Here is a 54,884-nt window from a genome sequence, read left to right on the forward strand (position 1 = left end):
GCCGCCGATGAAGATGCTGTGGATGTCGCGGCCCCAGACGATCGGCAGCGCCGCTTCCAGGTCGGCCGTCAATGCGTCGAGGTAGCGCTGCTCCGGCAATTCGCCGCCGCGCACCTCGTGGGAGTTGAAGTCGCAATACGGGCACTTGCGCAGGCACCACGGCAGGTGCACGTACAGCGACAGCGGCGGCTGCGACGGCAGCTGCAGCGTGCCGGAGCGCATGTAGTGCTGGATGTCCTGGACCGCGCGCGACATCAGGCCTCCGGCAACCCGAGCCAGCGCACGCGAATGAGCTCGATCATCCGGCGCGCGGCCTGGCCGCGATGGCTGATCGCATTCTTCTGCTCGGGCGGCAGCTGCGCGAACGTGCGGCCCAGCGCCGGGATGTACATGACGGGGTCGAAGCCGAAGCCGTGCTCGCCCCGCGGCGCGGTCGCGATCTCGCCGGCGGCGCGCCCCTGGGCGATCAGCGGCTCGGGATCCTCCGGCGCCCGCATCGCCACCAGCGTGCTGACCAGGGCCGCGCGGCGATCGGCCTGGCCCTGCATCTGCTCGAGCAGCGCCTTCACGTTGTTGGCGTCGCCTTTCGGATAGCCGAAGCGGGTCGCATAGAAGGCGGTGTCGACACCGGGCAGGCCGTCGAACGCCTCGACGCACAGGCCGGCGTCGTCGGCGATCGCCGGCAGGCCGCTCGCGCGCGCGGCATGGCGCGCCTTGGCGATCGCGTTTTCGACGAAGGTGCGGTGCGGCTCTTCCGCCTCGGAAATGCCGAGGTCGCCTTGCCGCACCAGGGCGATCCCCAGCGGCGCCAGCATGGCCTGCAGCTCGGCCAGCTTGCCCGGATTGTTGGAGGCGAGAACGATCTTGCTGATCATGGGCACGTGCGGATTGTGCCTCGCACCAGCGCGGCCGTGGGCGGCAAGGGGCTTCGGGTTCAGAGCGGCTGCGCCAGCGCCTGGCGCTGCAGCAGCACCAGTTCGGCGATGCCCTGTTCGGCCAGGCGCAGCAGCTGGTCCATCTCGGCGCGGGTGAACGCGGCGCCTTCGGCGGTACCCTGGACCTCCACGTAATGTCCGGCGCCGGTCATGACCACGTTCATGTCGGTGTCGCACGCGACGTCCTCGACATATTCGAGGTCGAGCATGGGCGTCCCCTGGACGATGCCCACGGACACCGCCGCCACCGGACCGGTGATCGGCGACGTCGCGAGCCGGCCGCTGGCCAGCAACGTGGCGACGGCGTCCTGCGCCGCGACGAAGGCACCGGTGATCGCCGCGGTGCGGGTGCCGCCGTCGGCCTGCAACACATCGCAGTCGATCTGGATGGTGCGCTCGCCGAGCAGCGCCAGGTCGAACACGGCGCGCATCGAGCGGCCGATCAGCCGCTGGATCTCCTGCGTGCGCCCGCTCTGCTTGCCGCGGGCGGCTTCGCGGTCGCTGCGGGTGTGGGTGGAGCGCGGCAGCATGCCGTATTCCGCCGTCACCCAGCCCTCGCCGCTGCCGCGCTTGTGCGGCGGCACCTTGTCCTCCACCGAGGCCGTGCACAGCACGCGCGTGTTGCCGAATTCGATCAGCACCGAGCCCTCGGCATGGATGGTGAAGCCGCGCGTGATGCGCACTGGCCGCAGCTGGTCGGCGGCGCGGCCGCCGGGTCGGGTGAATTGGGTCATCGTTGATGGGTTCTCGAAAGGTTGTTTGAACGCAGGGGGCGCAGAGGATAGGCAGAGGACGCAGAGAAATTCTTGAGTGGCCCCTTCCCTGCGACCTCCGCGGCCGGACACTGCAGGCTCGTCCAGGTCCGGCCCCGCAGCGCCGGTTGGCTTGTGGGCTCGCCTACGTCTTGCGGCCGCTGGAGCGCCGGATCGCCTCGTTGATCTCCGCGATCGAGCGCTCGATGGCGGCGTCGTCGAGGTCCTCGACCATCGTGTCGAGCACGCCGGCCTGGATGGTCGACGCGAACACGCCATCCATGATGCTGTCGGTGGAAATGCCGCGCGTCGACTCGAACTGGTCGGGCGTCTCCCATTCGAGCGCCACCACCGTCACGTTGTCGCAGGTGTCGCCCCCGTTGCGCAGCGCCGTCTCCACCAGGTCCGGCACCGCCTCGGAGACGCCCTTGGTGCCCAGGACCCGGACGATGTCGGGATCGGACACGGTGCCCCACAGGCCGTCGGAGCACAGCAGGATCTTGTCGCCCTGCTGCAGCGCGACCGGGCCGGTGACGTCGAACACGGGCTTGCTCGGCGAGCCGAGGCACGTGAACAGGATGTTGCGGTTGATGCGGTCCAGCCGCACCACGCCGGCGTGGGTCTGCTGCTCCAGGTACGAGTGGTCGCGGGTGCGCGTGAGCAGCTCGCCGTGCCGCACCACGTACAGCCGCGAGTCGCCGCAATGGACCCAGGTCGCATACGAGCCTTGCAGGATGGCCGCGACGATCGTCGTGCGCGGCGTGTCCAGCATGCCTTTCTCGCTGGCGTAGCGGATGATCTGGTGGTGCGCCGCCATCACGGCGCTGGCGAGGAACTCGCTCACGTCGCCGACCATCGGCCGGGCCTCCTTCTGGTACAGCGCGGAGATGGTCTGCAGGGCCAGCTGCGCGGCGACCTCGCCCTCGGGGTGTCCGCCCATGCCGTCGGCCAGCACGAACAGGCCCGACTCCCGCGTGTAGCAATAGCCCATGCGGTCTTCGTTCTTCTCGCGGCCGCCCTTGCGGCTGATCTGGAACACCGAGAACTTCAACTCAGCCTCCGCGGTGCCGCGTCGAGCAGGGGGCAGCCGCCCGCGAGGACGGCGAATGGACGGGAGCGTGCGCAGCGCATGTCACCTTCACTTGGCCCGCGCGCCGAAGCCGGTGGCCGCGCGCTTCACGTTCTTCTTGGTGTCGGAGATGATGTTGTCGAACTGCAGCCGCATCTTCTCGCCGACGGTGAGCTTGGTGTAGCGGCGCTCGCCCTCACGGCTCAATTCCTTCTGCAGGGCGAAGACCGACTGCGGGCGCGACAGCGGATCGAGCGACATGCACCACTCGACGACCTCGATCAGGTTGTCGGAATACACGCCGCGCAGCCGCGACAGCGCCAGCGCGAGCCGGTCCTTCTCGAGGCGCTGCGGCGCGTCGTTGGGCGGGTAGCCCTGCATGCACGCATAGATGCAGGCGCCGATCGCGTAGATGTCGGTCCAGGGACCCATCGACGAGTCGCGCCGGTACATCTCGGGCGCGGCAAAGCCGGGCGTGTACATCGGCCGGATGAAATTGCCTTCCTTGGACAGCACTTCGCGCGCCGCGCCGAAGTCGATCATCACCGCCTTGTTGTCGTCGGTGATGAAGATGTTGGCCGGCTTGATGTCCAGGTGCAGCATCTTGTGCTGGTGCACGATGCGCAGGCCGCGCAGCACCTCGTCGAACAGCGAGCGAATGGTGGACTCGCGAAACACCTTCTGCTTCTTCAGCTCGCGCGCGGTGATGATGAAGTCCTGCAGGGTCCCGCCCTCCAGGTAGTTCATCACCATGTAGACGGTCTCGTTCTCGCGGAAGAAATTGAGCACGCTGACCACGGACGCGTGCGAGATCTGCGCCAGCGAGCGGCCTTCCTCGAAGAAACTCTTCAGGCCGAGGCGATAGAGCGAGAGCTTTTCCGGCTGCACCTGCGGCAGCAGCTCGCCCGGACCGCGGCTGGCCAGCGAGGCGGGCAGGTATTCCTTGACGGCGACCTGCTGCCCTTCGTTGTCGACGGCCAGGTACACCACCCCGAAGCCGCCGGACGAAAGCTTGCGCACCACGCGGTATCCGCCGATGACGGTGTCCGGCGGCAGCGGGGCAGGTTTCACCTTTGACATAATTTAAAGAATAGAGGTCCGGCCCGGACCCGGTTATTCTCGCTATCCCGCAACAGACCAAACGTCCAGCACGTCAATGCCAGTTTACAGCATGACCGGGTATGCGAGCGCCCAGAGCCGCGGGGTTCCGGGCGCCGGCGCCGAGGCCAGATCGGTGCGACTCGGACTCGAAGTCCGCTCGGTCAACAGCCGTTTCCTCGACCTCACCTTCCGGCTGTCCGAGGAGCTGCGCCAGCACGAACCGGCGCTGCGCGAACTGGTCGCCGGCCGCCTCAAACGCGGCAAGGTGGAAGTCCGCGCCTTCCTCGAAGCGCCCGGCGCCGACACGGTCCGCGATCCGTCCGCGCGGCTGCTGCAGCGCCTGAGCGCCTTGCAGGACACGGTGCGCAGCTGGCTGCCCGACGCGCGGCCGCTGGCCGTCGCCGAAGTGCTGCGGCTGGCCGAAAGCGACACCGGCGCCGCCGTCGACTGGTCGGAAACGCTGCCGCAACTGGCCCGCGGCGTCCTCGACGAGCTGCTGGCGGCGCGCGAACGCGAAGGCGCTCGGGTGGCCGCCATGATGCTCGGCCATCTGCAGCAGCTGCGCGAGCTGGTGCGGCAGGCGCAGCCGCTGGTGCCGCAGCTGGTGGAGCAGCAACGCGCGCGCTTCCTGGAACGCTGGAAGGACGCGATGTCGCTCGCCGACGGCGGCACCGTGCCCGAGGCGGCGCAGGACCGCGCCCTGACCGAGGCCACCGCGTTTGCCATCCGCATCGACGTCGCCGAGGAGCTGATGCGGCTCGGCTCGCACATCGACGAGATCGACCGGCTGGTGAAAAAGGGCGGCGAGATCGGCAAGCGCCTGGACTTCCTGATCCAGGAACTGCATCGCGAAGCCAACACCCTGGGCTCCAAGTCGGCCGCCCTGGAGCTGACGCACATCTCGGTGGACATGAAGGTCCTGATCGAGCAGATGCGCGAGCAGGTGCAGAACATCGAGTAGCGGGGCCGGCTGCTAAACTAGCCGCCCCCACACAGCAAGGCTACGATGGATTACCCGGGCAACCTCTTCGTGGTCGCGGCGCCCAGCGGCGCGGGCAAGTCCAGCCTGGTGAAGGCGCTGCTCGAGCTCGATTCGCAGGTGCAGCCGTCGGTATCCCACACGACCCGGCCGCCGCGCGGACAGGAAAAGCACGGGCGCGAATACTACTTCGTCTCCGAGCAGGAATTCGACCAGATCGTGCTGGCCGACGGCTTCGTGGAGTGGGCCTTCGTGCACGGCAACCGCTACGGCACCTCCAAGAAGGCGATCGAAGACCGGATCGCCAACGGCGCCGACGTCATCCTGGAAATCGACTACCAGGGCGCGCTGCAGATCAAGCGGATCTTCGGCAACGCCGTGCTCATCTTCATCCTGCCGCCGAGTTGGGACGAGTTGCGGTCGCGCCTGGAACGCCGCGGCGAGGATTCCACCGAGACGATCGAGCTGCGGCTGCAGAACGCCGCGGAAGAGATGGCGCAGGTGCGGGAATTCGATTTCGTTATAATCAACGAGTTATTCGAACGCGCCCTCTTCGACCTGAAGGCGATCGTTCATGCCCAGCGCCTGAAGTTCTCCGCCCAGCGGCGCGCCCGCGCCGACACCTTCCAGGCCCTCCACATCATCTGAAGATCGATCACCATGGCCCGCATCACCGTTGAAGACTGCCTGCAGCAAATCCCCAACCGGTTCCAGCTGGTGCTGGCGGCGACCTACCGCGCCCGCATGCTGAGCCAGGGGCACGCGCCGAAGATCGAAAGCAAGAACAAGCCCGGCGTCACGGCGCTGCGCGAGATCGCCCAGGGCAAGATCGGCCTGGAAATGCTGAAAAAGGTGCCCGGCTGACGCCGCGCGCGCGCTTTTCTTCTCGAAAGAAGCACCGCAGGCCGGTGCTTTTTTGTTTGTTGGCGCTCACCAGCCCCACGCTTGCTACCATGTGGCCATGAGCGCCGTGCTGCAACCCTCGCCGGGTCGGGGCAAACCTCCCGAGGCGCCCCCGCTCGCCAGCCCGGCGGCGGCCAATGCCGCGGCCGCGAGCTTTGCCGCGCTCACCGCCCGGCTGGACTACCTGGACGGCACCGACGCCGAACTGGTCCGCAAGGCCTACCGCTTCGCCGACGAGGCGCACCTCGGCCAGATGCGGGCCAGCGGCGAGCCCTACATCACCCATCCGATCGCCGTCGCCGCGCAGTGCGCCGAATGGAAGCTCGACGCCCAGGCGTTGATGGCGGCGCTGCTGCACGATGCGATCGAGGACTGCGGCGTCACCAAGCCGCAGCTGATCGAGCGGTTCGGGCCGGCCGTGGCGGAGCTGGTGGACGGCCTGACCAAGCTGGACAAGCTGCAGTTCACGACCCGGGAGGAAAACCAGGCCGAGTCGTTCCGCAAGATGCTGCTGGCGATGGCGCGCGACGTGCGCGTCATCCTGATCAAGCTGGCCGACCGCAGCCACAACATGCGCACGCTGCAGGACGTGCCGCGCGAAAAGTGGTCGCGCATCTCGTCCGAGACGCTGGACATCTACGCGCCGATCGCGCACCGGCTGGGGCTGAACCAGACCTACCGCGAGCTGCAGGAGCTGGCGTTTCGCCACCTGCGGCCCTGGCGCTACGCGACGCTGACCAAGGCGGTGGCCAAGGCCCGCAGCCGCCGGCGCGACCTGATCCAGAAGGTGCAGCGCGAACTCGAGACGGCGTTCGAGCAGGCCGGCATGCAGGTGCGCATCGCCGGGCGCGAGAAGACCGTCTACTCGATCTACCGCAAGATGGAGGAAAAGCACCTGAGCTTTGCCCAGGTGACCGACATCTACGGCTTTCGCATCGTCGTGCCGACGGTCATGGACTGCTACCGCGCCCTGGGCGTGCTGCACCAGATGTACAAGCCGGTGCCGGGCCGCTTCAAGGACCACATCGCGATCCCGAAGGTCAACGGCTACCAGTCACTGCACACGACGCTGGTCGGCCCCTCCGGCGTGAACGTCGAGTTCCAGATGCGCACCGAGGCGATGCACCTGGTGGCCGAATCGGGCGTGGCCGCGCACTGGCTGTACAAGGCCGACCCGCGCGCCGAAGGCGCCGAAGGCCTGGGCACCAAGTGGCTGCAGTCGCTGCTGGACATCCAGCACGAGACCCGCGACGCCGCCGAGTTCTGGGACCACGTCAAGATCGACCTGTTCCCCGACGCCGTCTACGTGTTCACGCCCAAGAGCCAGATCATGGCGCTGCCCCGCGGCGCGACGGTGGTCGACTTCGCCTACGCGATCCACAGCGATGTCGGCGACCGCACCGTGGCCGCGAAGATCAACAGCGTGCAGGTGCCGCTGCGCACCGAGCTGAAGAACGGCGACGTGGTCGAAGTGGTCACGGCGCCGGTGTCGACGCCGAACCCGGCCTGGCTCGGCTTCGTCCGCACCGGCCGCGCCCGCTCCAAGATCCGGCACCACCTCAAGACGCTGGCGCAGGCCGAGTCGCAGGAGCTCGGCGAGAAACTGCTGGCGCAGGCGCTGCGGGCCGAGGGCCTGGAGAAGCTGCCGATCGACGACGAGGAGCATCACCCGCTGTGGGAGAAGCTGCTGCGCTTCACGGGCAATCGCACGCGGGCCGAACTGCTGACGGACATCGGGCTGGGCAAGCGCATCGCGAGCATCGTCGCCAAGCGCCTGGTCACGATGCTGGCCGAGCGCGGCGAGCGCCCCGACGCGCTGCTGATCACGCGCGAGCGCTACACGGCGCACGAAAACGTGTCGCAGGGCGAGGTGACGCTGGACGGCAGCGAAAACGCCTCGGTGCAGTACGCCACCTGCTGCCGGCCGGTGCCCGGCGATGCGATCGTCGGCTACCTCGGGCGCGGCGAAGGCCTGGTGGTGCACCGCGACGATTGCGCGGTCGGCAAGCGCCTGCAGGCGCGCGATCCGGAGCGCTTCATCGGCGTCGAGTGGGCGGAGGAGCCGGTGCGGCCGTTCGAGGCCAGCGTGATCGTGACCGTGACCAACGGCAAGGGGGTGCTGGCGCGCGTGGCGGTCGCGGTCGCCAGCGCCGAAGCCGATATCACGCACGTCGACATGGGCGACGAGAAGGCGCAGGACGCCACCGACCTGCGCTTCGTGATCGCCGTGCGCGACCGCAACCACCTCGAATCCGTGATGCGCACCTTGCGCCGCACGCCGTCGGTGATGAACGTGCACCGCGCCGGGGCCGGCATCACGCCGGCCTGACCCCAGCAACGCGCCGCTACGACGCCACCGGCGCCGCGGGCGCCGGGTAGTGCACCTCCAGCACCTCGATTTCCTGCACGCCGGCCGGGGTGGCGAGCTTCACCACGTCGCCTTCGTGCGCCTTGAGCAGGGCCCGGGCGATCGGCGAGATCCAGCTCACCTGCCCTTGCGCCGAATCGGCCTCGTCGATGCCCTTGATGGTCACCGTGCGCTCCTGGCCCGAAGCCTCGGCATAGGTGACGGTGGCGCCGAAGAACACCTGGTCGCGCCCGTGGTGCACCGACGGATCGGTCACCTCGGCTATTTCCAGCCGCTTGGTCAGGAAGCGGATGCGCCGGTCGATCTCGCGCAGCCGTTTCTTGCCATAGAGGTAGTCCCCGTTCTCGGAGCGGTCGCCGTTGCTGGCGGCCCAGTGCACCACTTCCACCACCTGCGGCCGCTCCTCGTCGATCAGGTGCATCAGTTCGGCGCGCAGCCGCGCGTACCCCTGCGGCGTGATGTAGTTCTTGCCGCCGGCCACGGGCGCCGCGGCGACGCCTTCCTCGTCGTCGTCCTGGTCGTCGCTTTCCCGGGTGAACGCCTTGCTCATGGCGCAAGCATAGCGAGCGGGCGCCGGGGCTGCATTCGCGCTCTCCTACACACGCGTCGACCCTCTCCTACGCCCGCGCGGCTGCAGTTGGGGCACAGTCGCTGCCAACGGGCCGCCTCGGCCGCGTGAGTTGCCGTGTCGCCGTCCGGGCGACCGGTGCAGGAAGGCACCATGAGTTTGCAGGTCAAGAACGCGCACACCCCGACAGGAGCCTGGCGGTGATGGCAACGGCCGAGCAGTCCGCCCCGGAAACGGGCGCGGCCGCAGCGAATCGCAAGGGACGGATCTGTGCCGAATCGGCACGGTATGGCGTGCTGCGCCGCCTCGCACCCTCCCTCAAGCACGACATGGTCGTCAATCTCCAGGCCGTGGCCATGATGGCCGAGGTGCTGAACGCGCGCCTGGAACGCGGCTCGCCCGCGCCCTCGGAATTCCAGGCCAGCATCTCCAAGCTCAACCGTCTGGCGCGCGAGGCGGTGATGAACTGCCTGAAGGTGGCCGGGTGGATCCAGCCGGTCGAGGACGAGGGCATCCGGCTGCCGCAAGGGGTGGACGAATGCCTCGCGCTGCTGGCGAGCAACTTCAATTTCCGCGGCTTCAGCGTGGCCAAGGACGTCGCCGAGACCGATTTCGAGGTGTCGCGGGTGGCCCTGCGGCATCTGCTGACGGCCGCGCTGATCACGCTGACCGATGCGGCGGCCGGCCCGTGCGAGGTGCGGGTGAAGGCCGAAGTGGCCGGCGGCGTGGCTGAGATCTCGGTGCGGGCGGTGCCGAAGCCGGGCGCCGAGGGATTGCCGTTCGAGGCCGGCTACCGCCAGCTCGAGTGGGCCGACGTGCAGGCGCTGGCCTCGGCAGAAGGTGTGGAGCTGGTGCGCAGCGGCGAGCAGATCGTCATGCGCATGCCGCGCGCGGTCGCGACCGCGCCGCTGCAGATCGCGCCGCTCTGACGCCCGGGCGCCCTGCCGTCAGACGTACTCGTACTCGTCCATGAAGCGTTCGAGCTGCTCGATCGGCAGCGGCTTGCAGAACAGATAACCCTGGTACTCCAGGCAGCCCTGCTGCGCGAGGAAGGCGCGCTGCGCCTGGGTCTCGACGCCCTCGGCGATCACGCTCAAGCCCAGGCTCTGCGCCAGGCCGATGATCGTGCGGGCGATCGCCGCGTCGTTGGCGTCGGTGAGGATGTCCTTCACGAATTCACGGTCGATCTTGAGCTGGTCGAGCGGCAGCCGCTTCAGGTACGACAGCGACGAATACCCCATGCCGAAGTCGTCCAGCGACAGGGTCACGCCCATGTCCTTGAGGCTGCCCATCTTGGCGACCGTCACCTCGATGCCTTCCGCCAGCAGGCTCTCGGTGAGCTCCAGCTTCAGCTTGTGCGGCGCGATGCCGGCATTGGCGATCGCCGTCATCACCTCGTCGACGAAATCGGGATGGCGGAACTGCCGCACGCTCACGTTGACCGCGATGCTCAGATCGCGCCGCTCGGGGCGCTTGGCCCACTCGGCCAGTTGGGCGCATGCCTGCTCGAGCACCCACCGGCCGATGGGGATGATCAGCGAGGTCTCCTCGGCGGTCGGAATGAAATGCGCCGGCGGGACCATGTCGCGCTCGGGATGTTGCCAGCGCAGCAGCGCCTCGACGCCGGTCATGCGGCCGTCGGCGCCGACCTGCGGCTGGTAGTCGATCAGGAACTGCCCTTCGCGCCAGGCCCGGCGCAGGTCGGTGGCCAGCGTCGCGTTGGCCGTCGCCACCGCCTGCATCTCCGGATCGAAGAAGCAGACCGCGTTGCGGCCGGCGTTCTTGGCCTGGTACATCGCCAGGTCCGCCTGCTTGAGCAGCTCGCTCACGCTCCAGGGCGCGCGGCCGAACAGCGTCACCCCGATGCTGCAGGTGCTGTGGTGCAGATGCCCCGACAGCACGTACGGCTCGCCAAGCTTGGCCAGGATGCGCTCGCTCACCGCGCGCGCGGCGGCGGCCGGCTCCAGGGGCTTGTGGTGATTGTTCTCGATCAGGATCACGAACTCGTCGCCGCCCAGGCGCGCCACGGTGTCGCCGCGATGCACGCACGAGCGCAGCCGCTCGGCGACCTGCTGCAGCAGCTGGTCGCCTTTCTGGTGCCCCAGCGTGTCGTTGAGCACCTTGAAATTGTCGAGGTCGATGAACATCAGCGCGCCTTCGCGCTTGTGGTCGCGGTCGCTGACGGCGCGTTGCAGCCGATCGAGCAGCAGCTGCCGGTTCGGCAGCTTGGTGAGCGGATCGTAGAACGCGAGGTACTGGATCTTTTCCTCGGCGGTCTTGCGTTCCGTGATGTCGCGCCCCACCGCGACCCAGTGCGTGAGCCGCCGCGCTTCGTCCCACACCGGCGAGACCTCGAGGTCGACCCAGAACGCCTCGCCGTTCTTCTTGTAGTTGATCAGGTCGACCCGGGCCGGCTGCCACTGCTCCATGGCGGCGCGGATGCGATCGAGCTCCTTGCGCTGGGTCGCCGGCCCCTGCAGCAGGCGCGGCGTTCGGCCCAGCACCTCCTCCCGGCTGTAGCCGGTGCGGCGCTCGAAGGCCTCGTTGACGAACACGATGCGCGGGCCCGGCTCGTTGAAGGGGCCGGCCTCGGTGATGATGACGATGTCGTTCAGCCGTGCGATGCTGCTCTCGAGCAGGCGCAGCTGCTCCTGCGCCTTGTGGCGCGCCGTCACATCCCGCAGATGCACCGCCAGGCCGGCGCCGAACGGGTAACCGCGGGCCTCGACCCGGGTCGACAGGCGCGCATCGAGCTCCTCGGCCTCGAGCACCTGGCCGGTGGCCAGGCTGCGCCGGAACTCCTCCTCGAGCCGCATCCGCACCGTCTTCTGGAAGCAGCTCCAGATCGCGCGCCCGAGCAGCTCGGTCGCGCTGCGCCCCAGCAGCTTCTCGGCTTCTTCGTTGACGTAGGTGAAGCGGCCTTCGCGGTCCACGGTGGCGAAGGCCTCGCCGCTGCTCATCGCGCCGCCCATGCTGACCGTGTGGCGCAGCAGGGTGCCGGCGCGGTGGCCGTGCGGCGCGATCTCCTGCACCGCCCCTTCCACCCGCACGATGCTGCCGTCCTCGTCGCGCACCGCGTGGCCGACCGATCGCACCCACGCGCGCCGGCCGCCCAGCGTGACGATCTGCATCTCCTCGTCGAACGGCTCGCCGCGCTCGGCGCAGGCTTGCACCAGCGCCCTCACCTTGTCCTGCCACTCCGGCGCGTACAGCGCGAAGGCGCTTTCGGGCGCGGGCGCATAGCCCGGCGGCGCTTCATGGATGGTTGCCAGCTGGTCCGACCATTCCAGCCGCCCGGTCGCCCGGTCGAGCGTCCACAGGCCGACGAAGGCCGTGCGCTCCAGGAGTCTGAGCAGCGTTCGTACCTGTTCCAATTGCGCGGGATCCGTCTTGTCTTCTGCGGGCGTCATGGTGTGCCCCGGCATTCTGGAGCGCGGCGCGATTCTCCGCCAGCGACGGTAGGTGCCCTCCTACGCGACGACGGGGGACCGTCCGGATGTGGGCGTCCACCCCCGGCCGTAGAGTCATCCAGCGCCCATTTCCATCCGCGAATCGAGTTCCCGTGTATCTTCAAGCCTACGTCATCGAGGACAACCCGACCATCCGAGAGAACCTCGTGGGTACGCTCGAAGAACTCACGTCGGTGCGGGTGGCCGGCACGAGTGCGACCGAAGACGAGGCGGTGGAGTGGCTGCAGGCGAACGCGGACGCCTGGGACCTCGTGATCGTGGACCTGTTCCTGAAGCAGGGCAGCGGCATCCACCTCGCCGAGCGCATCCGCCGTTCGCGGCCGACCCAGAAGATCGTGGTCTTCAGCAACTACATCAATCCGAGCGTGCGCAAACGCTGCGCGCAGATCGGCGTCGACGCGGTGTTCGACAAGTCCACGGAGATCGACGCCCTGGTGGACTACTGCGCGCACCAGTGCTTCCGGGTGGCGCAGTCGCTGCATCGACAGGCGCACGCCGCATAAGCCGCTCGCGCGGCCGTGGCTGGTGGTGCGGCTCTGGTCCCCTCGCGGTCGCATCCCTGGCGTGGCGTCACGTGTATCAAGACAGCGACGAATTTATAAGTTGTAACGGATGGCGCGCGCCGGACAGCCGGCAGTGACGGCGTAGGAGCACGCCTACCGCCGCGCCATCGGCAGCGCGATAACCCAGCCGCCGCTGAGGGTTTGCGCGCGCCGCGGAGCGCGGCGCCGCCAGATCGCGACCATGGAGGCCCTCGCGCCCGGCGCGACCCGAGCCTCAATCCGTGCAATTCCAGGACCCTCCCGCCTCTCCCTGCTGCGACATCGAGCACTCGTGCGTCTTTTCCAAGGCGCTCGTCGCCCGCGCCGCCAGCTGTGAACTGTCGCAACGCAGCTGTGCGGGCGAGCACGGGCAGCTGGCATGCACTTCCCCGGCCGCGCGAATCGCCTGCGGCGACCTGGCGAACCTGCTGCACGAACGGGGCCGCTCGGCGATGCACCTGCCGCCACCGGGACGGCCGCTGCTGCACGTGCACGCGCTGAAGCTGCAGTGCGGCGGGCTGGCGGCGCTCAAGCAGGTCCTGGTCACCGGCGACGGCGACGTGCACCGCATCGTGACCACCGCGCAGGAGCGCCACGGCAGCCTGTCCGAGCTGCCGTGGGAGACCGTGATCACGGCGCTGGCGACGTGGCAACCGCGCCGCCGCGGCATCCGCACCGATTGATCTCCGGCGCCGCCGCGCGCCGGTCCGGCCTAGAATTTGCACAGGGGACACGAGCAGACTCCCCGATCCAAGACGCCAGGCGTCCAAGTGCTGCTCCTGACAGGGTGGTGAGCCCCAGGAGCCGACTTGTCCGAAAACCCCGATCCCGCGCCCGTCGTCCGCCGCGTCTTGGCGGCAAAGGCTTTGCGCTGCCTGGCCGACGGCTTCGTCAGCCTGCTGCTGCCGGTCTACCTCTTGCAGCTTGGCTTTGGCCCCGTGCAGGTTGGCCTGGTCGCCACGGGCACCTTGCTGGGTTCCGGCGTGCTCACGCTGGCGGTGGGCCTGCAATCCTGGCGCTTCAACTTCAGGACCTGGCTGCTGGCGTCCGCCGCGCTCATGGCGGCCACGGGCATCGGCTTCGCGGTCGTGACCGACTTCTGGCCCTTGTTGCTGATCGCCATCGTCGGAACGCTCAACCCCTCGGCGGGCGACGTCAGCGTCTTCCTGCCGCTCGAACAGGCGCTGCTGGCGCAGGTGGTGGAGCACCGCCGCCGCACGGCGCAGATGGCGCGCTACAGCCTCGTCGGCACGCTGGCGGCCGCCGTCGGCTCGCTCGCCGCCGCGCTGCCGACCCTGGCCGCCGGCCGTCTGGGCATGTCCGAAACGGCCGCGCTGCAAGGCATGTTCGTGCTCTATGCCCTGCTGGCCCTGGCGGCGGGGGCCGTCTACCGCGGCCTGCCCGCGGCGCCGGTCGCCGACGCACCGGCTCCCAGGGGCAGCCTGCAGGCCGCGCGCAAACGCGTCTACCTGCTGGCCGCGCTCTTCAGCCTGGACGCATTTGGCGGAGGGTTCGTCGTGCAGTCCCTGGTCGCGCTCTGGCTGTACCAGCGCTTCGACCTGGCCATCGCGACGGCCGGGGCCATCTTCTTCTGGACGGGCGTGCTGACCGCGATGTCATACCTCGTCGCAGCGCGCATCGCGGACCGCTTCGGCCTGCTCAACACGATGGTGTTCAGCCACCTGCCATCCAGCGTGTGCCTGTTGCTGATCCCGTTCATGGACACGATCGGGCCGGTACTCGTGCTGCTGTTCATTCGCAGCGCGCTGTCGCAGATGGACGTGCCCACGCGCAGCTCCTACGTGATGTCGATCGTGCCGCCGGCGGAACGAGCCGCGGCCGCCAGCGTGACCGCCGTGCCGCGCAGTCTGGCCGCCGCCGCCAGCCCGATGCTGGCCGGCTACCTCCTGGGCATCTCGCCGTTCGGCTGGGCGTTCATCGCCGGCGGCGTGGCCAAGATCGTGTACGACCTGCTGCTGCTGGGCACGTTCCGAAACGTGCGACCGCCCGAGGAGGAAGCAACGATCACCAGGAAAGCCTCGTGAACCCGTCGCCGCAACGACCGGCAAGACCCGACCCCGCAAGATCCCGGCCAAAGAAAAACGGGCCAGCTCTTGTGGAGCTAACCCGTTGTTCTAGAACATTGTTCTGGCGCGGCTGGCAGGATTCGAACCCACGACCCCTTGGTTCGTAGCCAAGTACTCTATCCAACTGAGCTACAGCCGCTAAGCCGTCCATTATAGCAGCGCAGCGGCCGGCATTTCGGCCAGACCGCAATTTGCTCGGCGTGGGGCGCGAAACAGGCCTGCGCGCGCCGGGAGGGGCAACCGGCTGCCCGGAATAATGCGCGGTTGGGTCCTGCCGCCGGCGCGGCAGGTTGCACGATCCGTCCAAGGAGCATTCATGAGCGACCGCAGCCCGCGCCCGTACCGGGGCGTCTTCCCCGTCGTGCCGACGATCTTCCACGACGACGGCGCGCTCGACCTGCCGGGGCAGTTGCGCGCCGTCGACTTCATGATCGAGGCGGGCTCGCAGGGCCTGTGCATCCTCGCCAACTTCTCCGAGCAGTTCTCGCTCGCCGACGACGAGCGCGTCCTGCTCATGCGCAAGATCATCGCCCACGTGGCGGACCGGGTGCCGGTCATCGTGACCACGACGCATTTCAGCAGCCGGGTCTGCGCCCAGCGCTCGCGCGAGGCCCAGGAGGCCGGGGCCGCGATGGTGATGGTGATGCCGCCCTACCACGGCGCCACCGTGCGCGCGGGCGAGGCGGCGATCCACGAGTTCTTCCGCACCGTGTCGGACGCGCTTTCGATTCCCGTGATGATCCAGGACGCGCCGGTGGCCGGCACCCCGCTGTCCGCGAGCTTTCTTGCCCGGCTGGCGCGCGAGATCGGAAACATCCGCTATTTCAAGATCGAGACCGCCGGCGTCGCCGCCAAGCTGCGTGCCCTCATCGAGGAAGGCGGCGCTGCCGTCGAAGGCCCCTGGGACGGCGAGGAAGCGATCACCCTGTTGCCGGACCTCGATGCCGGCGCCACCGGCGCCATGACCGGCGGCGGCTACCCCGACGGGATCCGGCAGATCACCGATGCGTACTTCGCCGGGCGGCGCGCCGACGCGGCCGCCGCCTACGAGCGCTGGTTGCCGCTGATCAACTACGAAAACCGCCAGTGCGGCCTGATCGCGGCCAAGGCGCTGATGCACGAGGGCGGGGTGATCGCCAGCGACGCCGTGCGCAGGCCGTTGCAGCCGCTGCATCCGGCCACGCGCGCCGGCCTGGTCGAGCTGGCGCGCGAGCGCGACGCGATGGTCCTGCGCTGGGGCCGCTGACGGCCGCCGGCGCGGCCCGCCCGCTCACCGGCGGTGCAGCAGGTCGGCCAGCAGCGCGGCGGCCGCGACGGCGAAGGGAACGAGGAACAGGAACACCGCCGCCGCGGGCAGTTCCGCCCACCAGCGCGTCAGGTCCGTGAGCCATTGCAACACCATGGCAAGCCCTCCTAGAGCAATCGGTACGCGAGCACCGCGACGAGCGTCGGCAGCAGCGCGGCGGCGAACAGCCCGAGCGGGTGGATCGCGCCGTCGCGGAAGTGGCCGCGCAGGATCGAGAACCCGGCCGGGTTCGGTGCGTTGGCGATCACCGTGAGGCCGCCGCCGGTCACGGCGCCGGTCACCACCGAATACTTGAATTCGTCGCTGAGGCCCTCCACGGTGGAGGCGAGGAACGTGAGCGCGGCGTTGTCCGTCACCGCCGTCAGGGCGGTGGCGCCGTAGTACACGGTCGCCGAATCCATGCCGCGCAGCAGCGGCTCCAGCCACCACTGCTGCTGCCCGCCGAGCACGACCAGGCCGGCCAGGAAGAACGCCACCAGCAGCCCTTCGCGCAGCATCAGCCGGTCCTGGAACTGCGGATACGCCATCGCGAACCCGAGGAAGAACAGCAGCAGCCCCAGGAACACCGGCGGGTGGTGGGCGAACGCCACGATCCCGGCCAGGAACAGCGCATGGGCGACGAGCACCCACCGGGGCAGCCGGTCCTGCAGGTCTTCCCGCGGCCGGGGCAGCGTCTCGAGCTCGCGCCGGAACGCGAACGCGAGCGCGAGCGCGTTGACGGTCACCGCGAGCGCCGACTTCCAGCCGATCTGCGACACCATGTGCCACAGGTCCCAGTTCCACTTGCCGGCGACCATCAGCACCGGCGGCGCGGCGAAGGGCGTCAGCGTGCCGCCGATCGAGATGTTCACGAACAGCACGCCCAGCGTCGCGTACTTCAGCCGGTTCGAGACGCGATGGCGATACAGCTGCTCGCGCAGCATCAGCGCCGCGAGCGTCATCGCCGCCGGCTCCGTGATCAGCGATCCCATGAGCGGCACCAGCGACAGCGTGACGAAGTGCAGCCCCGCCGGCCCTTGCATCGGCGTGAACCGGTCGACCAGCATCACGGTGGAACGCGACAGGTGCAGGATCGCGCGGCTGCCGGCGACCACCATGATGGCGAACACGAACATCGGCTCGGTGTAGTCGCGCGAATCCAGGTAGGCCGTGGCGGAATGGGTGCCCAGCAGCGCGGCGGTGACGAGCACCAGCACCATGGCCCAGAAGCCGAACACCACTTCGACCTCGCCGAGCAGGTGCCACATGCCCGCGTGCTGCGGCCGCTCGTGCGCGAGGCGCTCGAAGAACTTGGTGGAAAACGTGTGCAGGATCGCGGTGGCGAAGATGGCCGCCGCCACCCACTGGACCGTGCTACTCATGATGTGGATGCAACTGGGAGCGCAGCCCCCGGCGCAGCCGGCGCAGGTGGATCGGGGCGGCAGCGGCGGCGATCAGCGGCACCGCCACCGCCAGATTCAGGAGTGCGGCGGCCAGGCGCGAGGCCGGCGCCGGATCGGCGAGGCCGTATTGCGTCAATGCCGCGACGGCCACGACCGCGATGGCCAGGCCCAGCAGCTCGATCGGCTCCAGCGGGGTGTCCCAGGCGCAGCGCAGGGCACGGCAGCGCCCTCCCGGCGGAAATCCGCGCAACTCGGGCAGCAACAGCAGCCATATCTTGTGCATCGACGCGTCCAGATCGGCCGCGCGTGCCCGGTGCGAGCGTTTCCGTGACGGCCGGAGCTTTTCCTCCTTGTCCGCCTGAGCGTATCGGCTGGAGCCGTCCAGGGAAATCCGGGCGCCGTCGTACGGTGGCGCCCGTACGGGCAGCCGGCGCGCCGGGACGGCGGCTCAGTTGTCGCGCGGCGGCGCGACGAGCCGCACCAGCTCCACCAGGTTCTTCGCGCCCGTCTTCTCCAGGACGCGCGCCTTGTGGATCTCGACGGTGCGATGGCTGATGCCCAGTTCGGTGGCGATGCGCCGGTTGTGCAGTCCCTGCACCAGCAGCGCCATCACCTCGCGCTCGCGATCGGACAGCTGGGCCCGTGCCGCGCGCGCGGGTTCGGCGAAAGCGGCGCCAGCCCGCGCGCGGGCCTGCTCAATGGCGGCGACGATCTGCGCTGGCTCGAACGGCTTTTCGATGAAGTCCACGGCATCCGCCAGGAACGCTCGCCGCGCCGCGGCGACGTCGCCGTGCGCCGTGACGACGATCACCGGCAGGCTGGCGTGGCGCGCGCGCAGCGCCTCCTGCATTTCCAGCCCCGACATGCCGCCCATGCGGATGTCGGCGATCACGCACCCGCGCCACTGCGGCTGCCAGGCCTGCAAGAAGTCCTCGGCGTTGGCGAAGGTGGCCGTGGCGTAGCCTTGCAGGCTCAGCATGAGCGACAGCGAGTCGCGCACCGAGGCATCGTCGTCGACGACGAACACGGTGTCACGATGCAGGGTCGGCTGTCCTGGCGACATGGTCTTCGATCGGCAGTCTGAAGAAGAAGCGTCCGCCCGGTCCGGGCTCCGCCCACAGTTTGCCACCGTGCGCTTCGACGATCGCGCGGCAGATGCTCAGGCCGATGCCCATCCCGCCTGCCTTGGTGGACGGCGCCGCATCGAACAGGTTCTGCAGGTGGCCGGCCGGGACCCCCGGGCCGCTGTCCTCGATCGCCACCAGGAGGCCGCCTTCATCGGCGCCCGCCCGCAAGCGCACCTGCCGGCGCGGCGCGCCGGACGCGGACTCGATCGCGTTGGCCAGCAGGTTGCGCAGCACGACGGCGATCTGGACCGGATCGATCAGCACCGCAGGCAGCGCGGAAGGCACATCGCTCTCGATGGCGACACCGAGCCGGTGGGCGTATTCCTCGTGCGCCTGCACCGCCTCATGGAGCGTCGCCTCCAGGTTGACCCGCCGCAGCGACGTCGCACCCGTGCGGAAGAAGTCACGCAGCCGCTTGACGACGTCGCCCGCGCGCTGCGCCTCGCTCGCGACGCTGTCGACCGCCTTCGCCAGCTGCTCGCGCCGGGCGGCATCGAGCGGGCCGCCGGTCGATCCCAGCACGCGGGCCGCATGGGCGTAGTTGGACAGCGCCGTCAGCGGCTGGCTCAGCTCGTGCGCCAGCGCGGCGGCCATCTGCCCGGCTGCCGCCAGCCGCAAGCTGCTGCGCAGTTCCGCCGCCGCGCGGGCACGCTCGTCCACCAGGATGCCGAGCAACAGCGCGGTGAGGGTCGCCGCTGCCATCAGCGTCTGCAGTTCGAACAGCGTCAGATCGTGCAGCAAGGCCAGCTGCGATGCGACGATCAAGCCGACCTGCGTGAATGCCGACGAGAGCACGGCGCCGTTCAGCCCGAAGCGGGCCGAGGCCCAGACCACGGGCAGCAGCAGCAGGTAGAAATACTTGAAGTAATTCTGTTCGGCACGGCTGAAAACAACCATCAGCGCGATGCACGTCAACGCCGCGGTGGCCCACCACTCGACGCTTCTGACCGTGGCGGCCAGCGCCGGCCGGCGCGCCCGGTCGATCGCGACCAGCAGCACCGGCAAGGTGACGATCAGTCCCACCGCGTCGCCGACCCAGTAGCGGGTCACGGCGCCGGCCACATCCCAGGCCGAGCCCGAGACCGAGAACGCCAGGATGTAGAGCAAGGCGCAGACCAGCGAGCCGGCCGCCACCACCGCGGTGAACCAGAGCAGGTCGCCGCGCTCGCGGAACGGCGCGCCCGGGCCGATGCGCGACGCGAGCAGCCGGGCCATCGCCAGGTAGGTCAGCGTGAGGGCGATGGTCGCGGCGCCCGCGCCCAGCCAGTTGTCCGGAACGCCCCGCACCAGCAGTTCCGCCGCCACCAGGCCCAGCCACACGATCCACGCCCAGCGACGGTTGCGCATCAGGAGCGCCACGGCCAGCGCCGGCTGCGGGCTCCAGGGCGTGATGTTCAGCCCCTGCAGGGGGCGGATGTAGCTGGCCCAGTCGAGCAGGACGAAGGCGGCGAGGTAGGCCAGCCCCACCAGCGCGCTGGACGGCGCGGGCAGCGTCGGCGGCGTGGGCGCGGTGCGGGCTGACATGCCCCTATTGTCGGCCGCGGCGACGGGGCGGCCGGGTCATCTCGTGGCGATGGCCTCGGGGCTCCGGGCCGGCTCACCGTGTCGTCGGGGCGAACCTGAGGAAGTCGTACCTGCCGATCCCTTGCACGAGCAGGAACCGGCAGCGCTCCTGCTGCTGGTTGACAGGATGGTGTGCCGTTCCCGGTTCGACCTTGGCCGAGTCGCCGACGGCGAGCACGAGGTCGGGCTGGTGCGCGCCGGACTTGACGTCGGTGCGCTCGACGGTGAGCCTGCCCTCCAGGCAGTAGAAGACGTCGAACACGGCCGTGTGGTGGTGCCACGGAACACTCTCGCCCGGCTGGAGCACGAACTCCTTGACCTGAACGTCCGTCCCCTCGGCAACGATCTTGCGCGACGAGACCGCGAAGTTGGCCGACTGGCGCTCCGTCCCGGTGGCTGACACGCTGGTATTCATGGTGCTGCGCATGCTGTTGGAGGGCGAACGCCGTCAATCGAGGCGGACGCCGGTGGCGTCGACGATCTTCGCCCATTTGGCGACTTCGGACTTCAGGGTTTGCGCAAATTCGGCGGGTGTCTGCTGCTCCGGCGTGGCCGCATAGGCCAGCAGGCGCTTTTTCACCTCGGGCAGCTTGACGATCTCGGAGACCTCGCGGTTGATGCGGGCGACCACCTCGGCGGGCGTGCCGGCCGGGGCAACGAGCCCGAAGCTGCCGAGCACCTGGTATCCGGGGAGACCGGCCTCCGCGATCGTCGGCACGTCGGGCAGCACCGGCGAACGGGTGGCGCTCGTCACGCCCAGGGCGCGCAGCTTGCCGCTCTTGATGTGCGGCGCCGCCGCCGAAAGGAAGTCGAACATGAGCTGCACCTGGCCGCCGAGCAGATCGCTCATCGCCGGCGCCGCGCCCTTGTATGGCACGTGGACCATGTCGACGTGCGCCATCGACTTGAACAGTTCGCCCGCGAAGTGGACGGTGGTGCCGTTGCCGGCGGACCCGAAGTTCACCTTGCCCGGGTTGTCCTTGGCGAGCGCGATGAGCTCGGGTACCGACCTGGCGGCCACCGAAGGGTGAACGACCAGGACGTTGGGCACCGAGGCGACGACGGCCACCGGCACGAAATCCTTCAGCACGTCGTAGCGCGGGTTGCGATAGAGGCTGGCGCTGATGGCCAGGCTGCTCACGGCGCTGACCAGGAGCGTGTGGCCATCGGCCGGCGCGCGAGCGACCTGCTCCGCGGCGATGTTCCCTCCCGCCCCCGGCCGGTTCTCGACGATGACCGGCTGGCCGAGACGTTCGCTCAGGGGCTGGCTGATGGTGCGGGCAATGATGTCGACACCGCCTCCCGGTGGAAAGCCGACGATCAGCTTGATCGGCTTGTTCGGAAACGGCTGCGCGAGCGCGCTGCAGGCGGCGAGCGCAGCGGTCGCGCACGCAAGGCGAAGCATCGATTTCACGGACATGGCGGCTCCTTGGTTGAGATCGTGCGGTGCGGATGTGCCCGGTCAGGCCTGAGGTCGCGGCAGCCGGCCGGCGTCGCGCCGCTGCTCGAAGGTCTTCGCGTGCGTATAGGCAGCCAGGTGCAAGGCGTCCGGCAGGCCCGCCGCCCGGCACTGGCGCAGCATGAAGCCGAGGATCTGTTCCGATTCGATCTGCCCGCCTTTTTCGAGGTCGCGCAGCATGGACGCTTCGTAGCGGGAGTCGCGCTGCTGGAACAGGTCGCGATAGGTGTTGACGAACTTGTCGTCCGGGCGGTGGCCCGCCCGTGCGGCGATTTCCGCGTTGGCTTCGAAGAACTTGATCAGCAGATCGCTGCCCTCGGGCGTGCGGATGATCTCGCCCAGGTTGCCTCGCATGAGGCAGGTCATTCCGGCCACGGTGGACAGGTGCACCAGCTTGAGCCACAGCTCGCGCATGATGTTGCCGGACAGCTTGGCTTCGACGACCGTCTTGTCCAGCAAGGCCTTCAGTGTCGCCGCGCGGTCGGAGGTGCTGCCGTCCTGCTCGCCGAAGGTCACCGTCTGCCAGTCGTTCAGCTGCTTGATGAGCCCATCGGGAGTCAGCGTGACCTGCACGCGAGCGGTGCCGCCCATCACCCGCTGCTTGCCGAATTCGGCGTTGAGGGTTTCGATGTGGGCGATTCCGTTGAGCAGGGGCAGCACGGCGGTCGTGGGCGACATCGCCGGCCGGATCGCCTGCACCGCGGACGGCAGGTCGTAGGCCTTGCACGTCAGCAGCACGAGGTCGTAGCGCGGCTCGATTTCCGATTGCAGCCTGGCCTGCACCGGCAGGCAGGCGTTGCCGAACTGGCTTTCGATCCGCAAGCCGTCGCTGGCCAGTTGTGCCTTGCGCTTCTCGCGCACCAGGAACGTCACGTCGGCGCCGGTCTGGGCCAGGCGCCCGCCGAAGAGGCCGCCGATGCCGCCGGCGCCCAGGATCAGAAGTTTCATCGCTTATTCCTTTTCAAAGACCACCGGCGAGGCCGGCTTCTCGTTCACGTGGAGGCGGAAGACGTCCGGGCGGGCGTAATGCCCGACCGCGTCGAAGTCGAACTTGCCGCGCGCAATGTCGGCCAGGTCCACTTCGGCCACCAGCACCGTCTCGCCTTCGTAGTCCGGGCCGGCCAGGATCTCGCCCAGCGGGCTGACGATGCAGCTGCCGCCGCGCGACGCGACCTGCTGGGGATCGTCGCCGAGCTCGGACTGGTAACCCTGCGGGTAATCCGAACGGCGCGCGAACTGGTTGCACGACAGCACGAAGCAGCGGCCTTCCATGGCGATGTGCCGGATGGTCGAGAGCCAGGTGTCGCGCCCGTCCGCGGTCGGCGCCAGATACAGCTGGACCCCCTTGGCGTAATGGGCCGCCCGCATCAAGGGCATGTAGTTCTCCCAGCACACCACCGCGCCGACCTTGCCGAGCGGCGTGTCGAAGACCGGCATGGTCGAGCCGTCGCCGAAGCCCCAGATCAGCCGTTCCGACCCCGTGGGCATCAGCTTGCGGTGCTTGCCCAGGTAGCCGCCGTCCGGGGCGTAGAACAGCACGGTGCAGTACAGCGTGCCGCCCTCGCGCTCGATGACGCCGATCGTCAGGTACACGGCGTGTTTGGCGGCGATCTCGCCCAGGCGCGCCGCGGCGGCACCGGGAACGTCGATGGCGCCTTCCCAGTACCGCCGGTACTGGTCGCGTCCTTCGGGCGACCGGTTGCCCACCGTCGCGCCAAAGGCCATCCCGCGCGGATAACCGCCGATGAACGCCTCGGGAAAAAGCACCAGCCGAGCGCCGCGCGCGGCGGCTTCGCCGGTCTTGGCGTCCACCTTGTCCAGGGTGGCCACCGTGTCGAAGGCCACAGGTGCAGCCTGCACCACCGCAACGGTCGATCTCATCGTGGGTCTCGTGTATGTTGTATACAGAATATCGTATGTCATATGCACGACGCCGGTCAACCGGTAAAATCCGGGGCCAATGAGTCTCGACAGCTACGCCGCCAAGTTCCCCGTCAGTTCGCCCACGATGACGAGTTCGGTCGCCCGCTTGCTGCGCCAGGCGATCCTGGAGGGCGCCCTGCCCGGCGGAAGCGTGATCCGGCAGGAAGAAGTGGCGCGCAAGTTCGGCGTCAGCCGGGTGCCGATCCGAGAGGCCCTGCTCAAGCTGGAAGGCGAAGGCTTGGTGGAGACCCAGCCCCGCAAGGGCGTGGTGGTGACGGTGCTGTCGACCGACGACTTCGAGGAGATCCTCGAGATGCGCTTCGCCCTGGAGTCACTGGCGATCGAGCGGGCGGCGCAGCGGTTCAGCGCGGCGAACACGGCGGCGGCGATGGCGGTGGTGGAACAGGCCAGGACCATCCTCAAGAGCAAGCGCAACCTCGACCTCGCGCATGAGTTCGAGTCGCGCTGGGGCGAGCTCAACTGGTCGTTCCACCGGCGCTTGTACGAGCCCGCCGGACGCCCGCGGCTGCTGGCGACCATCGAAAACCTGCAGCAGCTGTTCGCCCGTCACCTGCGCATGCACATCGCCGCGCCCGATCCCCGCTTGCCGGCGGCGAGATCGCTGCGCGAGGACACCGCGGCCAACCTGCAGGAGTGGGCGGCGGTGCTCGACGAGCACGAGCAGATGGTGCGCGCCTGCGCCGCGCACGATGGCGCCACCGCCGTCGCGGTGTTGAAGCACCATATCTCGGATCACGGCCGCGAACTGGTGCGGCGGCTGCGCGAAGCCGGAACGCCCGCGCCCGATCCGGCGCGGTGACCCGCGGACTGCGGCCAGGGCGGCGCCCGTCCGAGCGGCCGCGATCAAGGGGTCCTCACCCGCCCTGGAAGCCGCCCTCACGGTAGGTCAGCACCAGCGTGTCGCGGTGTCCCGCCGGGCCGGCCGGCTGGATGGGGGTGGTCTCGTGAATGACCCGCTCGTCGTCGAGCAGCAGCAGACTCCACGGCTCCTGCAGCGTGAAGCGCTGGCCACCCGAGCCGTGCGCGTCGAACACCCGGGTCTCGCCGCCCTTGATGTCGCGGCGCGCGAGCAGGAACACGCCGACGAAGCTGACGCCGTCACGGTGCGCGCCCTCGGGCGTCGGCCGTCCGATCCCGCCGGTCGTCTCGATCCGGAACTGGTGCGCCTCCACGTACCAGGGCCGCGCCGCTCGCAACTGCGAGAACACGCCGCCAAGCCCGAGCAGGATCCGGGACCAGCCTGGCCGCGTGTCCTCGGCCACCAGCATGGGCTCGAACCAGCGCCGCAGGCCGCCGTGCAGCGCGTTGTACTCCACCGGCTGCCAATGGGCCCGGTGCGGCGCCTGGACCACCTCGCCGTCCCCCACCAGGAAGCAGGAGTGCCGGCGCCGCCGGTACTTGCCGCCATCGCGCAGGTAGGTATCGAGGGGCAGGCTCTCCCACGCCGGCAGCAGCGCATCGAGCTCGTCCGGGCGGCATCCCGTCAGCTGCGCCACGCCGCCGGGACTGACGATGGCATACCCGCGCGCGCCCAGCACGCAGGCGAGTTGCGCGACATCGGTGTACTCGGGTGAGACCTGCATCATCGGCCGAGCATAGCGCCACGAAGCCGGGCGCCGCTGCCGGCGATGCCCGCCGCTTGGGCCAAAGGCCCTCGGCTGCTTGCCGGAATGGCCCGGTCTCGTGGCGCGGTCCTATACTGGCGGCGCATGTCCAACCCGATCGCCCGTCCGCGCCTCCCCCAGCGCCTGCTCGTCGCAGCAGCTGGGCGCCACTGCTGCGCACCGGCGAAGGCGGGGCTGCAGCGAACGCCCGCACTTTCCTGAGCCCGGCGGTTCGCCTCCTTTCTTCCCTTCAAGCGCGACCCATGGACCGCCGGGCCACCCCCAGCGCAGTGGTGCGCCGCCGCCCCGCAGCGGCGGTGCGCGTTTGACTGGAGAATTCTCATGGACGAGACCATCAGCGGCCTGCGCCTGTTGACCAGCCTGGACTTCGTGCGCCTCACCAGGGTGGCCGGCTTGCGCCGTCAGCCGGAACTCGAATCGCTCTTGAGCGACGCCGAAGTCGTCGATTCAAGGCAGGTGGCGCCCGACGTCGTCACGATGTACGCGCAGGTGGAGATCGAAGCCGTGGACACCGGACGCCGCCAGACGCTGGTCGTCTGCTACCCGGCGGACGCGGATCCCGCCCGAGGCCACATCTCCGTGCTCTCGCCGGTGGGCCTGGCGCTGCTCGGGCTGCAGGCGGGGGCGATCGCCCGCTGGCAGGGGCCCGGCGGCGACCCGAGCGCCGCCGCGGTGACGGCGATCCTGTTCCAGCCCGAAGCCTCGGGCGACTACGTCACGTAGCGACGCTCAAGCTGGCGCGCCGCCCGCCCCCGCGGGCGGCCGTCCGCGGAGCGCGCTGGCTTCAGGCCCTGGCGAAGGCAAGCACGGCCTCGAGCATGCGCCGGACGTGCGGCTGCACGGCCGCCGCCTTGTCGGCGCGGTAGGCGAACGGCCACTGCTCCTCCATGTAGCTGCACTGCGTCATCTCGAGCTGCACGGCGTGGATGCCGCGCGCCGGCTCGCCGTAGCGGCGCGTGATGTAGCCCCCGGTGTAGCGCCCATTGAGCACGGCGGTGTGCCCTGGCGCAGCGCATGCGATGTCGAGGACGGTGCGCGCCAGTTCGGGCGCGCAGCTCGCCCCGTTCGCGGTCCCGAGATTGAGGTCCGGCAGCTTGCCCTCGAAGAACCGCGGCAGCACCGAGCGGATCGAATGCGCATCCCACAGCATCGCGATGCCGTGCTGGGCCCGGATCCGGTCCAGCTCGCTGCGCAGGCGCTCGTGGTATGGGCGCCAGCAGGCATCGAGCCGCTGGGCCACCTCCGCCTCGGTCACGCCATGGCCGTCGCGATAGACCGGCGTGCCGTCGAAGGTTTCGGTCGGGCACAGCCCGGTGGTGGCCTGGCCCGGATACAGGCTGGCGTTGTCGGGCGGCCGGTTCAGGTCGACGACGTAGCGCGAGTGCGTCGCCTGCAGCACGGAGGCGCCGAGTTCGCGCGCAAAGGCATACAAGCGGTCCAGATGCCAGTCGGTGTCCGGGACGCGCCGGGCCTCGACGGTCAGCCGCTCGGCCAGCGCCGGCGGCACGAAGGTGCCCATGTGCGGAATCGACAGCAGCAGGGGCTGGGTGCCCTGGTGAAACAGGAATGGCGCCGGAGCGGTTTCGGCCATGAACGGGTCCTTCAACGAAATGGATCAGTGCGAATCGAAGCCGCTGCGGGCCAGCGCGCTTCGCGCCGCGGCGAAGGCCCGTCCGGCCTCTGCCCGCAACGGGTGGCGCCCGCCGGCGACCACCGGCCGGCCGGCCACCCACACCGCGGCGATGGCGGATTGCCGGTGGCTGGCGAACACGTGGGCCGACAGCATCGTGTCGGGCGACGGCAGCCCCTGCAACAGCGGATGCTCGGCGTCCAGCACGACGAAATCCGCCTGCTGCCCGGCGGCCAGTCCCGCCACGGGGCGACCGGCGGCCTGCGCACCGCCGGCCACCGCCTCCAGGGTCAGCGCGGTGGCCACGAAGCGATGCTGGTCGCCGGCGAGCACGTTGCGCTGGTGGCTGCGCAGGCGCTGGCCATATTCGAGCATCAGCAGTTCCTCGGCGGCGTTGACCGTGGCGTGGCTGTCCGAGCCCAGGCCCCAGCGGCCGCCCGCGGCGCGCCAGGCGCCGGCGTCGAACAGGCCATCGCCCAGGTTGGCTTCGGTCGTCGGGCACAGCCCGGCCACCGCGCCGCTGCGCGCGGCGCGCTCGCTTTCGGCCGGCGTCATGTGGGTGGCATGCACCAGGCACCAGCGCTGGTCCACCGGCGCGTGCTCCAGCAGCCATTGCACCGGCCGCTGGCCGCTCCAGGCGAGACAGGCGTCCACCTCCGCGGTCTGCTCGGCGAGGTGGATGTGGATGGGCGCCGTGGCGTCCAGGGCCGTCAGACCGGCGATGCTGTCGGCAAGGCTCGCCGGCGGCACGGCGCGCAGCGAATGCGGGGCCAGGCCCAGGCGCGCGCCCTGCGCTTCGCACAGCGGCCGCAGGCGCTCCAGCAGGCGCAGCATGGAAGCGGTCGAGCGGATGAAGCGCCGCTGGTCCTCGCGCGGCGCGGTGCCGCCGAAGCCGCTGGTCTGGTAGAGCACCGGCAGCAGCGTGAAGCCGATGCCCGCGCGCGCCGCCGCCCGCAACAGGCATTGCGACAGCTCGGTGTCGTCGGCATAGGGACGGCCGTCGACGTCATGGTGCACGTAATGGAATTCGCAGACGCTGGTGTAGCCGGCCTCGAGCATCTCCACGTACAGGCCGCCGGCCACGGCCTCGAGCTGCTGCGGCGTGATGGCCGCGGCGAAGCGGTACATGAGCGAGCGCCAGCTCCAGAAACTGTCCTGCGCCTGGCCGCGGTATTCGGTGAGGCCGCCGAACGCCCGCTGGAAAGCGTGCGAATGCAGGTTGGGCATGCCCGGCAGCACCGGCCCGACCGCCTCGGCGACGTTCGCCGGGCGCTGGCCGCCGGGCTGCACCGAGCGCAGCCGGCCGCGGTCGTCCCATTGCAGCAGCACGTCGCGTGCCCAGCCGTCGGGCAGCAGCGCGTCCCGGGCGAACAGGGTGGAAGACGGATTCATCGGGCGGCTCCGGACACTGGGCGAACGCGGTCTCGTGGCCCGGTCATGCGCGGGCCAGGATCGCCTGCAGGAAGCTGCGGGTGCGCTCCTGGGTCGGGTTGGTGAAGATCGTCGCCGGCGGGCCGGATTCGATGATGCGACCCTCGTCCATGACGATCACGACGTCGGCCACCTCGCGCGCGAACTCCATCTCGTGGGTGACCACCATCATCGTCATGCCTTCGGTGGCCAGGAGCTTCATCACCTGCAGGACTTCGCCCACCAGTTCGGGGTCGAGCGCGGAGGTCGGTTCGTCGAACAGGATCACGCGCGGCTTCATCGCCAGCGAGCGGGCGATGGCGACGCGCTGCTTCTGGCCGCCCGACAGGCTGGCGGGCATGGCGTTGCTCTTGGCCGCCAGGCCGACCTTGTCCAGCAGCGCCCGGGCCTGCTCCTCGGCGTCGGCCCGGCTCAGCCCGCGCAGCTTGCGCGGCCCCAGCGTGACGTTGTCCAGCACCGACAGGTGCGGGAACAGGTTGAACGACTGGAACACCATGCCGACTTCCTGGCGCAGGGCATTGCAGTCGGCGTCGGCCAGCATGCGGCCGTCCGCGACCAGGGTGTGGCCGCAGATGTCGATGCGGCCTCTCTCGGCGTGCTCCAGGCCGTTGCAGCAGCGCAGGAACGTGCTCTTGCCGGACCCGCTCGGTCCGATGACGACCACGACCTGCGAGGGCAGCACGTCGAAGTCGATGCCGCTCAGCACCACGTGGTCGCCGAACGACTTGCGCAGGCCGCGGATGCGGATGATGGGAGGCGTGTCCGCCGCGATCGGCTTCATTGCACCATGCCTCCGGCCTTCAGCCGCAGTTCCAGCCGGCCGAGCGCCAGCGTCGTGAGCCCGGTCAGCACGAAATACACCACCGCCACGGCCAGGTACACCTCGAGCGAGCGGTAGGACACGCTGATGATCTTCTGGCCCTCGTGCATCAGGTCATGGATGGTCAGCAGCGACACCAGCGCCGAGTTCTTGATCAGCGCGATGAACTCGTTGCCCAGGGGCGGAATCATGCGCACCACCGCCTGCGGCAGGATCACGTTGCGCATCGCCTGGCCCGCGGACAGGCCGATCGAGCGCGCCGCTTCCATCTGGCCGCGGTCGATCGACTGGATCGCCCCGCGCACGATCTCCGAGACGTAGGCCCCCGAGTAGATGCCCATGCCCAGCATCCCGCAGGCGAACGCCGGCAGCAGGATGCCGAACTGCGGCAGCCCGAAGAACCAGATGAACAGCTGCACCAGCAGCGGCGTGCCGCGGATCGCGGCCACGTAGGCGGTGCACAGGCCGTAGAGGACGCGCCGCTTCGGGTTGAGCCGGCCGATGCCGATCAGCAGGCCGAGGACGCAGCCAAGCAGCAGGGAGACCGCGGTGATCTCCACCGTCACCAGCGCGCCGTGCAGCAGCTGGCTCCAGCCCGACCAGACGGGCGAAAAGTCGAGTTCCATGGTGGGGCGGAGCCGGTCGGCTTACTTGCTGGCGCTGAACCACTTCTTGACGATGGCGGCATAGGTGCCGTCGGCCTTGAGCTTGGCCAGCGCGGCGTTCACCGCCTTGGTCAGCTCCGGCGTGTCCTTGCGCAGGGCCATGCCGTACTCCTCCGTGGTGAGCTGCTCGTCGAGCACGCGCAAGCCGCCGCGGGTGCGCACGTACTGGAAGGCGGCCGGCTTGCCGGTGACGGCGGCGTCGGCCCGGCCGATGTCGACCAGGTTGAACATCTCCTGGTTCTTTTCGACCTCGACGCGCTGGACCTTGGGGAAGTGCTCCTGCAGGTAGCCGACCGACTTGGTGCCCACCTGCACGGTGACCTTCTTGCCGTCCAGGTCGGCCAGCTTCCTGATCGGGCTGTTGTCCTTGACCATCGCCACCAGGCCGCCGGCATAGTAGGGCGTGGTGAAGTCCACCACCTTGCGGCGCTCGTCGGTGATGTAGATCGCCGACACGGCCATGTCGAAGCGCTTGGACATGAGGCCCGGAATCAGGCCCTTGAAGTCGATGTCGACCCACTCGACCTGCTTGCCCATGGCCTTGGCCACCGCCTCGACCAGCTCGACGTCGAAGCCCGTGCGCTTGCCGTTCTCGACGAACTCCATCGGCGGGAAGGTGGCGTCGGTGGCCACCTTCAGGACCTTGTCCTGGGCGTGCGCGAGGTTGGCGGCCAGCGCGAGCGCGGGCACGGCGGCGAGCAGGAAGCGGCGGGTGAACGTCATGGGAAGGTCTCCAGTGTGAAAAGTTGGTTGGAACGGATCAGGGCAGCGACAGCCCTCGCGAGATACGCGCCGCCGCCACGATGGTCATGTCGGCGAGCGCGGATTCCTGGCCGTGGGCGCGCGTCACCGGCGCCATCAGCGTCAATGCCCCGACGGCCCGGCGGCCGGCCCCGAACAGCGGCGCGCTGACGCCCCAGACGCCGGGGTCGACTTCGCCGGCGGTCATGGCGAAGCCGGTATTGCGGATGGCCAGCAGTTCGGCCAGCGCGTCGCCGCGCTGCGCGGCGTCGGGGTAGTGCGCGTGCAGCACCGCGTCGCGGGCGGCGTCCGGTAGGTGCGCCAGCAGGCACTTGGCCGAGGCCCCCGCCCGCAGCGGCACGCTGCGGCCCTTCTCGAACGAACAGCGCAGCGATTGCTCGCTGTCGACCATGTCCAGGCAGATCGCCGTGTCGTTGACGGCGACCACCAGGCCCACGCTCTCGTGCGACTGGCGGGCCAGGGCGATCATGTCCGGGCGCGCCTGCCGCACCAGATGGGAGGACAGGTCGAAGCCGAGCGCCAGCTGGAGGCTGAGCGGCCCGGGCGCGTAGCAGCCGTCGCTTTCCAGCACGAAGCCCCAGCGCTTCAGGCGCGCCAGCAGCCGGTACAGGGTGCTGCGGGCCAGCCCGGTGTGGGCCATCAGCTCGGTGGCGCTGAGCACCCGCCCCTGCTGCGCCAGCACGGCCAGGACCTGCAGCACGCGGTCGGCGGCGGCGGCACTGTTGGGCTCGGGGGCGGTCATCACGGCAGTATCAAAGCAATCACCGGCGGCTCAAACGCCTCATTCCCATTCTCTGGGATTCGGTTTCTCTTTTTTTGCCCAAGCTTGGGGCGCGATGGTCAGCCGGCCGGCCGGGCCGCCGCTCAGGCCAGCCGCAACGCGGCCAGCGGCGCGCTGTCGGCACGCCCGTGGTGGCCGAGGTCGCCGGCTTGCACCAGCCGGAACACCGCCTCGACGTCGTAGGCCAGGCTGCGGTCCTGCATCATCGCCGGCGAGACGCTGCGCACCAGCCGCAGCACTTCCTCCAGCGGCGGCGCGCTGCGCAGCGGCCGCAGGAATTCGATGCCCTGGGCGGCCGCCAGCAGCTCGATCGCGACGATGCGGCCGCTGTTGTGCAGCATGGCCCGCAGCCGGCGCGCGGCGAAGGTCGCCATGCTGACGTGGTCCTCCTGGTTGGCGGAGGTCGGCAGGCTGTCGACGCTGGCCGGATGCGCCAGCGACTTGTTTTCGGAGGCGAGCGCGGCCGCCGTCACATGCGCGATCATGAAGCCGGAGTGCAGCCCCGGCTCCGCCGCGAGGAACGGCGGCAGGCGCGACACCGCCGCGTCCACCAGCATCGCCACCCGCCGCTCGGCGATGGCGCCAATTTCGGCGATCGCCACCGCCAGCGCATCGGCCGCCAGCGCCACGGGTTCGGCATGGAAGTTGCCGCCCGAAACGATCTCGGCCCGGTCGGCGAAGACCAGCGGGTTGTCGGTCACCGCATTGGCCTCGCGCAGCAGCACCTGGGCGGCGCCGCGCAGCTGGTCGAGGCAGGCCCCCATCACCTGCGGCTGGCAGCGCAGGCAGTAGGGGTCCTGCACGCGGTCGTCGTTCCTCAGGTGCGAGCGCCGGATCTCGCTGCCCGCGAGCAAGCCGCGATAGGCCTGGGCGCACTGCGCCTGCCCCGGCTGGCCGCGCACGGCGTGGATGCGCGCATCGAAGGGCGCGTCGCTGCCGCGCGCCGCATCGAGCGTGAGCGCGCCTGAGATCACGGCGGCCTCGAACAGCCGCTCGGCGCCCAGCAGCGCGTCGAGCGCCAGGGCCGTCGACGCCTGGGTGCCGTTGATCAGGGCCAGCCCCTCCTTGGGCGCGAGTTGCAGCGGCCGCAGCCCCGCCCGCGCGAGCGCCTGCGCGGCCGGCAGGCGCCGCCCGCCGTGGAGCACTTCGCCCTCGCCGACCAGCGGCAGGCACAGGTGGGCCAGCGGCGCCAGGTCGCCGGACGCGCCGACCGAGCCCTGGCACGGAACGACCGGCAGCAGGTCGCGGTTGTGCAGTTCCAGCAGCGCATCCACCACTTCCTCGCGCGCCCCGGAAAAGCCGCGCGCCAGGCTGGCGGCCTTGAGCGCCAGCATCAGGCGCACCACGCGCGGCGGCAGCGGCTCGCCCACGCCGACGGCATGCGAGCGCAGCAGGTTCAGCTGCAGCCGCTGCAGGTCCGCCGCCGCGATGCGGGTGCTGGCGAGCTTGCCGAATCCGGTGTTGACGCCGTACACCGGCGCGTCGCCGGCCGCGGCCCGGCGCACCACCTCGGCGCTGGCGCGCATGCCCGGGCGGCACGAAGGATCGAGTTGCAGGGACGGCGCCGTCCCGGCGAGCAGCCGGCGCAGCTGCGCCACGTCGATCGCGCCGGGCACGAGCCGTTCGGCCGTGGTCACGCCAGCGCTCCCCGGTACACGGTGGCCAGGCGCGGGTTGGCGCCGAGCGCATAACTGAGCTGCGCCGGCCGCTGCACGTCCCACAGCACGAAGTCGGCGCGCATCCCGGCGGCCAGCACGCCGCGATCGCGCAGGCCGAGCGCACGCGCGGCATGGCGCGTGACGCCGGCCAGCGCCTCCTCGGGCGTCAGGCGGAACAGCGTGCACGCCATGTTCAGCATCAGCAGCAGCGAGGTGCAGGGCGAAGTGCCGGGATTGCAGTCGGTCGAGACCGCGATCGGCACCCGGTGGCGGCGCAGCGCCTCCACCGGCGGCAGTTTCGTCTCGCGCAGGAAATAGAAGGCGCCCGGCAGCAGCACCGCCACGCTGCCGGCCGCGGCCATCGCCGCCGCCCCCGCTTCCGACAGCCACTCCAGATGGTCGCAGCTGAGCGCGCCGAAGCGGGCGGCCAGCTGCGCGCCGGCGCTGTCGCTCAGCTGCTCGGCATGCAGCTTGACCGGCAGCCCCAGTTGCCGCGCCGCCTCGAAGACGCGCTCGACCTGGCCGGGGCTGAAGGCGATGCGTTCGCAGAACGCGTCCACCGCGTCCACCAGCCCCTCGCCATGCAGCAGTCCCAGCATGCGCAGCACCTCGTCGACGTAGGCGTCGGGCGCACCGGCGAATTCCGGCGGCAGCGCGTGCGCGCCGAGGAAGGTGGTGCGGACCTCGACCGGGTGGCCCTGCCCCAGCGCCCGCGCCACCTGCAGCGCCTTGCGCTCGTGCGCCAGCGCCAGCCCGTAGCCGGACTTGATCTCCAGCGTCGTCACGCCCTCGGCCAGCAAGCCGCGCAGCCGGGCACCGCTTTGCCGCAGCAGTTCCTCGGCGCTCGCCTGCCGCGTCGCCCGCACGGTCGAGGCGATGCCGCCGCCGCGGCGGGCGATCTCTTCGTACGACGCGCCGTTGAGCCGCAGCTCGAACTCCTCGGCGCGGTCGCCGCCGTAGACCAGGTGCGTGTGGCAATCGATCAGTCCGGGCGTGACCAGCGCCCCCTGCGCGTCATGGCGTTCGGTGCAGCGCCGCCGCAGCTCGGCGGGCAGCTCGGGCTCGGCGCCGACCCAGTGCAGCGTCGCGCCGTCGACGACCAATGCCGCCTGCTCGATCAGCCCGTACGGCTGGGCGGCGTCCGGCTGCATGGTGGCGGCGCGACAATTGGTCCACAGCGTCAGGCTCATGGCTCGATCTCCATCCACAAGGCGTCGGTCGTCGTGACCTCCACCGGCACGCCGGCCGGCACCACGCGCCAGGCGAGGCCGTGCGCCGGCAGCTCGAAGACGGCGTTTTCATCACGCAGCCGCGCCGGCGCGCCGGCCGCATAGACCGCGACGGTCCGGGCCGCATCGGCGAGCAAGCGTTGCCGACCGGACAGACGCCGCATGCGGGCGACCGCGCGGTCGCGCCGCACCATCAGGTTGAGATCCTGCGTTGGCCCGTCCAGCAGCGCGCAGTCGACCGGCACGGCGCCGTCGAATTCGAACGGCGCGCTGGCCGCCGTGAGCCGGTGCTCGGCCTGCGGCAGCCGCAGCCGCACGCCGCTGCCGCTCAGCACGGCAAACCAGCGCTGCACGCCGGGAAAGCACGAGAACGGGCCGCTGGCCGCGACCTCGGCCACGGAGATGCGCCAGGTCCAGTCGGCAGCGCCGGCCGGCCAGGCGGCCAGCTCGCGGGTGACGCCGCCGCCGTTGCGCCACGGGCTGGCCACGGCGTCGGAAAGTCGAATCGTTTGCCAGGTCATAACTGGAAGGTTCCGCTGAAGCTGTAGCGCATGCCGGGATGCACCAGGCGCGCGTAGCTGGCCACGTGCGGGCCGCTCACGGTGCTGCGCGTCATCACCAGGCAGGGGTCGCCGCGCTTGATCTCCAGGCGCCGGGCCTCGTCGGCGCTGGCCAGGCCGGCTTCGATCGAGTAGCTCGCCTCGGTCAGCGGCGCGTGCTCGAGCAGGTAGCTGGTCGGCGTCGTGGCATTGAAGTTGACGCCGAGGTAGCCGGGCGCGGCCGCCGGATTGACATAGCGGTCCTCCAGCTGGATCGCCACCCCGTCCTCCAGGTGCAGCAGCACCGAGTGGAACAGGCGGGCGCCGGTGCGCAACCTGAACACCTGCGCGAGCGCGGCGTCGGCCCTGGCCGTTTCCACCGTCAGCACCCGGGTCGCGTGGTGGTGGCCGCGCTCGGCGATTTCCTCGTGGATGTCGCGCAGCGCCAGCGTCGTGGAGATGCGATGCAGCTGGGCGACCACCGTGCCCGAGCCCTGCACGCGCGTCACCACCCCTTCGACGGCGAGCTCCTTCATCGCGCGGTTCACCGTCATGCGGCTGATGCCGAACTGCTGCTGCAGCGCCGATTCGCTCGGCACCGCGTCGCCCGGGCGCCAGGCGCCGGCGCTGATCTGCCGCTTGACGAAGGCCTTGACCTGCTCGTAGGCGGGCAACTGGGTCGTGGTCATGTGCTGCTGATTGGTTGATCAGGGTTTTCCCCGATCCGGCTGACTTGTATAGACAACTAGACTTGCCTTGTATATACAACTCACTATACAGGCAAATCCGCCCAACGTCACCACGGGAGTCCACCATGCCCGACATCTCCACCACTCCCTTCGCCGGCAGCGCCGCGCGGCCGGTCCGCGCGCCGCGCGGCCCGTCGCTGTCCTGCGCCAACTGGCAGATCGAAGCCGCCTTCCGGATGATCCAGAACAACCTGGACCCGGAGGTCGCCGAGAACCCCGATGCGCTGGTGGTGTACGGCGGCATCGGCAAGGCGGCGCGCAACTGGCCCTGCTTCGACGCCATCCTGGACAGCCTGCGCCGGCTGCAGGCCGACGAGACGCTGCTGGTGCAGTCGGGCAAGCCGGTGGGCGTGTTCCGCACCCATGCCGACGCGCCGCGCGTGCTGATCGCCAACTCGAACCTGGTGCCGCGCTGGGCCACCTGGGAGCACTTCAACGAGCTCGACCAGAAGGGCCTGATGATGTACGGCCAGATGACGGCCGGCAGCTGGATCTACATCGGCTCGCAGGGCATCGTGCAGGGCACCTATGAGACCTTCGCCGAAGCCGGCCGCCAGCATTTCGGCGGCAGCCTCGCCGGCCGCTGGGTGCTCACCGCGGGGCTGGGCGGCATGGGTGGCGCCCAGCCGCTGGCGGCCACCTTTGCCGGCGCCTGCTCCCTCATCGTCGAGTGCGACCAGACGCGCATCGACTTCCGGCTGCGCACGAAGTACCTGGACAAGCAGGCCGGGGACCTCGACGAGGCGCTGGCGCTGATCAAGGAACACACCGGGCGCAAGGAAGCGGTGTCGATCGGGCTGTGCGCCAACGCCGCCGACGTGGTGCCGCGGCTGGCCGCCATGGCCAGGGCCGGCGGCATCCGGCCCGACATCGTCACCGACCAGACCTCGGCCCACGACCTCATCAACGGCTACCTGCCGGCCGGCTGGAGCATCGCGCAATGGCGGGCGGCCCAGCGCGACCCGGCCCGGCATGCGGCGCTGAAGCAGGCGGCCGGCGAGTCGTGCGCGCGCCACGTCCAGGCCATGCTGGCGTTCCACGCGATGGGCATCCCCACGGTGGACTACGGCAACAACCTGCGCCAGGTCGCCAAGGATTTCGGCGTGGCCGACGCCTTCGCCTACCCGGGCTTCGTGCCGGCCTACGTGCGGCCCCTCTTCTGCCGCGGCGTCGGTCCCTTCCGCTGGGTGGCGCTCAGCGGCGACCCGGAGGACATCCGCAAGACCGACGCCAAGATGAAGGAGCTGTTCCCGCACAACGCCGGCCTGCACCGCTGGCTGGACATGGCGGGCGAGCGCATCGCCTTCCAGGGCCTGCCGGCGCGCATCTGCTGGATCGGCCTGGGCGAGCGGCACCTGGCCGGCCTGGCCTTCAACGAGATGGTCCGCAGCGGCGAGCTCAAGGGCCCGATCGTGATCGGCCGCGACCACCTCGACTCCGGATCCGTGGCCTCGCCCAACCGCGAAACCGAGGCCATGAAGGACGGCACCGATGCCGTGAGCGACTGGCCGCTGCTCAACGCGCTGCTCAACACGGCCAGCGGCGCGACCTGGGTCAGCTTCCACCACGGCGGCGGCGTCGGCATGGGCTACTCGCAGCACGCCGGCGTGGTGATCGTCTGCGACGGCACGCCCGAGGCGGCCAGGCGCATCGAACGCGTGCTGTGGAACGACCCGGCCACCGGCGTGATGCGCCATGCCGACGCCGGCTACGAGATCGCCGAGCAGTGCGCCCGCGAGCATGGGCTGAACCTGCCGATGCAGGCCCGGTAAGAGACACTCCGACGAATCGGACGGACCCCCGTTGGACGCGTTGCAGCTTGCGTGAGTAGCTGCTTGTTGAACTTGACAGGAAGACCATGAAGACAGCACTCACCCGCACGGCCCTCTGTACCCTGCTGTGCCTGGCCGGCGCGGCGCACGCCGACGTGAAGATCGGCCTGAACGTGCCGCTCACCGGCTTCGCCGCCGCCGACGGCAAGTCGGCGCTCGAAGGGGCCAAGCTGGCCGTCGCCCAGGCCAACGCGGCCGGCGGCATCAAGGGCGAGAAGATCGAACTGGTGGTGTACGACGACCAGGCCTCGCCGAAGGAAGCCGCGCCGATCGCCACCAAGCTGATCGAGAAGGACAAGGTCGCGGTCGCCGTCTCCGGCTCGTATTCGGCCTCCACCCGCGCCGCCGCGCCGGTGTTCCAGGCCGCCAAGGTGCCTTACGTGGTCGCCTACTCGATCCATCCGGACGTCACGGCCACCGGCGACTACATGTTCCGCGCCTCGACCATGGGCGAAGTGCAGGGCCGCGCCGGCGCCAAGCTGATCGGCGAGGTGCTGGGCAAGAAGAAGGTCGCGCTCGTCACCCTGAAGAACGACTTCGGCCAGGCGCTGGCCAGCGGCTTCAAGGAAGGCGCGCCCAAGTTCGGCATCAAGATCACCAACGAATACGAGTACGGCATGTCCGACCGCCAGTTCGGGCCGATGATCTCCAGCCTGAAGGCCGACAACCCGGATGCGATCTACGCCTCGGGCTACTTCTTCACCGCCGGGCCGCTGGTCAGCCAGCTGCGCGCCGCCGGCATCACGGCGCCCGTGATCGGCCAGGAAGGCTACGACTCCGAGAAGTTCATGGAGATCGCCGGGCCGGCCGCCGAGGGCGTGTACGTCACGACCTCCCTCGACCGCGATTCCGCCTCGCCGGTGACCAAGGCCTACCTCGCCGACTTCAGGAAGGCGGCCGGCTTCGGCTCGGACATGGTGGCCGCCTCGACCTACAGCGCCACCGCCATCGCCATCGAGGCGATGAAGAAGGCCGGCGCCGGCAACCGCGAAGCGATCCGCAACGCCATCGCCGGCGGCACCTTCGAGACGCCGGTGGGCAAGCTGTCGTTCAACGACCTGCATGAAGTCAACAAGGACATCCAGGTGCAGATCGTCAAGGACAAGGCCTTCCGCCGCTTCGCCGTGATCTCCGATCCGGTCTACCTGGCCGCCCCGACCAAGGCCAGCCTGAAGAAGTAAGCCGGCCGCGCGCCGCGCCCGGGCAAGGGAGACCCTGTGCTGTTTGTCGAACTGATCGCGCAAGGACTGGTCCAGGGCAGCATCTACGCGCTGATCGCGCTGGGGCTGACCCTGGTCTACGGCCTGCTGCGCATCCTGCACGTGGCGCACGCCGCCCTGTTCACCCTGGGCGGCTACATGGGCGTGCTGGTCACCAACCAGACCGGCAGCCTGGGCGTGGCCATCGCGGTGGCGATGCTGGTCGCCGGGATCGCCGGCGTGCTGATGTACCGGTTCTGCTACGAGCCGATCCTGCACCAGCCGCCGTTCGTTCCGCTGATCGCGTCGATCGGCCTGTTCATCGCCTCGGAAGAAATCTACCGGCTGGTGTTCGGCGCCTACGGCCTGTCGTACGCCAACCCGCCGCTACAGGCCCAGGTGGCGATCGGCGCCCTGCGGTTCAAGCAGGCCGAACTGCTGGTGATGGTCGGCGGCGCGCTGGCCATCGCCGTGCTGGCGGCGCTGCAAAGCCGGACCCGGCTGGGCATCGCCTGCCAGGCCACCGTCACCGACCCGCAGATGGCCGAATCGTTCGGCATCGACCTGAAGACCGTGCGCTACGTCAACTTCTTCGTCGGTTCGGCGCTGGCTGGCGCCGCCGGCGTGATGGTCGCGCTGCTGAACAACCTGGTCGAGCCGACGATGGGCAGCGTGCCCTCGTACAAGGCGCTGGCGATCATCGTGCTGGGCGGCCTGGGTTCGATTCCGGGCACCCTGATGGCGGCGCTGACGCTGGGGGTGGTCGAGGCGTTCGGCACCGTCTATCTCGGCAAGGTGCTCGATCGCAACGCCATCGCCTTCGCCTTCCTGATCCTGGTGCTGATGGTCCGGCCGCAGGGCCTGTTCGCGAGAAGGTAGCCGTCCATGGAATACGAGATTTCGCTGGTCACGGCGGTCGGCATCAGCGTGCTGTTCGCCCTGTCGCTGAACCTCATCACCGGGTTCTGCGGCCAGATCAGCCTGGGCCATGCCGCGTTCTTCGGCATCGGCGCCTACACCTCGGCGCTGCTGTGCAAGGCCGGCCTGCCCTTCCTGGCCTCGCTGCCGCTGGCCATGCTGCTGCCGGCGCTGTTCGGCGTGATCGTCGGCCTGGCCAGCCTGCGGGTGCGCGCCGACTTCCTGGCCATCACGACCATGGGCGTCGGCTTCCTGTTCGTCGGCGTGGTCCGGCAGCAGGACGCGCTGGGCGGCGAGATGGGGATCTCCGCCATTCCCGACACCGGCCTGTCGAAGGTCGCCTTCATGGTGCTGACGCTGGCCCTGTGCGTGCTGGCGGCCTTTCTCAGCCAGTACATCCGCCGCAGCTGGATGGGCCAGGTGTTCAACGCCATCGCCGAAGACGAGGACACCACGCGGGTGCTGGGCGTGGACGTGCCGCGCTTCAAGCTGGCCGCCTTCGCCATCGGCACGGCGCTGGCGGGCCTGGCCGGCGGGCTCTACGCCAACAACCTCAAGTTCATCAGCCCCGACAGCTTCGGGTTCGTCGAGTCGATGACGGTGCTGGCCATGGTGGTGATCGGCGGCATCGGCTCGGTGCTGGGCGTCACAGCCGCCGCCATCGTGCTGTCGCTGCTGCCCTCGATGTTCACCTTCGTCGGCGAATACAAGCTGCTGGTGTACGGCGGCCTGCTGTTCCTGATGATGCGGTTCTCGCCCGACGGCGTGACAGGCGCGCTGCGCCGCGTCCTCGCGAAGGGAGGGCGCTGATGCAGCCGCTGCTGACCGCCGCCAACGTCACCGTGCGCTTCGGCGGCATCACCGCCATCGACGACGTGTCCTTCGACGTGCGGCCGGGCGAACTGCTCGGCCTGATCGGCCCCAACGGCGCCGGCAAGACCACCATGATGCGGGCCATCGTCGGCATCGTGCGGCCCACCAAGGGCAGCGTCACGCTGGAAGGGCGGCGCCTGGACGCGCTGTCGATCGACGCGCGCATCCGCGCCGGCCTGGCCCTGTCGCAGCAGCTGGTCAGGCCGTTCCGCGAGATCGACGTGCGCGACAACGTGGCGTTCGCCGCCGGCGCCGGCAAGACCCGCACGCCGCTGCAGGCCTTCACCCACGTCGACCGCCAGGCGGAGCGGGACGAGGCGCTGCAGACGCTGCGGCGGCTGGGCATCGGCGAGCTGGCCCAGCAGAGTCCGCGCACCCAGCCGCTGGGCGTGCTCAAACGCCTGGAGATGGCGCGCGCCCTGGCACTCAAGCCCAGGCTGCTGCTGCTGGACGAGCCCCTGGCCGGCCTCAACTCGCGCGAGGCGCGGGCCCTGGCGGACACCATCGCCGACGTCAACCGGCAGGGGATGACGATCATCCTGATCGAGCACAACCTGGGCGAGGTGATGCGGATCTGCCAGCGGCTGGTGGTGCTGGACAACGGCCACAAGATCGCCGACGGCCCGCCCCAGGCGACCATGAACGACACCGCGGTGCGCGCCGCCTACCTGGGAGGGGAAGCCGATGTTCCAGCTTGAAGGCCTGGGCTGCGGCTACGGGCTGTTCCAGGCGGTGCACGGCCTGTCGCTGGCGCTGCGGCCCGGCACCATCACCGGTCTGGTGGGGGCCAATGGCGCCGGCAAGTCGTCGACCCTGATGTGCATCGCCGGCCACGTGGCGATGAGCGAAGGCACGGCCCGCTTCGACGGCCAGGACCTCCGCGGCCTGGGGCCGCGCGAGCGGGTCAAGCTGGGCATCGCGATCTCGCCGGAAGGGCGGCGCCTGTTCAAGGACCTGAGCGTGCAGGACAACCTGAAGGTCGGCGGCCTGATCCATCCGGCGGCCCGCTTCGCCCAGGACCGCGACAAGGTGCTGAGCCTGTTCCCGCGCCTGGGCGAACGCCTGCATTCGCTGGCCGGCAACCTCTCGGGCGGCGAGCAGCAGATGCTGGCGATCGGGCGGGCGCTGATGACCCGGCCCAAGCTGCTGATGATCGACGAGATCTCGCTCGGCCTGATGCCCAAGGTGATCGACCTGTGCTACGGCGCCCTGGAGCAGTTGCGGCGCGAGGGCCTGACGATCCTGGTGGTCGAGCAGAACACCGACCGGCTGCTGCGGGTGGCCGACGAGCTGTGCGTGCTGGAGTCGGGGCGCACCGTGTGGCAAGGCAAGGCGTCCGACGCCCGCGGCGACCCGACGGTCACGGCGGCGTATCTGGGCTTGCACTGAAGCGACCGGAGCCGCGGCGCTGTCGTGGTAGGGCGTGTTGGACTTGAACCAACGACCAAAGGATTATGAGTTTTGCCGCGAAAGTGGGTGCCCTGCGCAGCGAAGCCAAACGCACCGTAAGCTAGAAAAGCTGAAAGTACTTTGGTGACAGTAACTTAGCGAACTTTACGGAAATCAGGCAAGCCTGAGCGGTGTTCCGTCACTGTACCGCCAGAAGTGCCTAGCGCACGCGCAAGGCTGGGTCAGAGGTCGCGCGAAGGCCGCAGCCCGCAGCCCTTTTCAGGCGCATACGCGTACGAAAGGGCGCGCAAGTGGCTTCGTGATTTGCTCAGGGGGGCCCCAGGACTTGGTCAGGCCCGCAGGGCCTTCGGCATGTCCTGCGGCGTTCACCTGGTGCTGCCGCTGCGGCTCCTCTCACTTGCCGCCTTTGGAGTGGACCGCGCAAGCTTCGCAGACTGATGTCGGCTCACTCCGTGGGGGTCTTACGCTCCAGCGCCGATTGAGCCGCGATCTTGGCGATCGACGCAAGCGGGGTCTTCGCAGCGGTGTCCAGCGCAGTGCCTTCCCCGAGGTTGAGCGCCAAGGCGACGTAGTTCAGGAGCGAAATGGCCCGCAGGCTGTTCTCCCTTGTGTCGTAGTCGAGCGACTCGCCATGCATAACTCCATGGCGGTTAAGGCCCGTCGCTCCGCCTGCTAACCACCTGGCCATGCGATCCCTAATCGGCAGGTCCTCGAAGAGGGCGAGGTGCGCGATCTCGTCCATGAAGTTCCCGGCGAAGCCTTCCGCGTAGGCGGCCGGCTGGGGCTTGCCGTTTCGGTCCTTCAGGAAGAAGTGTCCACCCCGGAGCTCGGCGCAAACGCCGTCAGCCTGCGCCATGAACATCAAGATCGACAGGTTGTATTCGCCCCGGCGGTGGGCGGCGAAGCCCGACTTGAACATGCGCACGCGAGCAGGCAACGCGGCGGAGAGCTGCGCCTCGATCTCGTCTAGTCGGTCTTCGAAATGCGTCGCCATGACGGCGTCGGCCTCGTCTCCTTTGCCGGTCTCGATCAGCGTCTTGGTCTGCCACATACTGGGCAGCGGCATGTTGGGGTCGAAGAACCAGCCGCGGTTCGCGAGCTCAAGCACGGACGCCCGCAGCTCCACCGGAATCCGCAACATCACGTCGCCCAGGAACATCGCGACCGAGCCCAGCGCGGCGACGGCGGGGCGTACCTTGGCGAAGAACTCCTTCACTTGGTCCACGATGGAGTGGACGCCGCGCAGAAATTCGGGATGGGTCAGGACGCTGCCCACCGCCCTTGCGAGCTCGAAGATCTGCGCCATGTGCTCTGAGGTGAGCTGCGGTGGGCTAGTCGCGATTGGGCGCACCTCAGTCGACTGCGCGTCTCGCACCGGGAGTGCTGAAGAACTGGGCGAGGTGGTCGCGGAATCGGCGGTCTGCAGAGGATCCATGTCGGAATCATTAACTCCGAGCGCGGGCGCCGACACAAACGCCTGATACCTGGGCTGGCAGTCCGGCCAGAATCATTCGGGCTTCCCTTCTTCCTCTATCGCAAGCAGCACAACAACGTCGCGGTCACCAAGAACATGCCCGACGTGCCATCATCCAATGAAACCTCCCGCTTGATGTCGATGCCGTCGTCGATCCGTTCAATCGCATTTAGGACCGACAGCCCAGGATGCAGCTGCAGGTTGTTTCCCACATATTGTGCGTATCGCTCGATTGCGACGTGTCCCCACACGCGTTGGTAGAGAGGCACGGCATCAAACGCCGAGCCCTCTACCGCGGCGATGCCCACGATTTTGTCAGTCAGTACGTCGACCACGCGCTGCATCAAAAACTGCGTCGTCGTCATCTGTCCTTGGCCAATCGGCCGCGTGGGAGCCGTCTGCGCTTCCAACCACTCTGCCGTCGCTGCGAGATTCGCGGCATTAAAATGAATCTCCAGTCTGGACATCTTTTCACCTCGTCCGAATGTCGCTGCGCGTCCTTGTGGACGCGAGCCTTCACGTGCCGCTCTTGGCAGCCTTTTTACGTGCTCAGGCGCGCTTTATATGCCCCGGGGCCACTGGGCCACTGGGCCACTGGGCGCAGTATGCGCGAAGAGCTAGTGTTGCTCGGCCTCAGCACCTTGATCACGCCGGCGCGATGGGCTTCGTTCAGGCCGCTCACAACGCGCGAAATCCCCCTCGGCCTGCTCGCGCAGGGCCTGCCGTTCGCGGCGGTCAAGCCTGGACTCCTTCATAGCCGATGTAGCTCGCTCTGGGGCTCAGTATAGGGGAGCACCAAATGACCGTTGACGCTGCTTCCGCAGCCGACTCGGCTGCTCGCTGTGGCTCGCTGAGTGACGTGCATCTCGGCTGATCCAAGCTGTGGACCTACGCCACGTCCGGGGACACGATGCGATCCCTGGTAGCCGCCGTCCCACAAGATGGATGGCTGATGTAGCATTCGTCTTGCGGGGCGTTAGCTCAGTTGGTTAGAGCAGAGGACTCATCGAGAGGTGACCCGATCGCGAGAGCGACCGTGGAAAAACCGGGTGAATTCAGGGAAACCGTCAGTCAGTTATGACCCGGCAATCCTGAGCCAAGCTCACCGAAGGCAGGCCGAGAGGCCGGTAGGTGAGAAGGTGCAGAGACTAGGATGTGAGGAGCCGATCCGATAAGCATCCCACGAGCGCCCGGCACCCTAACGATTCGGTCGAGGGTGATGAGATAGTCCAGGGAACGGGGAAAGCCGTGCAAACCTGAATCCTTTGGTCGTTGGTTCAAGTCCAACACGCCCTACCACCCGCTTGTCCGAGAGGCCGCAGGCCGCTTTCTGGCCGGGCGGCGGCACCCGATCCCACCGACAGATGCTGCGTCTCTGACTGCCCGCTCCACGGTCAGTTTCTCGCCCGAGAAACTGACACCTGTCCCCATTGCGAGTTTCTCGGGCGAGAAACTGGGCCCCGCTTCGCGCAGCTTCTCCAACGACAAACTGCCGAGGCGTAGCCGAGTCCGGTTCCAAAGGTGGAACCTTTGGCACGGTATTTTGCAGGCTGGCGTAGCCAGGCTGTAAACATACCCAACGTGCCTGTCAGCAAAGAGCCACTCTGCCCGGCTTGGCTACATCTGACGCGGAATGACGCCCCGTGACGCGGCGTGACGCACCGTGACGCGGCCTGACGCAAGCGGACGAGATGAGACGCAGCGAGACACACTGCGCGCCAGAAGCCGCATCCGGCTGACGTTCGATGACGCAGCGAGCGAACGCGTGTCGCTAGATGACGCAATCCGTCGCCACCATGATCGGGCCAGCTCCTCGCGTTCAATGTGGCAAGCCTGCACGTGTCGGTGAATGTCGTTGGATGTCGCACAATGTCGTTATGTGTCGTTGTGAGCCACAATGCGTGCATGACGCCAGAGATCGAGCAGCGACTCGCCGACTTCATGCGCCGGCACAAGCCGGACGCGGCTCGGCAAGTCTTCGAAGCGTTCCGCGAGGAAATCGTGTGGCTGCACTTCCGAGGCTTCAGCGTGAAAACCACCTTTGAATACCTGAAGGAGGAGCATGGCGTTTCGTGCTCGCTGCGCACCTTCGAACGCTGGGTGAAGGCGAGCATCGACTTTGACGCGGAACCAGGCCCCAGTGAGCGCACGATCTCTGGGACGCCGAAGGGCTCATCGTCGTAGCCTTGCGACCAAAACAGCATGTTTCGGTAGACGCCGATGCGATTGCTGGGCAACATCGAATCTCTCCTCAGGGCCCAGTCCTGAGCGTCCTCTGAAGGGCACCCTAGTTGTGCCACCTTCGCCTGCAGGCACCCTCGCAGGCATGCACCGCGGGCCGGCTTTGCGCCGCGAGCATTAAGGGCGAGCCCTCTCGCCCGAATCCCTAAGAGCCTTAGGAATCGCAGCGACTTGACGCGGCAGCGAGCCACGGCAAGCTGTTTTGCGAACAACTGAGGGGTGCAACTTTGAAACTCTTGATCGACCTGGCTGCGCTGGCGCTGATGTGCGCCGTGCTGGTTGGACTCACGGTCCTCGGCTTCCTGTGTCTCAGGATGCAGGTACGCATGATTTGGCAGTTCGTGACCCTCTGCGCCACCGGCGCGCTCTGTGCAGCTAACGCCGTCCTGGAGGTCGTTGACAAGATCATTCACCGGCGCGCCCCGCCCACTCCGGAAAGCAAGGAAAACGAGCAATGAAACGCGTCATCGCCACACTCTCCCTTCTCGTCCTCGCCTACGCGAATGCTGCCGACGTGAAGACGCCGCCGCTGCCGCAACCCCCGCCGTATGGCGCGTACTTCCTCGACATGCTGCTTCAGCCACCGGCCGAGTACAAGGCTGCCCAGGAAGCGATCGCGCGTCACTATGGCTACAAGAGCAACGATGCTGCTGCGCGTGCCTGTATGGCCGCAACCCACGGCATGTGCTTCGGCGAGGCCGTCTCTCACCGCCGGGACGAGTCGCCAGAAATCGCCAAGTACGGGTTTAAGACGTGGCACGAGGCTGTGCGCGCCTGTGCGAAGAACTTCAAGCCTCGTGAATTCGGACCATACGACTACTGCCAAGCGGACCCGTTTCTGAAGCTTCGCATGTCGCAAATGGGGGCAGCTAAATGACCTCCGCGCCGCCGATCTTCGCCAGCATTTCTGATGCGGTCCTTCGACCGCTCCAACAATGGTCAGACGTGCCAAGCACGATCGTGACATGGGTCGCGCCGATGATTCTTCTCGGTTTGACGATCTCGATCATGTGGCACGGCTTCAACCTCATGCGCGGCGCCGGCGGGCATCATCACACGCTGGATCTGTTTGCGCACAGCATGCGCGCTTTCCTCGTGATGAGCCTGGCGCTGGCAGGCGGCGCATATGACGCGAACATCGTTGGCTTCGCTAAGGAGCTGCGAACTGACCTTGCGAATCTTCTCTCAATGGCTCCCCCTGGAACCAACTCATACGATGCGCTCGACCAGGCTCTGTTCAAGGCCGCCAACACGATGCAGAAGATGATGCCTTGGGTCTTCGACAACACGAACATTCTGATGGGCAACTTCGCCGGCCTCATCGGCTTGGCGGGCATGGGCTTCATGGTGGGTTGCATCGCTGTGTACGCGGCCCTCATCTGCGGCGAATTTATCCTGATCGACTTCGCGCTCGGGATTCTCTTCGCGGTCGGACCTCTGTTCGTCGCTTGCTTCGCGTTCCAAGCCACAGCACGGTTCTTCGACGGGTGGCTCGGTGGCGTCATGAAGTACACGCTCACGGCTGTCGTGATGAGCGCCGTTCTCGGGATCGGCCTTGGTCTGCTCAATCAGTACACAACGAGCATTGCACAACACTCTGACACCATGGACTTCATCGGCAGCACCGTTGCCGCTCTTGCATCAATCGTGGCCCTCATCATGATCACGCGACGCGTGCCCGAGATCGCCGGCAACATCGTTGGAGGAATCGGAATTTCGGTGTTGGGTCCCGCCGCGGCGAAAGCACCACTGGCGGCGATCAGCAGCGCAATGAAGGGCACTGCTCGTGGAGCCGCGAACGCCGGTGCTTACGCTGGCGGTGCGCTGTCCCAAACGCGAGCTGGCCAGGCGGTGGGCAAGGCAGTCGAAAGGCTTTCGGAGACCTCGATCGGCGAGCGCTCTCTCGCGATGATGCAGTCTGCCGGCCGCTTCTCGTCGGCGACGATGAACATGCAGGAGGGCAGCGTCGCGAACGCGTACCGTCTTGGCGCTCGCCAGGACGCCGGCATCGGTGTTGTGACAGGCCACCAAAGGCCAATGGGGGGAGCTGGCGCGTGGACAACGCCTGCCATCGACGTCATGTCGGGGCTGCCGAAGGCGCCCCCACCAGCCCCACCGCCGCCGGGAGCTTGAAATCGGCCCGCCTGGCGCGCTAGAACCGCCTAGGACGCGATTTCTCGAAGTGGCTGCACGGTCGAGCGCTGCAGGCGACCGCGGGCCTCTGATCGTCAGATTCCACCCGCGCTCACGCGCCGCCTGCTAACGCAGGCTCCCAGCACGGCGGGGCCTGCAGCCCCCCGGCCCCCCGGGGGCTGCGCCCCCCGCCGGCGGCGGCTCCCCCCATCCGGTCGACCGAGAACGAGAAGGTACGCGCGCGACACGAAGTGCGGCGCCCGCAGGGCTGATTTCCCGGCGCAGTCAGCCTACCGCCCGAATTGGAGCCTCGTGGGCGGTGCCCCACCCATTCGTTTCAGCGGTGGACGCCCTGCTTACCTGTCCACAGTCCGCGAGCGGCCCTTAGCTAGGCCGCAGTTGGCCGCCGCTCATCACTTCCGCACCGTGTGAGCAGAACGGCCGTGAAGGCCAAGAGCGGACCTTGCCGCGCTTTTCTTGATGAGCCGAGAACCGGCTCCTCCAGGAGGTGAGGCCGCGGAGACAACGCGACTTCCCCGTGGTCAGCGCTTCGGAGGCGCGGTATAGGAAGAATTACAGGGAACAATACAGGTTATTGTGGGGGGGCGACTTCACGTGAGCAAGGGCGGGCGACGGGGGGTGATTTCACGTCCGCGCGGGGGGTGATTTCACGTGGACAACCGACGGCGCCTCGAAACATGGGGGGCGATTTCACGTTGATAACCATGCGCGGCTTCAGCTCGGCAACGTGGCGTCGGGGCACATCACGCTTGCCGGCCCGCGACACACGCTTTTAGCGCCAGCGCTGGACACCGCGACCTTAAGTTCTTGGCTTCGGCCGCGTCGCCGGCGCCCGTTCGGCTTGCGGCTAGCGCATGCTTCCTCCGTTCAATGTGCGTCACCAGCGAATCAGGTTGCCCCGCTGCGCGCCAGGCTGCTTGAGCAAGCCCACCTAGCGCGCGCCTTCGGCGTCGCTCCCAAGCCGTGGATGATCCTTTAGATCGCCTGCCGCCTCAAGACCGCGGAGAAGGTGGTGGCCCACGCGATCGCCAAGGAGGTCACGCCGCCGGCCATGCTTGCGGAAGTCGGCGCCGTCAGAACCCAAAACAGGCAAAATTAGTCATCACAGAGGGGACCTGCCATGACCGTGATCACCGAAGCTGAACGCCGCATCGCTTTCGATCAAGCGCTGGCGAACACGCGCGTTGAAGGTCACGTCCCGAGCCCGGAATTCCTCGCCGAGTGCGAAGCCGTCATCACAGGGCGACTGACGCACGAGCAGGCGGTCGAGGCGGGCATTGGCCGCGTGCTCAAGGAGCACGGCCTGACAACTGACGCGCGGGCAGATGTCTCCGACGTTCGCTGATCCCTACTCGCACCCCTCACAGCTCCGCATTTCGCAATACGCAGGGACTGGGCCACGCGAGTTGCTGACAGCCTGAACGAGGCCGGAACACTCGTGCGCTTGCTTAAGCTTCAGAGCTCACAAGCGAGTCCAGGCGATGCCTGCACCGTCAGACCGGGGAGCGACCGGCGGCGGTGAACTGCTCAGCAGGAGCCCCTTGCCCAAGATCCGTTTCACGTTGGCCCGTGGATAGACCACCTGCACCTTGCGAAGCGCCGTGAGGAACTCGGACTTGAAGTCCTTGTCGGCCTCTTTGCCAACGTATTCCTGAGCGAACTGTTGCTTGAGAGGGCGCCACTCCAACATGATCGGCTTTCCCTCAATCCGATGCAGTCGATGCGCGAGCCACGTGTAGACGTCCAAGGCAAGAGCCGACCCCTTCAAGGCATGCAGGGCGCGACGATCCAGCGGGACGGCGCTTTCAAACAGAGACTTGCTGTACGACTCGGAGAGGACCATGACTCCCGGCCAGAGGGAACGTTGCCTGTTCGGGCCGTCGCGTCTTACCCAAGCATCGAATTGCTCGACAGGTTGGCCATTGAACGTCCGGCCTCGGTAACCAAGCTGCAACCGGCACGCTGCCAACGCGTGCATTTGCGTTCTGAGCGTGGCAAACCTGTGGCCGTCGCTCGACATGCCCATCATCCGCAGGAACCCTGCGGCGCTCTCTCCGATCGGAATTTCCCGCGTGCGGTTCATGACAGCATACGTGGACACCCAGGCAAGGGCGAGTCGCGGCATGGCGCCGTAAGGGAGCTGCATCTGCACCGGGCCGTTCCCGAGATCCAGGTGTCCAGCCTGAACGCTGAGCCAAGCTGCACCCTGCCGCCGCATGAATGTGTCACCGAAGACCTTCTTGCGCGGTAGTCCCAACTGGCACAGGATCGAGTGCATGAAAGAAATGTCAGCACTCGCGGGAGGAGTGACCGCGATTGCTTCGCCAACCGCAAGGAGCTTGTCGGAGCGGGCCCTCCGTGAGCGCAGAGACTCGGATGACCCATCAAAAGCTGGCAGGAGGTCGACCTGGGCGGACGCTGCGTGCGACACCACCTATTGACCGGACAGAATGACGGCAATCTCTGAGGTTCTGAAGTAGACGCGCCGCCCGATCTTCAATCTTGTCGCGTTCACTCGACGCGCCCATTCGCTGGTGTTCGATGCGCGCAGACTGATCCGCAGGCCCTCAGACGACCGATGCAGCACCTTTGCCAGCGCTTCGATGCTGAGCAAGCAGCCGTGTTCGGCGAGCAGTGTCTTCTCGATGTCCATCGTTCCCCCAAATCAATCGAACGCATTCGCAAGGTGGCGGTGATAGTCCCATCGTTGCGCTATAGTCACAAAATCATTAATTGGACGTCTTGGTTGATTTTGTGAATGCGGCCCTCAACCGAAAGGAAAGGCATCAGGGCGCAAGTCCTTGGGAGAGCTGCGACCCCGGCATTGCCGCGGCGATCAGAAAATTGACTCGGCTGTGGGCTCCGTTCTCGACGCGCTCCAGGCGATACCCGCTTTACCGCCTCTTTGGAGAGATCGTCGGACCTGCCTGGGCGACTTACGTCGCTGCCTTTCCGAAGCGCCACTTCATGCGAGCTGAACTGGTCCGGCTGGATCTTCGCGAGGGTGCGCGGGTGTTGGGTTTTGATGGGGTCCGCGATCGCATCCGGAGCATCGCAAAGACCGCGTCGGATGCGCGACCGCGCAAGTCGCCCATCACGTTGTCGGACTGGACCGTTAGGGCGCGCCGAAACAGGCCAACGGCCACCGTCGACAATGTGCTGAGCGACACGCTGGCCTCGCTGATCGATCTCGCAGCAGGCTGCGCGAGAAAGAGGCCTCGCACGACTACGACTGTCGATAGCGTGAACGCCCTCCGTGGCGAGGAGCACTGCCGCTTCTGCGGCAACGAACCGGAGGTCAAGTCGTATCTCAGCGCATCACCGGCACTCCGCGAAGTCACCTGGCCGCACGACCACGGCAACTTGGTGCCGAGTCTCAGCGGCCGCTACTGCATCGATCACCGGCCGCGAAATCACGACGGACGCTGGAACCCCGAATACAAGCGCGCTCTCCGCGCTGCGAAGGAGCTTGACCTCGAGTCGCAACGCCTCGCGCGCCAAAGTGCGAGCACGTCAATGCGCGCATCGAGATCTGGGAATGTCGTTGTGGACGACTTCTATCTGGCTCTGATCCAGCGCAGGCTACTCTTTCCGAGTGATCAAGGCGAACTGCGAGACCTTGCAGCTCGACTCGTGCGAAACAAGGTCAGTGACATCAAGAAATTCATGGTCGTGTTGAAGGCCGCGGGATACAAGCAACGGGAAATCGCCGCGCGTTGCGGGATCTCTGCGCAAGCGGTCTCGAAAGCGCTTAAGTCGTTGCCGGCGGAGTATCGGCTTGACGCATGAACTCTGCGCAGATCGTCGCTAGCCATTGATGCTTGAGGGCGAGTCGGGAAGAAACAGGAGAGGGCTCGGCTCGTCGTCCTAACGAAGAGCCGTATAGAGAGCGAGCAATAGTCGCGCCCTGCTAGGTCGAGCCCGTGGCTCGCTCGTTGTGGTCGTCTGCGGGCAAATAGTGACGCTTCAACAGGCCCACAAGCGCCGTCGCATCCGCCCGTTGCGCTTCGGCCAGCACCTCCTTGCCCTCGAGGACGTGAAGTTCGTAGAGACCGGAGCGCCGCAGTTCATTGAAATGTCGCACTGCCGTTCGGGCGTTTTCGGTGAGCCGACCGGTGGTCCATAAGAGAAAGTGTTGACGCATGTCCCTGAGGTCGAACTGTCGCTCTGCGAATCGTCGAACGACCGGGAGGCGTCGATGCAGCCACTTGTCTACCTCGTCGTCATCCACGGTCCCTCCGGGACGAGGTGCCTTGCATTCCACAGCGACCAGGTCGCGATTGCTGCGGACGAGGACGTCAATTTCTGCGCTTCCATCTTCGGTGTGCACAAGCAGATTCATCGAAACCTGTGCGTTGGGATATCGCCGCCGCAAGACTTCGGCCGTGATCATCTCGAAGAACGCACCTCTCATCGCGCCGAACGCACCCTCGATTTGAGTTAGTCGAGTGAAAAGTTCCAGAAATTTTTCGACATCGGTCAATTGCGCTGCCGCCTGCGACAACACTTGGATCAGCTGCGTGAACGCCGCGGCCAGCTCACGACCAAATAAATTCTCGACCGTCGCGGGCACGACACCGATTTCGCGAAGCTTCTGGAAAGCCTCCGGCGAAAACTCGCTTGCTACAAACATGTGCAGCGTGCGCCCCACCTTCTTCAGCATCGAGAGGGTGGTGCACTTGTGCAGGAATGGTGCGATGGATTCCAGGGTCATTGCGTGGCCGAGGAGCACGTCGCAGACGAAGAATCCGGGATGTGGCCGCTGCCCTTTCCGATCGGTCCGAAGCGGCGCCAAGTACGAGGGAGCAGCCAGATCCCAGCAAAACGTACCTACCTGGGGAAGCTTGTCACCTGCACCGCGATGCTCAATGCGCGCCGAGCTACCGACCGCGAGATTGCGGGCCCAGTTGTGAACGGCCTGGAGCAGCACCTGCTCCGCTACCAATCGGGCCTTCAATCGCGACACGGAGCCGGAACTGATTTCCGTGCCCTGGCTCAGCGCGACACAGGTTCCGATTCCCGGGATGTCGAACTCCCTGACCAAATTCGCGGCTTTCAGCCGCTCCAGAACTGTTTCGGCGCCAACGTGTCCTTTCTGTCGGACCGGCGCTCCGCTTGCAGACTCAAAGTGCGCGCGAGGCATTACGCCGGCGCGCGCGCGGAGAGCCGCGAGCGCGGGACCATATGCTTTGCTTTTTTCAAGAAGGGCTGTGGTCAGTGCGCTCCAGAATGCCGCAGTCCCATACTGCTCGTCCAAATAGGTGAACCGCGCATTCCGTTCGAACGGGATGCCCTTCAGGCGAGAAACCCCTTCGCTCCGATGAACTCTTTGACGGGCCGCTTCCAGTGAGATCCCCGCCCGCGCAGCGAGGTCCTGCGCGAGTGTCGAGCTTAGACACGGCCCACGATCTTTCAAGATTCGTCGGATTTGATCAGTCATGGAGTGCTGTCACACTGCGCTATTTATAAGATACCTACAACGCGATTCTTGCTGAACCAACAGAGTAAAGACTACTTACGAATCAACAGCTTACAGGCCAATTTTCGGCCCTGCCAGCAAACCCCTTGTCACGGTGACCGAAACGAGTGATGGACAGAAAGTATTCAAAGGGACGGGCGCCCTCGATTTCGGGCCACTGGCCCCAGCTAGGGGCTAGCCCCCTCGTGGGCACCGTCCGACGTCGGTGCGTCAAGCCCCGCCGCTTGCCGTGCGACTGATTCCGAAAGGGCCGCACTCGCGAGCGCTAAGCAGAACGTGGCGTCTCCGCGGCTGTACCACTCCGGCGCGCCGTCTTGCTCGTTCACGTGGTGTGCCAAGTGTGTGTAGTGCCTGGCCGCTTCCTGCAGGAACAGCGCCCGCTCGCGCTTCGTCATCGACTCACGCGTCTCGCGGGATTCGCGATACTTCGATGCCGCCGCGCGCACTATTTCTTTCTCGCCGGAGGAAGCGACAAGGCTGTCCATGACCTTTCGGCAAAGCGACACGACCGGCTCGTAGTGGCCGCGGAGGAGCTGCTCCCGTGCTTGCTCGAGCAGACGGTGAGCTGAGACGAATTGGTCACCGCCGGGTCGCGCAGGAAAAACGAGTGAGAAGACCATGGTGCGCTGGTAGTCCATCTGCTCGAGGATTTGAGTCCACTCGGTTAGCCGGATCGTGTGGTCAATCGAGTCGTGCATCGGCTGCGCCTGCTCGCGCACTCGGGTTCTTGCGTTGGCGTTGCCTGGCTGGACGCTCAATTCCTCGACCCATCCGTGGGCGATCGCAGAAAGATTGAGCTGGAAATCAACATCATCGCCATTCCGGATTTGTTCTAACTCGGCGAGCTTGCCAGGCGTGAGTTCGATGGACAGGGCAACGTTGGCCGTGTTCTCAAAATCGTACGTTTGAACGATTGTTGAACTCTGAGGAATAGCGGTACCGAGCGGACGCATGCCTGCCCCTTTGCGGCCGCAATTCACACTCGCCTGCCACTCTCTGATCGATAGCTTGTCGTGAGACCGTTCGTGCGCTGCCGTTCGGATTTGGATGTTGAAGATTAATTCGTAGCCTCCGAGCAGTCGGCGGCCGGAGGCCCCTTGAACTCGGCACTCCGTCGCGGTGCGCCCTGTTGTGAAAGAAAAGCTCACTTGTCCTCCTCGTTCATCGCTCGTGTCGCCGGCTCTTTCTCATGCCCGTGGTGCGAGGTTGAAGTGCAGCTCGAACATTTCTTCTCGTTCACCGTCTACCCGGGGCACAAACCGCCGACCATCGTTTCATCCGAACGGCGGCTTCTTCATGAGGTCCTGACCCTGGACGATGACATTGCACCATCTGCGCGCTCTTGTAATGGCGTTGTACAAGAGTCGCCGCTTGGCTTCCTCGTCGCCCCCGATAGCGTACGGCCACATCAGCACTACGCCGTCGAACTCGCGATTCTTGGCCTGGTGCACCGTCATCGCGAGCAATCCACTATCTCCAGACCTAGCCTGATGTCGCCTGATACCCACGTAGCGGTGCACATGGTCCAGGATTTCCGACTTGCCCGTCTCCGCGCGACCAGTCGTGCTCGCCGTTCGCTGAAGGCACGCAATCGTCTGTTCGACGGGTCCGCTACGAGGCAATGCGCGCAGTACCTCAATGGCGGCGGCGAAAGAACAGGCATCTGGGAGTTGCAGGCCGTCAGTGAGCCTGACCATCTCGTCTGACTCGGACTCCTCCCACCGAATGGGAAACGGCCCTGCATCCTTGTTCTTCCCGCTCGGCTTGGTCTGCGCGTGCACGATCGTGCCCTTCACCCACTTGTCCCGGATGGTTGGCGCAATGACGGCCACGGATCCCCCATTGCGCCACTTAATCGCC

Annotated in this window: 56 protein-coding genes, 1 tRNA gene and 1 pseudogene (1 of these 58 running past the window's edge); 23 read left to right on the plus strand and 35 right to left on the minus strand. The window is 67.8% G+C overall.

From position 1 onward, the window contains the following. From VNT59_RS17300 to VNT59_RS17320, 5 genes and pseudogenes are all read right to left on the minus strand, one after another. Window positions 1–255: pseudogene (locus VNT59_RS17300) on the minus strand (oxygen-independent coproporphyrinogen III oxidase-like protein); the annotation flags it as partial. Next, entirely contained in the window at window positions 255–875 is a 621-nt protein-coding gene (rdgB, locus tag VNT59_RS17305) for an RdgB/HAM1 family non-canonical purine NTP pyrophosphatase (RefSeq protein ID WP_325500376.1), read from the minus strand. The gene rdgB and the pseudogene VNT59_RS17300, both read right to left, overlap by 1 nt. Window positions 876–934: 59 nt before the next feature. After that, on the minus strand, window positions 935–1,669 hold the full coding sequence (gene rph / locus VNT59_RS17310; RefSeq protein WP_325500378.1) for a ribonuclease PH: 735 nt from the start codon (window positions 1,667–1,669) through the stop codon (window positions 935–937). Between the two features lie 163 nt (window positions 1,670–1,832). Continuing rightward, the gene (locus tag VNT59_RS17315; protein WP_325500380.1) at window positions 1,833–2,738 is read right to left on the minus strand and encodes a PP2C family protein-serine/threonine phosphatase; all 906 of its coding nucleotides are present in this window, start codon (window positions 2,736–2,738) and stop codon (window positions 1,833–1,835) included. A gap of 87 nt (window positions 2,739–2,825) precedes the next feature. Further along, window positions 2,826–3,836: a serine/threonine-protein kinase gene (locus tag VNT59_RS17320; RefSeq protein ID WP_325500382.1), complete on the minus strand. Its 1,011-nt coding sequence runs from the start codon at window positions 3,834–3,836 to the stop codon at window positions 2,826–2,828. Window positions 3,837–3,912: 76 nt separating this feature from the next. Between VNT59_RS17320 and VNT59_RS17325 the strand changes: the two genes are divergently transcribed. The 4 genes from VNT59_RS17325 (at window position 3,913) to VNT59_RS17340 (ending at window position 8,068) form a co-directional block, all read left to right on the plus strand. Continuing rightward, entirely contained in the window at window positions 3,913–4,818 is a 906-nt protein-coding gene (locus tag VNT59_RS17325; protein WP_325500384.1) for a YicC/YloC family endoribonuclease, read from the plus strand. Window positions 4,819–4,863: 45 nt separating this feature from the next. After that, window positions 4,864–5,484, plus strand: a complete 621-nt coding sequence (gmk, locus tag VNT59_RS17330) for a guanylate kinase (protein WP_325500386.1) — start codon at window positions 4,864–4,866, stop codon at window positions 5,482–5,484. Between the two features lie 12 nt (window positions 5,485–5,496). After that, the gene (gene rpoZ, locus VNT59_RS17335; protein ID WP_172217060.1) at window positions 5,497–5,700 is read left to right on the plus strand and encodes a DNA-directed RNA polymerase subunit omega; all 204 of its coding nucleotides are present in this window, start codon (window positions 5,497–5,499) and stop codon (window positions 5,698–5,700) included. 97 nt (window positions 5,701–5,797) lie between these two features. Next, entirely contained in the window at window positions 5,798–8,068 is a 2,271-nt protein-coding gene (locus VNT59_RS17340) for a bifunctional (p)ppGpp synthetase/guanosine-3',5'-bis(diphosphate) 3'-pyrophosphohydrolase (RefSeq protein ID WP_325500388.1), read from the plus strand. A 16-nt stretch (window positions 8,069–8,084) separates the two neighbouring features. On the opposite strand, the gene greB is transcribed toward VNT59_RS17340, so the two are convergent. Further along, window positions 8,085–8,657 carry a transcription elongation factor GreB gene (greB, locus tag VNT59_RS17345; RefSeq protein ID WP_325500390.1) on the minus strand — a complete coding sequence of 191 codons (573 nt, stop codon included), beginning with the start codon at window positions 8,655–8,657 and terminating at the stop codon, window positions 8,085–8,087. A 221-nt stretch (window positions 8,658–8,878) separates the two neighbouring features. On the opposite strand from greB, the gene VNT59_RS17350 reads away from it, so the two are divergent. Further along, complete coding sequence (locus VNT59_RS17350; RefSeq protein ID WP_325500392.1) at window positions 8,879–9,604, plus strand: hypothetical protein; 726 nt, start codon at window positions 8,879–8,881, stop codon at window positions 9,602–9,604. An 18-nt stretch (window positions 9,605–9,622) separates the two neighbouring features. On the opposite strand, the gene VNT59_RS17355 is transcribed toward VNT59_RS17350, so the two are convergent. Further along, window positions 9,623–12,085 (minus strand): sensor domain-containing protein, encoded by a 2,463-nt coding sequence (locus VNT59_RS17355; protein WP_325500394.1) that lies wholly within the window; start codon window positions 12,083–12,085, stop codon window positions 9,623–9,625. A 152-nt stretch (window positions 12,086–12,237) separates the two neighbouring features. Between VNT59_RS17355 and VNT59_RS17360 the strand changes: the two genes are divergently transcribed. The 3 genes from VNT59_RS17360 (at window position 12,238) to VNT59_RS17370 (ending at window position 14,732) form a co-directional block, all read left to right on the plus strand. Then, window positions 12,238–12,648: a response regulator transcription factor gene (locus VNT59_RS17360; RefSeq protein WP_325500396.1), complete on the plus strand. Its 411-nt coding sequence runs from the start codon at window positions 12,238–12,240 to the stop codon at window positions 12,646–12,648. Between the two features lie 281 nt (window positions 12,649–12,929). Beyond that, on the plus strand, window positions 12,930–13,370 hold the full coding sequence (locus VNT59_RS17365) for a hypothetical protein (RefSeq protein WP_325500399.1): 441 nt from the start codon (window positions 12,930–12,932) through the stop codon (window positions 13,368–13,370). A 126-nt stretch (window positions 13,371–13,496) separates the two neighbouring features. Continuing rightward, the gene (locus tag VNT59_RS17370; protein WP_325500400.1) at window positions 13,497–14,732 is read left to right on the plus strand and encodes an MFS transporter; all 1,236 of its coding nucleotides are present in this window, start codon (window positions 13,497–13,499) and stop codon (window positions 14,730–14,732) included. 104 nt (window positions 14,733–14,836) lie between these two features. Here the strand turns inward: VNT59_RS17370 and VNT59_RS17375 are convergent. Then, a tRNA-Arg gene (locus tag VNT59_RS17375) sits at window positions 14,837–14,913 on the minus strand. A gap of 177 nt (window positions 14,914–15,090) precedes the next feature. Between VNT59_RS17375 and VNT59_RS17380 the strand changes: the two genes are divergently transcribed. After that, a complete protein-coding gene (locus VNT59_RS17380) occupies window positions 15,091–16,020 on the plus strand; it encodes a dihydrodipicolinate synthase family protein (protein ID WP_325500402.1) in 930 nt (309 codons plus the stop codon). Between the two features lie 24 nt (window positions 16,021–16,044). Here the strand turns inward: VNT59_RS17380 and VNT59_RS17385 are convergent, their stop codons facing one another. From VNT59_RS17385 to VNT59_RS17425, 9 genes are all read right to left on the minus strand, one after another. Continuing rightward, complete coding sequence (locus tag VNT59_RS17385) at window positions 16,045–16,176, minus strand: hypothetical protein (RefSeq protein ID WP_325500404.1); 132 nt, start codon at window positions 16,174–16,176, stop codon at window positions 16,045–16,047. Between the two features lie 11 nt (window positions 16,177–16,187). Next, window positions 16,188–17,441, minus strand: a complete 1,254-nt coding sequence (locus VNT59_RS17390) for a putative Na+/H+ antiporter (protein WP_325500406.1) — start codon at window positions 17,439–17,441, stop codon at window positions 16,188–16,190. Beyond that, on the minus strand, window positions 17,434–17,745 hold the full coding sequence (locus tag VNT59_RS17395; RefSeq protein WP_325500408.1) for a hypothetical protein: 312 nt from the start codon (window positions 17,743–17,745) through the stop codon (window positions 17,434–17,436). Before VNT59_RS17395 ends, VNT59_RS17390 begins: the two co-directional genes overlap by 8 nt. A 165-nt stretch (window positions 17,746–17,910) precedes the next feature. Next, entirely contained in the window at window positions 17,911–18,525 is a 615-nt protein-coding gene (locus VNT59_RS17400) for a response regulator transcription factor (RefSeq protein WP_325500410.1), read from the minus strand. Further along, the gene (locus VNT59_RS17405; RefSeq protein WP_325500412.1) at window positions 18,494–20,113 is read right to left on the minus strand and encodes a sensor histidine kinase; all 1,620 of its coding nucleotides are present in this window, start codon (window positions 20,111–20,113) and stop codon (window positions 18,494–18,496) included. The genes VNT59_RS17400 and VNT59_RS17405 overlap by 32 nt, the downstream gene beginning before the upstream one ends. A gap of 73 nt (window positions 20,114–20,186) precedes the next feature. Next, a complete protein-coding gene (locus VNT59_RS17410; protein ID WP_325500413.1) occupies window positions 20,187–20,555 on the minus strand; it encodes a cupin domain-containing protein in 369 nt (122 codons plus the stop codon). Window positions 20,556–20,600: 45 nt separating this feature from the next. Beyond that, window positions 20,601–21,572 (minus strand): tripartite tricarboxylate transporter substrate binding protein, encoded by a 972-nt coding sequence (locus tag VNT59_RS17415; protein WP_325500415.1) that lies wholly within the window; start codon window positions 21,570–21,572, stop codon window positions 20,601–20,603. Window positions 21,573–21,614: 42 nt separating this feature from the next. Further along, window positions 21,615–22,559: a 2-dehydropantoate 2-reductase gene (locus tag VNT59_RS17420; RefSeq protein WP_325500417.1), complete on the minus strand. Its 945-nt coding sequence runs from the start codon at window positions 22,557–22,559 to the stop codon at window positions 21,615–21,617. A 3-nt stretch (window positions 22,560–22,562) separates the two neighbouring features. Then, window positions 22,563–23,492: a nitrilase-related carbon-nitrogen hydrolase gene (locus VNT59_RS17425; RefSeq protein ID WP_325500419.1), complete on the minus strand. Its 930-nt coding sequence runs from the start codon at window positions 23,490–23,492 to the stop codon at window positions 22,563–22,565. 79 nt (window positions 23,493–23,571) lie between these two features. On the opposite strand from VNT59_RS17425, the gene VNT59_RS17430 reads away from it, so the two are divergent. Then, window positions 23,572–24,354 (plus strand): GntR family transcriptional regulator, encoded by a 783-nt coding sequence (locus VNT59_RS17430; protein WP_325500421.1) that lies wholly within the window; start codon window positions 23,572–23,574, stop codon window positions 24,352–24,354. A gap of 55 nt (window positions 24,355–24,409) precedes the next feature. On the opposite strand, the gene VNT59_RS17435 is transcribed toward VNT59_RS17430, so the two are convergent. Then, window positions 24,410–25,141 (minus strand): 2OG-Fe dioxygenase family protein, encoded by a 732-nt coding sequence (locus VNT59_RS17435; RefSeq protein ID WP_325500423.1) that lies wholly within the window; start codon window positions 25,139–25,141, stop codon window positions 24,410–24,412. 360 nt (window positions 25,142–25,501) lie between these two features. Here VNT59_RS17435 and VNT59_RS17440 point away from each other — a divergent pair, with 360 nt between their 5' ends. Further along, window positions 25,502–25,903, plus strand: a complete 402-nt coding sequence (locus VNT59_RS17440; protein WP_325500424.1) for a GreA/GreB family elongation factor — start codon at window positions 25,502–25,504, stop codon at window positions 25,901–25,903. Window positions 25,904–25,964: 61 nt separating this feature from the next. Here the strand turns inward: VNT59_RS17440 and hutG are convergent, their stop codons facing one another. From hutG to hutC, 10 genes are all read right to left on the minus strand, one after another. After that, window positions 25,965–26,771, minus strand: a complete 807-nt coding sequence (gene hutG, locus VNT59_RS17445; RefSeq protein ID WP_325500426.1) for an N-formylglutamate deformylase — start codon at window positions 26,769–26,771, stop codon at window positions 25,965–25,967. A gap of 24 nt (window positions 26,772–26,795) precedes the next feature. Continuing rightward, complete coding sequence (locus VNT59_RS17450) at window positions 26,796–28,202, minus strand: formimidoylglutamate deiminase (protein WP_325500429.1); 1,407 nt, start codon at window positions 28,200–28,202, stop codon at window positions 26,796–26,798. A 43-nt stretch (window positions 28,203–28,245) separates the two neighbouring features. Then, window positions 28,246–29,022, minus strand: coding sequence for an amino acid ABC transporter ATP-binding protein (locus tag VNT59_RS17455; RefSeq protein WP_325500431.1), 777 nt, complete (start codon window positions 29,020–29,022; stop codon window positions 28,246–28,248). Further along, on the minus strand, window positions 29,019–29,687 hold the full coding sequence (locus tag VNT59_RS17460; RefSeq protein ID WP_325500433.1) for an amino acid ABC transporter permease: 669 nt from the start codon (window positions 29,685–29,687) through the stop codon (window positions 29,019–29,021). The genes VNT59_RS17455 and VNT59_RS17460 overlap by 4 nt, the downstream gene beginning before the upstream one ends. A gap of 21 nt (window positions 29,688–29,708) precedes the next feature. Continuing rightward, entirely contained in the window at window positions 29,709–30,449 is a 741-nt protein-coding gene (locus VNT59_RS17465) for a transporter substrate-binding domain-containing protein (RefSeq protein ID WP_325500435.1), read from the minus strand. Between the two features lie 37 nt (window positions 30,450–30,486). After that, window positions 30,487–31,230 (minus strand): IclR family transcriptional regulator, encoded by a 744-nt coding sequence (locus VNT59_RS17470; RefSeq protein WP_325500437.1) that lies wholly within the window; start codon window positions 31,228–31,230, stop codon window positions 30,487–30,489. A 122-nt stretch (window positions 31,231–31,352) separates the two neighbouring features. Next, window positions 31,353–32,906, minus strand: coding sequence for a histidine ammonia-lyase (gene hutH, locus VNT59_RS17475; protein ID WP_325500439.1), 1,554 nt, complete (start codon window positions 32,904–32,906; stop codon window positions 31,353–31,355). Further along, window positions 32,903–34,117, minus strand: a complete 1,215-nt coding sequence (hutI, locus tag VNT59_RS17480; RefSeq protein ID WP_325500441.1) for an imidazolonepropionase — start codon at window positions 34,115–34,117, stop codon at window positions 32,903–32,905. Before hutI ends, hutH begins: the two co-directional genes overlap by 4 nt. Continuing rightward, window positions 34,114–34,677: a HutD family protein gene (locus VNT59_RS17485; RefSeq protein ID WP_325500443.1), complete on the minus strand. Its 564-nt coding sequence runs from the start codon at window positions 34,675–34,677 to the stop codon at window positions 34,114–34,116. Before VNT59_RS17485 ends, hutI begins: the two co-directional genes overlap by 4 nt. Beyond that, window positions 34,674–35,384, minus strand: a complete 711-nt coding sequence (hutC, locus tag VNT59_RS17490) for a histidine utilization repressor (protein ID WP_325500445.1) — start codon at window positions 35,382–35,384, stop codon at window positions 34,674–34,676. The genes VNT59_RS17485 and hutC overlap by 4 nt, the downstream gene beginning before the upstream one ends. A 125-nt stretch (window positions 35,385–35,509) precedes the next feature. Here hutC and hutU point away from each other — a divergent pair, with 125 nt between their 5' ends. The 6 genes from hutU (at window position 35,510) to VNT59_RS17520 (ending at window position 41,655) form a co-directional block, all read left to right on the plus strand. Beyond that, on the plus strand, window positions 35,510–37,216 hold the full coding sequence (hutU, locus tag VNT59_RS17495) for a urocanate hydratase (RefSeq protein ID WP_325500447.1): 1,707 nt from the start codon (window positions 35,510–35,512) through the stop codon (window positions 37,214–37,216). A gap of 86 nt (window positions 37,217–37,302) precedes the next feature. Further along, window positions 37,303–38,457: an ABC transporter substrate-binding protein gene (locus VNT59_RS17500; protein WP_325500449.1), complete on the plus strand. Its 1,155-nt coding sequence runs from the start codon at window positions 37,303–37,305 to the stop codon at window positions 38,455–38,457. A 36-nt stretch (window positions 38,458–38,493) separates the two neighbouring features. Then, window positions 38,494–39,354 carry a branched-chain amino acid ABC transporter permease gene (locus VNT59_RS17505; protein WP_325500451.1) on the plus strand — a complete coding sequence of 287 codons (861 nt, stop codon included), beginning with the start codon at window positions 38,494–38,496 and terminating at the stop codon, window positions 39,352–39,354. 6 nt (window positions 39,355–39,360) lie between these two features. After that, entirely contained in the window at window positions 39,361–40,203 is an 843-nt protein-coding gene (locus VNT59_RS17510; RefSeq protein WP_325500453.1) for a branched-chain amino acid ABC transporter permease, read from the plus strand. Next, on the plus strand, window positions 40,203–40,964 hold the full coding sequence (locus VNT59_RS17515; protein WP_325500455.1) for an ABC transporter ATP-binding protein: 762 nt from the start codon (window positions 40,203–40,205) through the stop codon (window positions 40,962–40,964). Before VNT59_RS17510 ends, VNT59_RS17515 begins: the two co-directional genes overlap by 1 nt. Next, window positions 40,951–41,655: an ABC transporter ATP-binding protein gene (locus tag VNT59_RS17520; RefSeq protein ID WP_325500457.1), complete on the plus strand. Its 705-nt coding sequence runs from the start codon at window positions 40,951–40,953 to the stop codon at window positions 41,653–41,655. The genes VNT59_RS17515 and VNT59_RS17520 overlap by 14 nt, the downstream gene beginning before the upstream one ends. A 466-nt stretch (window positions 41,656–42,121) precedes the next feature. Here the strand turns inward: VNT59_RS17520 and VNT59_RS17525 are convergent, their stop codons facing one another. Beyond that, a complete protein-coding gene (locus tag VNT59_RS17525) occupies window positions 42,122–43,111 on the minus strand; it encodes a hypothetical protein (RefSeq protein WP_325500459.1) in 990 nt (329 codons plus the stop codon). Window positions 43,112–43,206: 95 nt separating this feature from the next. Continuing rightward, window positions 43,207–43,617, minus strand: coding sequence for a hypothetical protein (locus tag VNT59_RS17530; protein ID WP_325500461.1), 411 nt, complete (start codon window positions 43,615–43,617; stop codon window positions 43,207–43,209). Between the two features lie 1,438 nt (window positions 43,618–45,055). On the opposite strand from VNT59_RS17530, the gene VNT59_RS17535 reads away from it, so the two are divergent. The 5 genes from VNT59_RS17535 (at window position 45,056) to VNT59_RS17555 (ending at window position 48,890) form a co-directional block, all read left to right on the plus strand. Next, window positions 45,056–45,334, plus strand: coding sequence for a hypothetical protein (locus VNT59_RS17535; RefSeq protein ID WP_325500463.1), 279 nt, complete (start codon window positions 45,056–45,058; stop codon window positions 45,332–45,334). 293 nt (window positions 45,335–45,627) lie between these two features. Continuing rightward, on the plus strand, window positions 45,628–45,849 hold the full coding sequence (locus tag VNT59_RS17540) for a hypothetical protein (RefSeq protein WP_325500465.1): 222 nt from the start codon (window positions 45,628–45,630) through the stop codon (window positions 45,847–45,849). After that, window positions 45,846–46,268, plus strand: coding sequence for a hypothetical protein (locus VNT59_RS17545; RefSeq protein WP_325500467.1), 423 nt, complete (start codon window positions 45,846–45,848; stop codon window positions 46,266–46,268). Before VNT59_RS17540 ends, VNT59_RS17545 begins: the two co-directional genes overlap by 4 nt. A gap of 68 nt (window positions 46,269–46,336) precedes the next feature. Beyond that, the gene (locus VNT59_RS17550; RefSeq protein ID WP_325500469.1) at window positions 46,337–47,524 is read left to right on the plus strand and encodes a type IV secretion system protein; all 1,188 of its coding nucleotides are present in this window, start codon (window positions 46,337–46,339) and stop codon (window positions 47,522–47,524) included. 1,141 nt (window positions 47,525–48,665) lie between these two features. After that, window positions 48,666–48,890: an antitoxin VbhA family protein gene (locus VNT59_RS17555; protein ID WP_325500471.1), complete on the plus strand. Its 225-nt coding sequence runs from the start codon at window positions 48,666–48,668 to the stop codon at window positions 48,888–48,890. A gap of 117 nt (window positions 48,891–49,007) precedes the next feature. Here VNT59_RS17555 and VNT59_RS17560 read toward each other — a convergent pair whose 3' ends face one another. Beyond that, a complete protein-coding gene (locus VNT59_RS17560; RefSeq protein WP_325500473.1) occupies window positions 49,008–49,823 on the minus strand; it encodes a replication protein RepA in 816 nt (271 codons plus the stop codon). A gap of 156 nt (window positions 49,824–49,979) precedes the next feature. Continuing rightward, complete coding sequence (locus tag VNT59_RS17565) at window positions 49,980–50,198, minus strand: DNA-binding protein (RefSeq protein ID WP_325500475.1); 219 nt, start codon at window positions 50,196–50,198, stop codon at window positions 49,980–49,982. A gap of 80 nt (window positions 50,199–50,278) precedes the next feature. Here VNT59_RS17565 and VNT59_RS17570 point away from each other — a divergent pair, with 80 nt between their 5' ends. Further along, entirely contained in the window at window positions 50,279–51,334 is a 1,056-nt protein-coding gene (locus tag VNT59_RS17570) for a hypothetical protein (RefSeq protein ID WP_325500477.1), read from the plus strand. Between the two features lie 121 nt (window positions 51,335–51,455). Here the strand turns inward: VNT59_RS17570 and VNT59_RS17575 are convergent, their stop codons facing one another. From VNT59_RS17575 to VNT59_RS17585, 3 genes are all read right to left on the minus strand, one after another. Beyond that, on the minus strand, window positions 51,456–52,985 hold the full coding sequence (locus VNT59_RS17575) for a nuclease-related domain-containing protein (protein ID WP_325500479.1): 1,530 nt from the start codon (window positions 52,983–52,985) through the stop codon (window positions 51,456–51,458). Window positions 52,986–53,191: 206 nt separating this feature from the next. Continuing rightward, window positions 53,192–54,172 carry a hypothetical protein gene (locus tag VNT59_RS17580; RefSeq protein ID WP_325500481.1) on the minus strand — a complete coding sequence of 327 codons (981 nt, stop codon included), beginning with the start codon at window positions 54,170–54,172 and terminating at the stop codon, window positions 53,192–53,194. Window positions 54,173–54,298: 126 nt separating this feature from the next. Beyond that, window positions 54,299–54,884, minus strand: the final stretch of a protein-coding gene (locus tag VNT59_RS17585) for an ATP-dependent helicase (RefSeq protein WP_325500483.1). The gene runs 686 nt beyond the window's last position; the window shows 586 of its 1,272 coding nt (coding positions 687–1,272); its start codon lies beyond the right edge, outside the window; the stop codon is at window positions 54,299–54,301.

This window comes from Ramlibacter sp., assembly GCF_035554825.1.
In the GTDB taxonomy this organism is placed as follows: domain Bacteria; phylum Pseudomonadota; class Gammaproteobacteria; order Burkholderiales; family Burkholderiaceae_C; genus Ramlibacter.

What these genes read in the sequence shown, in the direction of transcription:
- rdgB (WP_325500376.1), bottom strand. Translation starts at nt 875, where the DNA reads ATGATCAGCAAGATCGTTCTCGCCTCCAACAATCCGGGCAAGCTGGCC.
- rph (WP_325500378.1), bottom strand. Translation starts at nt 1,669, where the DNA reads ATGACCCAATTCACCCGACCCGGCGGCCGCGCCGCCGACCAGCTGCGG.
- VNT59_RS17320 (WP_325500382.1), bottom strand. Translation starts at nt 3,836, where the DNA reads ATGTCAAAGGTGAAACCTGCCCCGCTGCCGCCGGACACCGTCATCGGC.
- VNT59_RS17325 (WP_325500384.1), top strand. Translation starts at nt 3,913, where the DNA reads ATGCCAGTTTACAGCATGACCGGGTATGCGAGCGCCCAGAGCCGCGGG.
- gmk (WP_325500386.1), top strand. Translation starts at nt 4,864, where the DNA reads ATGGATTACCCGGGCAACCTCTTCGTGGTCGCGGCGCCCAGCGGCGCG.
- rpoZ (WP_172217060.1), top strand. Translation starts at nt 5,497, where the DNA reads ATGGCCCGCATCACCGTTGAAGACTGCCTGCAGCAAATCCCCAACCGG.
- VNT59_RS17340 (WP_325500388.1), top strand. Translation starts at nt 5,798, where the DNA reads ATGAGCGCCGTGCTGCAACCCTCGCCGGGTCGGGGCAAACCTCCCGAG.
- greB (WP_325500390.1), bottom strand. Translation starts at nt 8,657, where the DNA reads ATGAGCAAGGCGTTCACCCGGGAAAGCGACGACCAGGACGACGACGAG.
- VNT59_RS17350 (WP_325500392.1), top strand. Translation starts at nt 8,879, where the DNA reads ATGGCAACGGCCGAGCAGTCCGCCCCGGAAACGGGCGCGGCCGCAGCG.
- VNT59_RS17355 (WP_325500394.1), bottom strand. Translation starts at nt 12,085, where the DNA reads ATGACGCCCGCAGAAGACAAGACGGATCCCGCGCAATTGGAACAGGTA.
- VNT59_RS17380 (WP_325500402.1), top strand. Translation starts at nt 15,091, where the DNA reads ATGAGCGACCGCAGCCCGCGCCCGTACCGGGGCGTCTTCCCCGTCGTG.
- VNT59_RS17385 (WP_325500404.1), bottom strand. Translation starts at nt 16,176, where the DNA reads ATGGTGTTGCAATGGCTCACGGACCTGACGCGCTGGTGGGCGGAACTG.
- VNT59_RS17390 (WP_325500406.1), bottom strand. Translation starts at nt 17,441, where the DNA reads ATGAGTAGCACGGTCCAGTGGGTGGCGGCGGCCATCTTCGCCACCGCG.
- VNT59_RS17395 (WP_325500408.1), bottom strand. Translation starts at nt 17,745, where the DNA reads ATGCACAAGATATGGCTGCTGTTGCTGCCCGAGTTGCGCGGATTTCCG.
- VNT59_RS17400 (WP_325500410.1), bottom strand. Translation starts at nt 18,525, where the DNA reads ATGTCGCCAGGACAGCCGACCCTGCATCGTGACACCGTGTTCGTCGTC.
- VNT59_RS17405 (WP_325500412.1), bottom strand. Translation starts at nt 20,113, where the DNA reads ATGTCAGCCCGCACCGCGCCCACGCCGCCGACGCTGCCCGCGCCGTCC.
- VNT59_RS17415 (WP_325500415.1), bottom strand. Translation starts at nt 21,572, where the DNA reads ATGTCCGTGAAATCGATGCTTCGCCTTGCGTGCGCGACCGCTGCGCTC.
- VNT59_RS17420 (WP_325500417.1), bottom strand. Translation starts at nt 22,559, where the DNA reads ATGAAACTTCTGATCCTGGGCGCCGGCGGCATCGGCGGCCTCTTCGGC.
- VNT59_RS17425 (WP_325500419.1), bottom strand. Translation starts at nt 23,492, where the DNA reads ATGAGATCGACCGTTGCGGTGGTGCAGGCTGCACCTGTGGCCTTCGAC.
- VNT59_RS17430 (WP_325500421.1), top strand. Translation starts at nt 23,572, where the DNA reads ATGAGTCTCGACAGCTACGCCGCCAAGTTCCCCGTCAGTTCGCCCACG.
- VNT59_RS17435 (WP_325500423.1), bottom strand. Translation starts at nt 25,141, where the DNA reads ATGATGCAGGTCTCACCCGAGTACACCGATGTCGCGCAACTCGCCTGC.
- VNT59_RS17440 (WP_325500424.1), top strand. Translation starts at nt 25,502, where the DNA reads ATGGACGAGACCATCAGCGGCCTGCGCCTGTTGACCAGCCTGGACTTC.
- hutG (WP_325500426.1), bottom strand. Translation starts at nt 26,771, where the DNA reads ATGGCCGAAACCGCTCCGGCGCCATTCCTGTTTCACCAGGGCACCCAG.
- VNT59_RS17450 (WP_325500429.1), bottom strand. Translation starts at nt 28,202, where the DNA reads ATGAATCCGTCTTCCACCCTGTTCGCCCGGGACGCGCTGCTGCCCGAC.
- VNT59_RS17455 (WP_325500431.1), bottom strand. Translation starts at nt 29,022, where the DNA reads ATGAAGCCGATCGCGGCGGACACGCCTCCCATCATCCGCATCCGCGGC.
- VNT59_RS17460 (WP_325500433.1), bottom strand. Translation starts at nt 29,687, where the DNA reads ATGGAACTCGACTTTTCGCCCGTCTGGTCGGGCTGGAGCCAGCTGCTG.
- VNT59_RS17465 (WP_325500435.1), bottom strand. Translation starts at nt 30,449, where the DNA reads ATGACGTTCACCCGCCGCTTCCTGCTCGCCGCCGTGCCCGCGCTCGCG.
- VNT59_RS17470 (WP_325500437.1), bottom strand. Translation starts at nt 31,230, where the DNA reads ATGACCGCCCCCGAGCCCAACAGTGCCGCCGCCGCCGACCGCGTGCTG.
- hutI (WP_325500441.1), bottom strand. Translation starts at nt 34,117, where the DNA reads ATGAGCCTGACGCTGTGGACCAATTGTCGCGCCGCCACCATGCAGCCG.
- VNT59_RS17485 (WP_325500443.1), bottom strand. Translation starts at nt 34,677, where the DNA reads ATGACCTGGCAAACGATTCGACTTTCCGACGCCGTGGCCAGCCCGTGG.
- hutC (WP_325500445.1), bottom strand. Translation starts at nt 35,384, where the DNA reads ATGACCACGACCCAGTTGCCCGCCTACGAGCAGGTCAAGGCCTTCGTC.
- hutU (WP_325500447.1), top strand. Translation starts at nt 35,510, where the DNA reads ATGCCCGACATCTCCACCACTCCCTTCGCCGGCAGCGCCGCGCGGCCG.
- VNT59_RS17500 (WP_325500449.1), top strand. Translation starts at nt 37,303, where the DNA reads ATGAAGACAGCACTCACCCGCACGGCCCTCTGTACCCTGCTGTGCCTG.
- VNT59_RS17510 (WP_325500453.1), top strand. Translation starts at nt 39,361, where the DNA reads ATGGAATACGAGATTTCGCTGGTCACGGCGGTCGGCATCAGCGTGCTG.
- VNT59_RS17515 (WP_325500455.1), top strand. Translation starts at nt 40,203, where the DNA reads ATGCAGCCGCTGCTGACCGCCGCCAACGTCACCGTGCGCTTCGGCGGC.
- VNT59_RS17520 (WP_325500457.1), top strand. Translation starts at nt 40,951, where the DNA reads ATGTTCCAGCTTGAAGGCCTGGGCTGCGGCTACGGGCTGTTCCAGGCG.
- VNT59_RS17525 (WP_325500459.1), bottom strand. Translation starts at nt 43,111, where the DNA reads ATGGATCCTCTGCAGACCGCCGATTCCGCGACCACCTCGCCCAGTTCT.
- VNT59_RS17530 (WP_325500461.1), bottom strand. Translation starts at nt 43,617, where the DNA reads ATGTCCAGACTGGAGATTCATTTTAATGCCGCGAATCTCGCAGCGACG.
- VNT59_RS17535 (WP_325500463.1), top strand. Translation starts at nt 45,056, where the DNA reads ATGACGCCAGAGATCGAGCAGCGACTCGCCGACTTCATGCGCCGGCAC.
- VNT59_RS17545 (WP_325500467.1), top strand. Translation starts at nt 45,846, where the DNA reads ATGAAACGCGTCATCGCCACACTCTCCCTTCTCGTCCTCGCCTACGCG.
- VNT59_RS17555 (WP_325500471.1), top strand. Translation starts at nt 48,666, where the DNA reads ATGACCGTGATCACCGAAGCTGAACGCCGCATCGCTTTCGATCAAGCG.
- VNT59_RS17560 (WP_325500473.1), bottom strand. Translation starts at nt 49,823, where the DNA reads ATGCACTCGATCCTGTGCCAGTTGGGACTACCGCGCAAGAAGGTCTTC.
- VNT59_RS17565 (WP_325500475.1), bottom strand. Translation starts at nt 50,198, where the DNA reads ATGGACATCGAGAAGACACTGCTCGCCGAACACGGCTGCTTGCTCAGC.
- VNT59_RS17575 (WP_325500479.1), bottom strand. Translation starts at nt 52,985, where the DNA reads ATGACTGATCAAATCCGACGAATCTTGAAAGATCGTGGGCCGTGTCTA.